The sequence below is a fragment of the Paramaledivibacter caminithermalis DSM 15212 genome, from assembly GCF_900142245.1.
Taxonomy (GTDB): Bacteria; Bacillota; Clostridia; order Peptostreptococcales; family Caminicellaceae; genus Paramaledivibacter; species Paramaledivibacter caminithermalis.
Genome location: NZ_FRAG01000002.1, coordinates 57672 through 115342 on the forward strand (window position 1 = coordinate 57672; position 57671 = coordinate 115342).

56 protein-coding genes and 1 pseudogene (1 of these 57 only partly in view) are annotated in these 57671 nt (G+C 30.4%); 55 read left to right on the top strand and 2 right to left on the bottom strand.

Going from position 1 to position 57671, the window contains the following annotated elements; translation table 11 throughout:
- The 9 genes from BUB36_RS01240 to BUB36_RS01280 form a co-directional block, all read left to right on the top strand.
- Positions 1-266 carry the final stretch of a sodium:solute symporter family protein gene (locus tag BUB36_RS01240; protein WP_073146572.1) on the top strand. Its footprint begins 1222 nt before the window's first position, so the window shows 266 of its 1488 coding nt (coding positions 1223-1488); its start codon lies off the left edge, out of view; it ends in the stop codon at positions 264-266.
- Positions 267-309: 43 nt separating this feature from the next.
- Positions 310-1356 carry an ornithine carbamoyltransferase gene (gene argF / locus BUB36_RS01245; protein WP_073146573.1) on the top strand — a complete coding sequence of 349 codons (1047 nt, stop codon included), beginning with the start codon at positions 310-312 and terminating at the stop codon, positions 1354-1356.
- A 27-nt stretch (positions 1357-1383) separates the two neighbouring features.
- Entirely contained in the window at positions 1384-2490 is a 1107-nt protein-coding gene (aguA, locus tag BUB36_RS01250) for an agmatine deiminase (RefSeq protein WP_073146574.1), read from the top strand.
- A gap of 60 nt (positions 2491-2550) precedes the next feature.
- Positions 2551-3918 carry an APC family permease gene (locus tag BUB36_RS01255; RefSeq protein WP_073146575.1) on the top strand — a complete coding sequence of 456 codons (1368 nt, stop codon included), beginning with the start codon at positions 2551-2553 and terminating at the stop codon, positions 3916-3918.
- Positions 3919-4015: 97 nt separating this feature from the next.
- Positions 4016-4972 (top strand): carbamate kinase, encoded by a 957-nt coding sequence (arcC, locus tag BUB36_RS01260; RefSeq protein ID WP_073146576.1) that lies wholly within the window; start codon positions 4016-4018, stop codon positions 4970-4972.
- A 412-nt stretch (positions 4973-5384) separates the two neighbouring features.
- A complete protein-coding gene (locus BUB36_RS01265) occupies positions 5385-7124 on the top strand; it encodes a methyl-accepting chemotaxis protein (protein WP_073146577.1) in 1740 nt (579 codons plus the stop codon).
- 288 nt (positions 7125-7412) lie between these two features.
- Positions 7413-7808, top strand: coding sequence for a L,D-transpeptidase (locus BUB36_RS01270; RefSeq protein ID WP_073146578.1), 396 nt, complete (start codon positions 7413-7415; stop codon positions 7806-7808).
- Between the two features lie 318 nt (positions 7809-8126).
- Complete coding sequence (locus BUB36_RS01275) at positions 8127-9239, top strand: hypothetical protein (protein ID WP_073146579.1); 1113 nt, start codon at positions 8127-8129, stop codon at positions 9237-9239.
- 10 nt (positions 9240-9249) lie between these two features.
- On the top strand, positions 9250-9888 hold the full coding sequence (locus BUB36_RS01280; protein WP_073146580.1) for a DUF2726 domain-containing protein: 639 nt from the start codon (positions 9250-9252) through the stop codon (positions 9886-9888).
- Positions 9889-10123: 235 nt separating this feature from the next.
- On the opposite strand, the gene BUB36_RS01285 is transcribed toward BUB36_RS01280, so the two are convergent.
- The gene (locus BUB36_RS01285) at positions 10124-10513 is read right to left on the bottom strand and encodes a helix-turn-helix domain-containing protein (RefSeq protein ID WP_073146581.1); all 390 of its coding nucleotides are present in this window, start codon (positions 10511-10513) and stop codon (positions 10124-10126) included.
- 188 nt (positions 10514-10701) lie between these two features.
- Here BUB36_RS01285 and BUB36_RS20310 point away from each other — a divergent pair, with 188 nt between their 5' ends.
- The 37 genes and pseudogenes from BUB36_RS20310 (at position 10702) to BUB36_RS01455 (ending at position 43541) form a co-directional block, all read left to right on the top strand.
- On the top strand, positions 10702-10836 hold the full coding sequence (locus tag BUB36_RS20310) for a hypothetical protein (protein ID WP_278247793.1): 135 nt from the start codon (positions 10702-10704) through the stop codon (positions 10834-10836).
- Positions 10833-11003 carry a hypothetical protein gene (locus BUB36_RS19535; protein ID WP_165613008.1) on the top strand — a complete coding sequence of 57 codons (171 nt, stop codon included), beginning with the start codon at positions 10833-10835 and terminating at the stop codon, positions 11001-11003. The genes BUB36_RS20310 and BUB36_RS19535 overlap by 4 nt, the downstream gene beginning before the upstream one ends.
- A gap of 709 nt (positions 11004-11712) precedes the next feature.
- The gene (locus BUB36_RS01295; RefSeq protein WP_073146583.1) at positions 11713-11949 is read left to right on the top strand and encodes a hypothetical protein; all 237 of its coding nucleotides are present in this window, start codon (positions 11713-11715) and stop codon (positions 11947-11949) included.
- Positions 11950-12165: 216 nt separating this feature from the next.
- Positions 12166-12435 carry a hypothetical protein gene (locus BUB36_RS01300; RefSeq protein WP_073146584.1) on the top strand — a complete coding sequence of 90 codons (270 nt, stop codon included), beginning with the start codon at positions 12166-12168 and terminating at the stop codon, positions 12433-12435.
- 40 nt (positions 12436-12475) lie between these two features.
- Positions 12476-12667: a hypothetical protein gene (locus BUB36_RS01305; RefSeq protein ID WP_073146585.1), complete on the top strand. Its 192-nt coding sequence runs from the start codon at positions 12476-12478 to the stop codon at positions 12665-12667.
- Between the two features lie 15 nt (positions 12668-12682).
- Positions 12683-12916 (top strand): hypothetical protein, encoded by a 234-nt coding sequence (locus BUB36_RS01310; RefSeq protein WP_073146586.1) that lies wholly within the window; start codon positions 12683-12685, stop codon positions 12914-12916.
- Positions 12917-12941: 25 nt separating this feature from the next.
- Entirely contained in the window at positions 12942-13247 is a 306-nt protein-coding gene (locus BUB36_RS01315; protein WP_073146587.1) for a hypothetical protein, read from the top strand.
- A gap of 8 nt (positions 13248-13255) precedes the next feature.
- The gene (locus tag BUB36_RS01320; RefSeq protein WP_073146588.1) at positions 13256-13669 is read left to right on the top strand and encodes a hypothetical protein; all 414 of its coding nucleotides are present in this window, start codon (positions 13256-13258) and stop codon (positions 13667-13669) included.
- The gene (locus BUB36_RS01325; protein ID WP_073146589.1) at positions 13659-13955 is read left to right on the top strand and encodes a hypothetical protein; all 297 of its coding nucleotides are present in this window, start codon (positions 13659-13661) and stop codon (positions 13953-13955) included. The genes BUB36_RS01320 and BUB36_RS01325 overlap by 11 nt, the downstream gene beginning before the upstream one ends.
- Before the next feature lie 4 nt (positions 13956-13959).
- Positions 13960-14112, top strand: a complete 153-nt coding sequence (locus tag BUB36_RS19540; protein WP_165613009.1) for a hypothetical protein — start codon at positions 13960-13962, stop codon at positions 14110-14112.
- A 78-nt stretch (positions 14113-14190) separates the two neighbouring features.
- A complete protein-coding gene (locus tag BUB36_RS01330; RefSeq protein ID WP_073146590.1) occupies positions 14191-16401 on the top strand; it encodes a fibronectin type III domain-containing protein in 2211 nt (736 codons plus the stop codon).
- A gap of 41 nt (positions 16402-16442) precedes the next feature.
- Entirely contained in the window at positions 16443-16724 is a 282-nt protein-coding gene (locus BUB36_RS01335; RefSeq protein WP_073146591.1) for a hypothetical protein, read from the top strand.
- On the top strand, positions 16672-17760 hold the full coding sequence (locus BUB36_RS01340) for a hypothetical protein (RefSeq protein WP_165613010.1): 1089 nt from the start codon (positions 16672-16674) through the stop codon (positions 17758-17760). Before BUB36_RS01335 ends, BUB36_RS01340 begins: the two co-directional genes overlap by 53 nt.
- A 9-nt stretch (positions 17761-17769) precedes the next feature.
- Positions 17770-18027 carry a hypothetical protein gene (locus BUB36_RS01345; RefSeq protein WP_073146593.1) on the top strand — a complete coding sequence of 86 codons (258 nt, stop codon included), beginning with the start codon at positions 17770-17772 and terminating at the stop codon, positions 18025-18027.
- 10 nt (positions 18028-18037) lie between these two features.
- On the top strand, positions 18038-18403 hold the full coding sequence (locus BUB36_RS01350; RefSeq protein WP_073146594.1) for a hypothetical protein: 366 nt from the start codon (positions 18038-18040) through the stop codon (positions 18401-18403).
- Between the two features lie 112 nt (positions 18404-18515).
- Positions 18516-19112 (top strand): zonular occludens toxin domain-containing protein, encoded by a 597-nt coding sequence (locus tag BUB36_RS01355; protein ID WP_073146595.1) that lies wholly within the window; start codon positions 18516-18518, stop codon positions 19110-19112.
- Complete coding sequence (locus BUB36_RS01360; protein ID WP_073146596.1) at positions 19109-19771, top strand: TraX family protein; 663 nt, start codon at positions 19109-19111, stop codon at positions 19769-19771. Before BUB36_RS01355 ends, BUB36_RS01360 begins: the two co-directional genes overlap by 4 nt.
- 580 nt (positions 19772-20351) lie before the next feature.
- Entirely contained in the window at positions 20352-20552 is a 201-nt protein-coding gene (locus tag BUB36_RS01365; RefSeq protein WP_073146597.1) for a hypothetical protein, read from the top strand.
- Positions 20553-20661: 109 nt separating this feature from the next.
- Entirely contained in the window at positions 20662-21741 is a 1080-nt protein-coding gene (locus BUB36_RS01370; protein ID WP_073146598.1) for a hypothetical protein, read from the top strand.
- A 169-nt stretch (positions 21742-21910) separates the two neighbouring features.
- The gene (locus BUB36_RS01375; RefSeq protein WP_073146599.1) at positions 21911-23479 is read left to right on the top strand and encodes a recombinase family protein; all 1569 of its coding nucleotides are present in this window, start codon (positions 21911-21913) and stop codon (positions 23477-23479) included.
- An 85-nt stretch (positions 23480-23564) separates the two neighbouring features.
- A complete protein-coding gene (gene mntA / locus BUB36_RS01380; protein WP_073146600.1) occupies positions 23565-24008 on the top strand; it encodes a type VII toxin-antitoxin system MntA family adenylyltransferase antitoxin in 444 nt (147 codons plus the stop codon).
- The gene (gene hepT / locus BUB36_RS01385; protein WP_073146601.1) at positions 24001-24435 is read left to right on the top strand and encodes a type VII toxin-antitoxin system HepT family RNase toxin; all 435 of its coding nucleotides are present in this window, start codon (positions 24001-24003) and stop codon (positions 24433-24435) included. Before mntA ends, hepT begins: the two co-directional genes overlap by 8 nt.
- A gap of 108 nt (positions 24436-24543) precedes the next feature.
- Positions 24544-24660 (top strand): annotated as a pseudogene (locus BUB36_RS20315) (L,D-transpeptidase); the annotation flags it as partial.
- Positions 24643-24921, top strand: coding sequence for a peptidoglycan-binding domain-containing protein (locus tag BUB36_RS20320; protein WP_408633763.1), 279 nt, complete (start codon positions 24643-24645; stop codon positions 24919-24921). The pseudogene BUB36_RS20315 and the gene BUB36_RS20320, both read left to right, overlap by 18 nt.
- Positions 24922-25016: 95 nt before the next feature.
- Positions 25017-25877, top strand: coding sequence for an aldose 1-epimerase family protein (locus BUB36_RS01395; protein ID WP_242655696.1), 861 nt, complete (start codon positions 25017-25019; stop codon positions 25875-25877).
- Between the two features lie 566 nt (positions 25878-26443).
- Positions 26444-28132: a glycosyl hydrolase family 18 protein gene (locus BUB36_RS01400; protein ID WP_073146604.1), complete on the top strand. Its 1689-nt coding sequence runs from the start codon at positions 26444-26446 to the stop codon at positions 28130-28132.
- Positions 28133-28199: 67 nt separating this feature from the next.
- Positions 28200-28598, top strand: a complete 399-nt coding sequence (locus BUB36_RS01405; protein ID WP_073146605.1) for an FxsA family protein — start codon at positions 28200-28202, stop codon at positions 28596-28598.
- A 275-nt stretch (positions 28599-28873) separates the two neighbouring features.
- Positions 28874-30298, top strand: a complete 1425-nt coding sequence (locus tag BUB36_RS01410) for a sigma-54 interaction domain-containing protein (protein ID WP_073146606.1) — start codon at positions 28874-28876, stop codon at positions 30296-30298.
- Between the two features lie 350 nt (positions 30299-30648).
- Positions 30649-31590, top strand: a complete 942-nt coding sequence (locus tag BUB36_RS01415; RefSeq protein ID WP_073146607.1) for an ABC transporter permease — start codon at positions 30649-30651, stop codon at positions 31588-31590.
- Between the two features lie 10 nt (positions 31591-31600).
- Positions 31601-32539 (top strand): ABC transporter permease, encoded by a 939-nt coding sequence (locus tag BUB36_RS01420; RefSeq protein ID WP_073146608.1) that lies wholly within the window; start codon positions 31601-31603, stop codon positions 32537-32539.
- 41 nt (positions 32540-32580) lie between these two features.
- Positions 32581-33618 (top strand): ABC transporter ATP-binding protein, encoded by a 1038-nt coding sequence (locus BUB36_RS01425; RefSeq protein ID WP_073146609.1) that lies wholly within the window; start codon positions 32581-32583, stop codon positions 33616-33618.
- The gene (locus BUB36_RS01430) at positions 33605-34594 is read left to right on the top strand and encodes an ABC transporter ATP-binding protein (RefSeq protein WP_073146610.1); all 990 of its coding nucleotides are present in this window, start codon (positions 33605-33607) and stop codon (positions 34592-34594) included. Before BUB36_RS01425 ends, BUB36_RS01430 begins: the two co-directional genes overlap by 14 nt.
- An 88-nt stretch (positions 34595-34682) precedes the next feature.
- Positions 34683-36449 carry a peptide ABC transporter substrate-binding protein gene (locus BUB36_RS01435; protein ID WP_073146611.1) on the top strand — a complete coding sequence of 589 codons (1767 nt, stop codon included), beginning with the start codon at positions 34683-34685 and terminating at the stop codon, positions 36447-36449.
- A gap of 311 nt (positions 36450-36760) precedes the next feature.
- Positions 36761-37861, top strand: a complete 1101-nt coding sequence (locus tag BUB36_RS01440; RefSeq protein WP_073146612.1) for a M24 family metallopeptidase — start codon at positions 36761-36763, stop codon at positions 37859-37861.
- Between the two features lie 442 nt (positions 37862-38303).
- Entirely contained in the window at positions 38304-39206 is a 903-nt protein-coding gene (locus tag BUB36_RS01445) for a trans-4-hydroxy-L-proline dehydratase activase (protein ID WP_073146613.1), read from the top strand.
- 6 nt (positions 39207-39212) lie between these two features.
- Positions 39213-41585 carry a trans-4-hydroxy-L-proline dehydratase gene (gene hypD / locus BUB36_RS01450; protein ID WP_330390364.1) on the top strand — a complete coding sequence of 791 codons (2373 nt, stop codon included), beginning with the start codon at positions 39213-39215 and terminating at the stop codon, positions 41583-41585.
- Positions 41586-42041: 456 nt separating this feature from the next.
- Positions 42042-43541 (top strand): sodium-dependent transporter, encoded by a 1500-nt coding sequence (locus tag BUB36_RS01455; RefSeq protein ID WP_073146614.1) that lies wholly within the window; start codon positions 42042-42044, stop codon positions 43539-43541.
- Between the two features lie 290 nt (positions 43542-43831).
- On the opposite strand, the gene BUB36_RS01460 is transcribed toward BUB36_RS01455, so the two are convergent.
- Positions 43832-44656, bottom strand: a complete 825-nt coding sequence (locus BUB36_RS01460; RefSeq protein WP_084111581.1) for a histidinol-phosphatase HisJ family protein — start codon at positions 44654-44656, stop codon at positions 43832-43834.
- A gap of 236 nt (positions 44657-44892) precedes the next feature.
- Here BUB36_RS01460 and BUB36_RS01465 point away from each other — a divergent pair, with 236 nt between their 5' ends.
- From BUB36_RS01465 to ygeW, 9 genes are all read left to right on the top strand, one after another.
- A complete protein-coding gene (locus BUB36_RS01465; RefSeq protein WP_073146616.1) occupies positions 44893-46494 on the top strand; it encodes a PTS transporter subunit EIIC in 1602 nt (533 codons plus the stop codon).
- A gap of 296 nt (positions 46495-46790) precedes the next feature.
- On the top strand, positions 46791-48179 hold the full coding sequence (locus BUB36_RS01470) for a Sapep family Mn(2+)-dependent dipeptidase (RefSeq protein WP_073146617.1): 1389 nt from the start codon (positions 46791-46793) through the stop codon (positions 48177-48179).
- Positions 48180-48386: 207 nt separating this feature from the next.
- Positions 48387-49949: a BglG family transcription antiterminator gene (locus tag BUB36_RS01475; protein ID WP_073146618.1), complete on the top strand. Its 1563-nt coding sequence runs from the start codon at positions 48387-48389 to the stop codon at positions 49947-49949.
- Between the two features lie 78 nt (positions 49950-50027).
- A complete protein-coding gene (locus tag BUB36_RS01480) occupies positions 50028-50744 on the top strand; it encodes a ribulose-phosphate 3-epimerase (RefSeq protein ID WP_073146619.1) in 717 nt (238 codons plus the stop codon).
- A gap of 279 nt (positions 50745-51023) precedes the next feature.
- Positions 51024-51503 carry a PTS sugar transporter subunit IIA gene (locus BUB36_RS01485; protein ID WP_073146620.1) on the top strand — a complete coding sequence of 160 codons (480 nt, stop codon included), beginning with the start codon at positions 51024-51026 and terminating at the stop codon, positions 51501-51503.
- Positions 51504-51528: 25 nt separating this feature from the next.
- The gene (locus BUB36_RS01490) at positions 51529-52914 is read left to right on the top strand and encodes a tryptophanase (protein WP_073146621.1); all 1386 of its coding nucleotides are present in this window, start codon (positions 51529-51531) and stop codon (positions 52912-52914) included.
- A 200-nt stretch (positions 52915-53114) separates the two neighbouring features.
- On the top strand, positions 53115-54851 hold the full coding sequence (locus BUB36_RS01495; protein ID WP_073146622.1) for a sigma 54-interacting transcriptional regulator: 1737 nt from the start codon (positions 53115-53117) through the stop codon (positions 54849-54851).
- A gap of 380 nt (positions 54852-55231) precedes the next feature.
- Positions 55232-56443, top strand: coding sequence for a diaminopropionate ammonia-lyase (gene dpaL, locus BUB36_RS01500; RefSeq protein ID WP_073146623.1), 1212 nt, complete (start codon positions 55232-55234; stop codon positions 56441-56443).
- A gap of 22 nt (positions 56444-56465) precedes the next feature.
- On the top strand, positions 56466-57662 hold the full coding sequence (gene ygeW, locus BUB36_RS01505; protein WP_073146624.1) for a knotted carbamoyltransferase YgeW: 1197 nt from the start codon (positions 56466-56468) through the stop codon (positions 57660-57662).
- The last annotated feature ends 9 nt before the right edge of the window (positions 57663-57671 follow it).

Consider the following 57671-nt stretch of genomic DNA (forward strand, 5'->3'; position numbering starts at 1 on the left):
TACAATTTGGAGTTCTTTTCTTTCCATTTGTAATGGCTCTAAAATCAAAAAGGGTAAATACATATGGTGTTATAGCTGGAATGATTGGGGGGCTTTTAGTAAATATAGGGGGATGTATATCTCAGCTTTCCATAATACCTGAACCTTGGGAGTTTTATACACTTATACCAGCTTTAGTTAATTTAATTCTTATAGTTACAGTGTCATATATGACCAGAAATAAAAATGCAGCAAGACCACTAGAAGATATATACCTAGAAAATTAAGATGCATAAAACAAAATATAAAATAAAAAAGGAGATGAAAAAAATGAAATTACCATCATCAAGTGCAACAGATTTAAACAAGAAAAATATGAGACATATGATTACTATGAATGACTTTACAAGAAAAGAAATTGATGACATGTTAGAATTGATGGCTTTATTGAAGGAAGCAAGAAAAGACAATGCAATTCCACAATTATTTAAAAATAAATCAGTAGCAATGATTTTTGAAGCAGGTTCAACCCGTACTAGAGTATCCTTCGAAACTGCTGCAACATTGTTAGGAGGACATGCATTATTTTTATCACCAAGGGATATTCACTTAGGTGCAAAGGAGTCAATAGATGATACAGCAAGGGTATTATCTAGAATGTGTGATATTATAATGGCTCGTACTAATAGTGGAGAGACAACTAAAGCATTGACTAAAATGTCAACTGTACCAGTAATAAATGGTTTGGATTGTGTATATCATCCAACTCAAATGTTAGCTGATATCTTTACAATGAAGGAACATATGCCAGAGGGAAAAGAACTATCTGATTTGACAGTGGCATTTATGGGTGATGCAACAGATGTATGCCGTTCATTATTATTGACATGTACTAAATATGGAATGAAATTTAAACAAATTGGACCTAAGAAATATCATATGCAAGAAGAATGGCTAAAACTTGCTGATAAGAATTGTGCTGAAACTGGTGCTTCTTACGAGATAACAGAGGATGTTTCAAAGGTTTCAGAGTGCAATGTGATCTATGGTGATAGTTTTTATTGGACTACTCAATTAGATGAAAAAGAAGAAAGATTAGCTGCATTTATGCCAGATTATGTAATTACTAAGGAATTGTTGGATAAAGCAGCTCCTGGTGCAATATTAATGCATTGCTTACCAGCAAACGATAAGGAAGAAGTTACTCGTGAAGCATTGGATGGAGATCGTAGTGTGGCTTTTGACCAAGCTGAAAATAGATTAACTGCACAAATGGCAATTTTAGTTTATTTTACCCACAAATATAATGTAAAACCTAGTGAAGAAACAATTAAATATCATGAAGATAGAATCAATAATTTTTTAGAAAGATTATAAAACAAAAAAATACTGGAGATGAAGGAAATGGCTAAAAAATTAAAAGGAACACCTAAACAAGATGGCTTTAGAATGCCTGGAGAATTTGAACCCCATAAAGGTTGCTGGATGGTATGGCCTGAAAGAACAGACAACTGGAGATTAGGTGCAAAGCCAGCTCAAAAAGCATTTGTTGAAGTGGCAGAAGCTATAGCAAAATATGAAGATGTTACAATGTGTGTATCTCAGAGACAATATGAAAATGCTAGACAAATGTTAAGTAGCAAGATTCGTGTTGTAGAAATGTCAAATGATGATTCTTGGATGAGAGATATAGGGCCAACATTTGTTGTAAATGATGAAGGTGAAGTTAGAGGTGTTGATTGGCGATTTAATGCATGGGGAGGGTTAGTAGATGGATTATACTTCCCATGGGATAAGGACGATCAAGTAGCAAGAAAAGTTTGTGAAATTGAAAATATAGATTATTACTCTTTAGAAGATTTTGTTTTAGAGGGTGGGTCAATTCATACCGATGGTGATGGAACTGCAATTGTAACTGAAGCCTGCTTACTACATGAAAGCAGAAATCCTAAAATGACAAAAGAAGAGATTGAAAATACATTGAAGGAATACTTAGGAGTAGAAAAGGTTTTATGGCTTCCTAATGGTATCTATCTTGATGAAACTAATGAACATGTAGATAATATTGTACATTACTGTGCTCCAGGGGTATTAGTTCTTGCATGGACAGATGACGAAAATGATCCGCAGTATCCTCTTTCAAAGGCAGCTTATGATTATTTGTCAAATGAAACTGACGCCAAGGGTAGAAAGCTTGAAATACATAAATTACACATTCCTAGTGAGGTATTAATTACTAAGGAGGAAAGTGAGGGAGTTGATGCTGTAGACGGTACTCTTCCTAGAAACGAAGGAGATAGACAGGCAGCTTCCTATGCTAATTTCTATATTGCAAATGGGGCAGTAATTTTACCATTATTTAATGATGATGTGTACGATAAAAAAGCAATAGAAACCTTGAAAAAAGTTTTTCCTGATAGAGAAGTTGTTGGGATATATGCTAGAGAAATAATTTTAGGCGGCGGAAATATTCACTGTATTACTCAGCAGCAACCATTAGGTAAAAAATAATTGAAATAACTCTATATAGAGTTATTTCAATTATGAATATTATATAAAGGGGAGACAAAAATGGAGAACAAAACAGAAACAAAAAAAGTAAGTTTATTTAAAATGGTTTCTTTCACTGTTTGTGGTATAGTTGTGCTTGATACTTTTGTTGCTCCAGCTGCTTTAGGGGCATCATCAATAACCATTTGGCTTCTTACTGCACTATTATTTTTCATACCATATGGATTGATAAATGCAGAATTAGGTGCTGCTTACCCAGAAGATGGGGGCATATATGCATGGGTAAAGAGAGCATATGGCGATTTCCAAGCCAGCCTTGTTTCTTGGTTTTACTGGGTAAACGTGGCTTTTTGGATGCCAGCTGTATTTATTGCCTTTAGTACATGGTTTTCCATGGCCTTCGCACCAGATATGAATATATGGGTATCGGCAATGTTGGCTATTGCAATGTGTTGGGTAATAGTTTTTATAGGAATCAGAGGTGTTGATTTAAGTATCACAGTTACAAATATTGCTGCTGTATTAAAGGTTGCGGTATTGCTTGTTTTTGGTTTGTTAGGAGTTGTTTATGGAGTGAAAAATGGATTTGCAAATGATTTTTCACTATCTAGTTTTGCGTTGAGTTTTAATTTTGATACAATTGCCTTTAGTTCAGCTATTGTTTATAATCTTTTAGGATTCGAGCTTATAAGCTCTATTGCATCAGAAATTGAAGATCCTGGAAAGAACATTCCTAAAATGACTGTTTTGGCAGGAATATTAATAGCAGCTTTATATGTTATTGGTACCTTTGGAGTTCTAGCAGCAATTCCTGCAGAATCTATTGACCCTCTTGATGGTTTCTTTTATGCATTAAAAGAGTTATGTACTGTATTTGGTGGGGCACAAGATATTGTGTTTAAGGCAATTATTCTTGTAGGATTATTCACTTTAGTATCAAATATGATTTCTTGGACATTAGGTGGAGTTGAAGTTCTTGATGAAGCAGAATTTACAAAGAAAACAAAGCTTCTTGGACATAGACATCCAAAATATGATACACCTGATTATTCATATATATTGATGGGTGTGATATCAACTATATTAATTGCTATGAACTTTGTTTTAAGCGGAAGTGCCAACGATGCTTTTTGGACTATTTTATCCTTTAGCTTCTTGGTTTTCTTCTTACCATATTTATGGTTATTCCCAACTGTAGTAAAATTAAGGAATACTGACGTAGATACACCAAGACCATATAAAATTCCTTTGGGTAAATTTGGGCTCTATTTTTCAAGTATAATAGGATTTTTATTTATAGCTGGAGGTATAATCCTATTGTTTGTTACTGGAGAAGGATGGGATCCATTATATCATCTTACTTTAATTATAGGTACTGGAATTACAACAATATTTGGTATAGGACTTTATAGAAAAAGCCTTAAATAATATATACTTTATTAAAGGTTTGTTCTATATAGTTTCAGGAAATTTATATAATATTATCATTACATCTAATTGAAGAAATTGTTGGAGGAAAATGAATATGCAAGATAATAGCAAATTAAATAGAATTGTAATAGCTTTAGGAGGAAATGCCTTAGGAAATACGCCTAAAGAACAACAAGAAAAAGTAGAAATAGCAGCAAGAACACTTGTAGAACTTATTAGTCAAGGTAATGAAATCATTATTAGTCATGGAAATGGTCCTCAAGTTGGTATGATCAATTTGGCTTTTGAAGAGGCTTCAAAAATCAATAATAAAATTGTTCCAGTTGATCTTCCAGAGTGTACAGCAATGAGTCAGGGGTATATTGGTTATCATCTTCAAAATGCTATAAAAAAAGAACTTAATAGACAAAACATGCCTTGGCATGTAGCTACTGTAGTAACACAGATAGAAGTTGATAAGAATGATGAGGCATTTAAAAACCCTAAAAAACCAATAGGAAGCTTTTATACAAAGGAAGAAGCGGACAAGTTAATGGCGGAAAATGAAGGGCTAGTTATCAAAGAAGATGCAGGAAGGGGATACAGGAGAGTAGTGCCTTCACCATTGCCAAAGGATATAGTAGAAAAAGAATGTATTATGAACATGCTTGATAATGAATTTATAGTTATTGCCTGCGGTGGTGGCGGTGTACCAGTTGTAAAAAATGATGATGGGAAATATGAAGGAGTGCCAGCAGTTATAGATAAAGATTTTGCTTCTGCTAAACTTGCAGATACCGTTAATGCAGACTATCTTTTCATTTTAACAGCGGTAGATCGAGTTTCTATTAACTGGGGAAAACCAAATCAAAAAGATTTAGAAAGTATAAGTATAGAGGAAGCGGAAAAATATTGTCAGGAAGGACATTTTGCTCCTGGTAGTATGCTTCCAAAGGTGAAGGCAGCCATTGAATTTGTAAAAGGTGGTAAGGGAAGAAAAGCAGTTATTGCTTCTTTAGAAAAAGCCTCCCTTGTTATGGAAGGTAAAAGTGGAACTGTAATTCATAGTTAATACAAAATCATATTAGAGAAATACAAAAATGGGAATCTTTAAGTTATAGCGATATAAAAAAGATTCCCATTAATATGTTTTAACTGTAATAGATGTGTGATTGTGAAAATTAATGAAGAAGGACTAATCTTACAAGTTTTTGATAAATCTTTAAAATCATTCTTTTTTTATTAATTTTCTTAATCACATATCTATAGATATTTTGGTAAAATGGTATAAAAAAACAGGTTTATTACATGAGCCAAAAGGAAATATTAAAACTCTCGTGATAGAAACTAGCACAATGGGTTAAATTAAGTTTATTTAAAATTAAAACTAAACAATTTACATAAATTGAGAATAATGATATTATATTCTTTGGGTTAGTACATTTAAAAGTATTGAATTCATACATACAAGGGAGGTAACTGCTTTGAAAGACAACAAAAGAGGGAGTTTGAAATTTAAAATTGGGATTATGACAAGCATAGTTGTAATTTTAACTGTTGCAACTATTGCATATATAAGTTATGGTTATATTACTTCTTCTAACCAACAATTAATCGGTGAAAAAGCAAGAGCTATAGCTAAAGCTGCAGTTATAAATATTGACGGAGACAAGTTTAAAGAACTTACTAAAAAAATGGATGATAAGGATAAATACTATAATGAGTTAATAAAAACCCTTTATATGATAAAGGAGGAAACAGGTGCTACATTTTTATATACTCTAGCCCAAAATGATGACAGCACTTATAAATATGTTGCAGACGGTAGCGATGTGCCTGGTGGTGAAAATTTTTCTTCCATTGGGCTTGAAGAGTCAGTAGAAGTTTTTGATGGTGCAGATAAGGCGTTTGATGGAGAAGCAGTTTATTCTGAATTATATGATGCAGATGAGTATGGATTTTTATTATCTGCATTTGTGCCTATAAAGGATTCAAATGGCAATATTGTAGGTGTGTTAGGATGTGATTTTTCAGCAGAATCAGTGTTAGAGGTTTCTAGACAATTTAAGACTAATATTTCAATTGTTTTGATAATCATAGGTATTTTAGTTAATATAGTTGTTATGTTATCAAGCTATAAAATCCTTAGTCCTATAGATTATATTCTAAAGGTTATAACCGAAATGGGAAATGGATACTTTTCTGAGAGCATGGATTCCAAATTGTTGAAGAGGAAAGATGAAATAGGGATAATTGCTAAGGGTATTAATAATATGAAAGAGTCCTTAATAATCTTAATAAATAGGATAAAAGATGAGTCATCAGCTATAAAAGCTGAAGTAGATAATGTTATGATAAATGCAAGTATTTTAAGCAAAAATCTAGAAGAAATATCTTCGACTACAGAAGAATTATCAGCTAGTATGGAAGAAACTACTGCCTCATCAGAGGAAATGCTGGCGACATCTAAGCAAATTGAAAATTTCATTCTATCCATAGCAGAGAGAGCTAAAGAAGGTGCACTAGCAGTTGATAAAGTAACGAAGAAAGCAGAGGATACTAAGAAAAATGTAATAAAAACTCAAGAAAAAGCTGTGGAAATATTTGATGATACAAAACAAGAACTTCAAAAGGCTATAAAGGAATCGAAGGTTGTAAATCAAATTAATGTATTATCAAAATCAATTATGGAGATAACAGAACAGACTAATTTACTTGCATTAAATGCTGCAATTGAAGCATCAAGAGCTGGAGAAGCAGGAAAAGGTTTTTCGGTTGTTGCTGAAGAAATGCGAAAATTATCAGAACAATCAAAGGATACTGTTTTAGAAATTCAAGAAATAACAAAAAGAGTAATAGGTTGTGTGGAAAACCTTTCTAATAGTTCTAATAGTTTATTGGAATTTATGGCTATAGATGTTGATAATGATTATAAAAAAATGCTTAATATAACGGAAGAATACAGTAATGATGTAAAGTTTGTGGGTAAATTAGTTAGTGAATTTAGTTCTACGGCTGAAAAACTTCTTGATTCTTTACGAGACATTGTTTCATCTATTGATGGAGTGGCTTCAGCAGCTAACGAATGTACAGGTGGAATTACAGATATAGCAAATAGAGTTGTTGATTCAAATAATAAATCCAATGAAGTTGCTAATCAGGTTATGAAATCAAAAGAAAATGCTGAGAAATTAAAGAAAGAAGTAGATAAATTTAAGTTATAGTATTTATATAACTAAGAAAATTGAATAATATATTTAAAGAATTTTTGCGAGCAAAATTTAGTAGATAGAGTCAAGAAATTTATCTTTATATTGCATTTCAAAAAAATTGTTAGTGTTAATTATGCAAATTTCTTAAATATTTGTATAAGGAATAAATAATAAATTTATATATAAGTACAATTATTACAATATTTGAAAAACTAATTGAACCAATGGGCTTTTATAAATAGCTTAATTGTCATATGCATATATTACCCCTACATATAAATATATATGTGGGGGTGACTTGTGTTGAAGAGGTCATTTATTTGGATAATTATATGTATAGTATGTATAAGTATTTTAATGGGAGTTGGGGAAATTGTATTTAAAGACATGGAGCTAGCACAGTATTTAATAGATACTTTTAAAAATAGAGAAATAAAAGAATATGGACTTTGGGAAGAAAAGAAAATGAAGGAAAATCCAAATTATAACAACTTAGCTATATTTATTGATATAAATTCTAAAATTTTGGAACTTATAAACTTAGATAATAATGAAGTAGTAAAAAGATATATAATAGCAAGCGGAAAGCAGAGTACACCTTCTCCAATAGGGAGCTGGAGGATTATTAACAAAGGAAGGTGGGGACAAGGATTTGGAACTAGATGGATGGGGCTTAACGTACCCTGGGGGAAATAAAAATAAGAATACATTTAACTAGGTAAGAAATTACCTAGTTTTCATTTTTTTTGAAAATACTATGAAGGAAAATGATAGAAAATGTAGAATAAATATGATATTAAAAAAATAATGTAAAAATATAATATGTTAGTTTTTTGCAATTTACTTTCATAAGGATTTTTTTCCTTTCTAGGTATTCAATGTATTTGAGAATATATTAATAATTATACATTAAGTGGGGGAAATCCTTTTTGAAAGCGTTAAAAAATATAATTTTTTTAACAGTTGTAGACTTCTGCAACTGACTATAAATATTATTAATAGGGGGATGAATGGATGACTTCTTATCAATTATTGGAGTTTTATGAACAACTTTTTTCTAAGTTGTATAATTTGGAAAAATCTATTAGGGATATTAAATTATTAATTGATAAAATAACTCCGTATGAGAATGAACTTCTGCAGCTTATTTATACACATGGAGTTAATTCTATAAATAATGATATTAAAAATAGTATGAATAAATCTAGAAATAATATTGTAAATTATGTTAATGAATTTATGAAAAAATTTGACTTGCTAGAAAATCATAAAATTTTTACATCTACAGAAATTGAAATAAATAATTACATAAGTGATAATAGTGAATTGTTTAGAACAGAAATAGAATCTATAGAAAACTTATTTAATCATTTAAGTAGTGTATATGAAAATCTATTAAAATATTCTATAAGTAAAAATAATAGCAATTTAGTTCTATTAATTGAAAATATGAAAAGTGTACATAATGCTTATGTAAATATATTAGATAGTTATAGAGCAATTAATGATTACATCGAAAAAACAGAAGCAAAAATTGATGAAATTAAAGGTTATAAAACTTTGGAATTGCAATTTTATAATGAGGCTGATAGTATTTATGATTATATAAATTACCTTGCACCTATGAATGAATGTTACGAAAAAATATGTAATTTATTTAATGTTTCTCCAACTCAATACCCATTAAAGGTTATAAAAGTTGAGTCAGGTTCATGGTTTCAAAAGTTATTTGGTGCTGAAAAAGTGATGGAGGCATTAGCATATTTAATCACAAAAGTAGTTGATTATGTGTATTATACATTTACTAAGGAGGGGCAGATTGCAAGTCAAAAACAGTTATTTGATTTACTTTTAACAGATGCTCAATTAATTAGCAAATATAAAGATTTAGGATTTGATATAGATATTGATGAGGAAGAAGTTAAAAAGACTCATTTTATGGCAATTAAGTCTGTTCAAAAAATGATATGTAAAACATCAAAATTAAAAGTTAATGGTGATATATTTAGTATTGATAAGGCATTTGAACAACAATATTTACTTGAATCTAGAAAACTAATAATAGAGAATAAATTGTCTATTAATAATGAATTAGAGGAAAATAATTTTTTAAATTCTAAGAATTAGAGGGATGATTATGGAAATTATAGAAATTTTAAAATTATTAACTGGGAAAATAATATCACTTGTATTAATTTTATTTTTTATATTTGTTGTGATTCTTTTATTTGTTACTTTAATTGTTAAATACATTAGAACATCAAAACAATTAAAACAAATCCAAAATAAACCACAAAGATTAGATTATGAAATTCTTGAAATAAATGAATTAGAAGAAATTGAAAAAATACCAGAAACTAAAGAATTATTGCCTTATAAGAAGAATAGATTTTTGCTTACTAGAGCAGAAAATAATTTCTATAAAGTTTTAAAGCTTGCATTAGAAGATAATTATGTAATATGTCCTAAAGTTAGGCTAGCTGATATTATTTATGTATATGGTTCAGACAATAGACAATCATATTTCAATAAAATTCAATCAAAACATATAGATTTTTTAATATGTAATGATATTTATTTAAATCCTTTATTAGCAATAGAATTAGATGATAGTTCTCACTCGAGTAAATATAGAATTGAAAGAGATGAATTCTTAGATGATGCTCTTGAAAGTGCTGATTTACCAATTTTAAGATTTAGGGCCAGTTATTCATATAGTCCTAATTATATTAAGGAAAAAATACAAGAAGTATTAAAAAAAGAAAAAGTTAGTTAATTTTTAAGACTTAATCGTAAATAACGATTAGGTTTTTTTTATATTAATATTAGTTGAAAGATTTAGTAAAAATGGTATAATAAAACCAAACACAAGTTCGCATTTTGCCACTGGTTTATAAAGAATAGAGATTCAAGGGGGCAACAATGAACACATTAAAGAAAGAATTAAAAGAATTGCTTAAGAAAAGTTATATAACAAATAAAAACAAGCTTAAAGATAATATAAGAAAAAATTAATTACCCTCAAGCTTGTTAGTCATTTCAATAAAAGCTTCAATTTCTCTTAAAATTTTTTCTCTTTTCTCCGGGGTGAGTTCTTCTCCCGGTTTTATTTTACCCTTCTTTATATATATTTCAATGATTTCATCAGCTAATTTATCAGCTTCTTCATCAGTTAAATAGCCATCAACTTCATTAGGATTGTTAGTTCTGCCAAGTAAGTAATCAACAGAAACATTGAAATAATCAGCAATAGCTTTTAAAGTATCTTCATCTTTAGGAAACCTCTCATTTGTCTCGTAATATCCTATAGTTCTACTAGAAATATTTAGTATTTCACCCAATTTTTTTTGAGATAATCCCTTTTCTGTTCTTAATTTTTTTAATTTATCCCCAAATCGCATATTTTGTTCCTCCTTACAAGTATAATATAACAAAATTAATAAAAGATAAATAATTAAGAATAAAATATTCTTAAAAAGTGTTGACAAGAACAAACTATTCGTATAATATATAATTATCAAGAACAAAATATTCTTAAATCAAAATTTAAGAATAAATAATTCGCAAAGATTTCAAGGGGGAGAAAAAAATGATTACAACTGAACAAAAATTTGAGGTATGTGAAGCAATATTAGAATTTGCGGAAAAGAAAGGAATAGAATACGAGGACGCAGTTGATATGTTTATGGAAGTACTAAACTATGAGAGTGGTGACAGAAGATGAGATTTTATGAAGGAATGAATCCAAAGGCATTGATTTTAGTTCTAGAGTCAATAAAAAGAAAAGGTCAAGCATATAGAGGAGAGAAAATGGAAGTTATAAAAGCACTATGCAATCAAGGATATACAATGGAGGAATTGCAAAATATATGGGCTAATGCTCCGATGTAGAATAACAAGGTGGTGATACCATAATTGAAATAAACAAAGAAATTTGTAAACTTGCAATTTCTTGGTTAGCTTTCGTTATTTTAAATTTAATTGTTATAGACGGAATGAATTTTAAGAATATATACCAAATAAAGGGTTTTAAAAACAAATTATTTCAATGCTTAAATTTCGTATTCGTATTATTAATTAAAATCCTAGATATAACATCTCCGTTAATATTTTTTTGTATAGCTTTGCCATATGGTTCTGTAAAAGCAGGAATAAAGGACATAGATTATTTTCACAAATTTGCTGAACCGTCATATTATTTATATTTACTTTTATTTAGTGTATATTGTGGATTAAAACAATGTATTAAGAATGTAGTAAGCAATAGAAATAATAAGGAAAATAGTTGCTTTAATTCTTTTTTTTAACAGGGACAAATAAAGCTAATGACCAAAAGATGATGAATGTAATTATTGTTTGAATAAGATTATATTTAAAAACAAATAAGCTTAATAAATCATTTGAGAAATCTGTAAAAGATGGTTTGTACCCTTGTAAAATTTTAAATATTGTATCTATAATTGGCATTGTGAAACACCTTCTAAATGTTTTTTTTAGAAGTATTGTACCATAATTTAATTAAGTTTTAAAACTGAGTAAAAACAGTGGAGCGTAGGGTTTGCCCTAATCTCCCTTAAACAATAGGTGGTGATACTATAAATTGGAAAGGTTAAAGTTTTACATTACTGCATTTGTTAAATCTGCTTTTGAAATTTTGTTCTTAACATCTGCAAGTGGTTTTATAATGTTTAACACTATTAAAGGTGAAATATTGAATAAGGATTTAATGCTAAGGGTTGTTGCCAGTAGTATCTGTTCCGTAATATATGCTTTAGGATTGTATTATTTAATAGTATTGTTAATTGGGTTGTTATTTAGGAGAAAGCATATTCAATAATTTCATTAAAAGTTCAATTGGTTTAACTTTGATTATTATAGTAATTATTATAAAAGCTGCAATTATTAATAGTCCAATACTTGAGTTAAAATTTTTGATTCTCAAATATAACACCCTTTCTGAAGCTGTATTATTAAAAAATTATAACATATAAGGAAAGATTTACAAATACAAAAAATAGCCTTTGGAAAATAAGGTGGTGATACTATTAAAAATTTGAAAGTTATTAGTAAGGCAATGATTAAAGCATTAAAGCCATTAGCATTTATTGTTTCAAGTGTTTATGTGTTAATTATATGTCTTGGTAATTATGGGGGCAGTATTGAATTTATCGCAAATGTATTAGATATGTATACAGTTGAAATGTTTGAATTAATCTTGTTTTATTATTTGCTTATCAGTTGTGGACAGTTATTAATTGAATTGATTAAAGAAATTAAAAGTATATATATAAGCAAAAAACTAGGAAATAAATTAATCTCCTAGTATGTTGAAGAAGAATTATAATATTAGGAGGAATAGGGAAATGACATATCCCACAGAAGAAGCGAAGCTGATAAACCACATTAACAGTACATATGACATTAAAAGGTATAAAACAGAAAACTGTAAGCATATGGCACTTGGAAAAATCATAACTGACAAGCTTACAGGAAGAAGAACGCTAATCTGCTATGACTTATTAAATCAAAGGATAATTGAAAAGAAATTAAATTAATAGGGGGTGGTTATATTGATATGTCCTCATTGTGGTCAATGTATTTATGAAGATGATTTAGAAGATGATATTGATATTAAGAATGAAGATTATTTAATGGAAGATATGGATTTCGAATTAGAAGAAGATGATTTGAATACGTATGATGAATTTGAAGAAGAAATAGAAGAATTTAATGAAAAAAGAAGAGGACTTTTTGATATGGATTTAAATAATGAAATAGATTTAGATTATATTGATAAGTTTTAAATAAGAAAAAAGGAGGAAAAAGTAAATGTATGTAATTGCAGAATTTAGAGGAAGAACAGAACCAAAACAAGTAAAAAAGGACATAGTATTATGTCATACTCAATTCCTTATTGAAGGAAAAAACTTTGACAGAACAATAGGACTTACAGCCTTCAATGAAGATGTAAAAAAGGTTCAGCAGCTTAAGAAAGGACAAATAGTGATTTTGGAATTTAACCAAAGATTCAAAAATGGATATCTAAATTCCACATATATAAATCACATAGCAGACGACAAAAAAGTTGCTCAATTTCAGCAGATAGTAAACTTTAGCGAAAAAGTTCCTAGTTAGGTGATAACATGCCGACAATAGCACTAGCAGGTTTTGCAGTAGGATTAAGAAAATCATTATCAGAAAAGGACTATTGTGTCTTAGATTTAATGCAGTTTGGAGATAATCAAAAGCCTAGTGAAGTGATACAACTTATATCCTACGATAATGAAATAAATAACTGGCTTAACAATAACTATAACAATGGAGAAATAAAAGCAATATCTACCATATGCTATGAAACAACAGGAAAAAGAGGTTTGCTATACAGCCTTGAAAAAATAGACTACTTTGGTGGAGTTGGACAAGTAGGGGCAGTAACAATAAATCTCCCAGAAAGGCTGCTAGATAAAGTTAAACAAGAAAAAGATGTAAATGAGTTAGTAGCAAATTTATTAGAGGAGCATTATAAGCAGAAGGAGCAGGTGCAAGATGAAGCATAGGATATTATTAATAACTATAATGATAATAGCTTTAAGCAGTTCAATGATTTATGCTAGTGAGCCTTCTCCTTCATCAGATGTAAATGTATATGTAGATATGGATTCAGTAGTAGATGAACTAGTAAAGATACAAGAGCAAATAGCAGAAATACAAACAGAAATAGACGATAATGAGCAGTATTTAATATCAGTATCAAAATATATGATATTATCATTCTTTGTAATATCCATAACAGCAGGGTATTACATAGGATATTCACTAGCAAAAACTAAAATAGGAAGGTAATAAAATGGGTTGGTACTTAGATTTTGTAGAAATAATTATATATTTATTAGTAATGGTTATGATGTATCATCTGTTATTTAACGGACTATTCTGGTTCGTATCAGATGGCAAAGATGTTCAGAAGGTAGAGGTAATAAACTATGGAAATAACAAATGATTTAAGCTATTTTCTATATTCCATACTTTTAGGCTTATTCGTAAGTATGGTGAAATCAATATTTAATTAGGTGATTATATGAAAAAGTTGGTTTTATTGTTGACAATTTTATTAGTTTTTAATTTATTAGGTATTCAAAGTTTTGCAATTAGTTATATTGGACTTTTGGATTCTGAAAGTTATACAATGTCACAAAGTAATGTGAGATATGAACTTAGTAGGATTGTAGATAATGTTGCAAATGATTCTTGGAGTAATGGTTGTGGATTTGAAGTGGGTTCATATATTGACTTTATTTTCGATGAAATTCAAGATATTGATTCTGTTGTGTATGATACTTCTATGGATTATAATATGAAGATTATTTTTTATGGTGAAAATGGATTGGTAATTTATGAAAAATCTTTACCTGGAGCAGCAAGTGGAGGGTCTATTAATGTTCAAGTGGAAGGAGTTAAAAGAGTTAGGTTGTATCGATATTCTGGTTCTGGTCGTTCATTATTTGAAGAAATAGATTTTACTCCGATGCTTCCTAAGATGGGTGATTTAGTATGTACATATGATACCGCTATAAGCAAAATAAATTTATCATGGAATGATTTAGGAGAAGGTGTAACCTATAAGTTATATCTTAACAATAATTTAATAGAAACTTTTGACAATAGTACATTAAATTATACTATTAATAATCTTACATCAAATACAACTTATGAAATAAAGATTATTGCTAGTAAAGAAGGTTATAGAGATGCAGTATTTATTGACAACATAACAACTTTGAATTACTTTTCATTTTCACCGACTAATACAGATTCAAATGTCGGTGATACGTGGATAAATGTTAAATGGGATGAAGTAAGTGAAGCTATAGGTTATCAAGTACAAATTGATGATGGAGAAATAATTAATGTTAATGATTTAAGTTATAGATTTGAAGAATTGCAATCAGATACAAGCTATACAGTAAAGATTAGAACTGCTTTTGAAGGTGATTTATATTCAGACTGGACTATAATAAATGCAAAAACATTACTGCCACCAGAAGTACCTCCATATAAACCCGATAGTCTTGAAATACTTCAAGTTGATACTGATTCTGTAAAAGTTAAAGTATCAGACACTTTATACGCAGATAGCTACATATGGTACTTGAATAATAATATGGTAGCAGAAACAACAGAAAGAGAATACACATTTACAGGGCTTAAAGAAAATACAAGCTATTCAGTTGCCTGTAGAGCAAAAAATGAATATGGAGAATCTCGTTTTCCAGTATCAAGACTTGTTAAAACTTTAGAGATACCTAAGCCAAAAGTGACAAGTGTAAGCACGCAAAATGCAGGATATTCAGCAGGTGGTGGACTTATAAAGCAGGTAACATGGGATAGCGAAAATGTAGAAGAAGGTTTTGAACTATATGTAGATGGTGCTTTAGTAGGTGAATACGACGCATTAACAAATGAAGCCGCTTTAAACTTTGAGGAATTAGGACTTGAAGATGGATATCATGACATTGAGATAAGACCAAAGGACGCTGATGGAGTAGGGTACAAAGTAAGAATAACTAATCAAGGAACTGATAACGAAGATATGGACCAAGTTGTTGGATTTATGGATAAAGCACTTCAAGTAATAAAAAAAGGTGGTATATATTTTTTAATAATACTTATATCCTTTGGTTTATCAATGTTTGGAGCACAGTTTTTATTCAATAAATTTAAACTAAGCCTTGTAACAACAACACCGGAGCAGCTAGAAGCAGAACCAGATGAAGCAATGTCAGTAGACTTTAAAAAGAAAGACGGAATGGATAAACAGTTTAAAGAAATAGCAGACAGGGCAGAAGATGGATACTTTAGGAATAAAAAAGAGAATATTAGATTTGACAAGAACATAAAACAGGAAAATAAAGAAGCAAAGGTTATAACAAGATATGTACCAAAATACCGAATGAAAAATAAAACTGAAATGGTTGTAAAGGTATCAGCAGGATATAGAAATATAGATCTTGGAGATTTAGACAATTACCTTAAATATGCAAGAATGAATGAGTATGATAAGCAGCTAATTAAAAATGCTGTTGAGGATTGGAAAAAGAAATCTAACTTTAATAAGTTTGTGCATATAAGTTCAAACAATAAGAAATTGACGTTAGGTGGTTACAAGATGAAGGAAGAAAAGAAACCTATAGAAGGAGGTGTTAAGAACAATGTGAAAAAGACAGAGGAAGAAGTTATAAGAGAATATGAAAATAAGATATTAAACTTAGCTAAAAATAAAACCACTTAACGAATAAAAATAAAAATTTAATTTAAGGAGGAATTAGAAACATGAAAAATATTTTATCAAAAATTAAAAACAACAAAAAACTTACTGTTATGACATTAGCATTAACAATGGCATTATCAAGTGCTAGTATGTGTTTTGCAACAGGAGCAAATACAGGAAATGCTGACCTTGATACTTTGATTGGAAATATGGAAAGTGGATTAACTTCCATTAAGACAGGAGGATTGTACATAATTGGAGCAGTAATAGTAATTGCAGTTGTTTTCTTAGGTGGAAGATGGCTATGGAATCTATTTAGAAGCTGGTTATCAAGGGCAGCATAGAAATAGAAACCATAACCTAATAAATAAGCGTAATTATAGTATAACAAAGTTGGGTGGTTTTATGAATATAAAAAAAATATTTTTAGTGGGGTTGCTTGTGATAAGCAACCTCTTACTAAATACTATTCTTTTAAATAAAGTCTATGCAGAACTAAACTATTACAGAAGTGAACTAGACATAACAGAAGATGGATATATAAGATTTGGAGACAGTGAACATCCACAAGACAGTTATAATTCAATATCCTTTGATATTGATGAAACTTCTATAAGTTCCCATTGGGTTAATATACTTTTCTATGTTGATGAGCCAGGACTAATTGAAGATAGAGATGTAGATAAATTCTTAATTTTAGGAAATGGGAAAATAATAGAAGAAGTATATCTTCAATATGAAAAAAAAGAAGATGGAACCTCTGGCCCAACCTATGAATACTTAGTAAAGCCTAGTTCAACAGAATTTATAGGCAGTCAAGTAGATTTTCAGATTGTAGCAGTAGATGTAGAAGAAGTAATGGGGAAAACCTATCAATATGCAGTAGCATGGTCTGAAATATCTAATGTCTATCAATTTGACCCATTACCTGTAAGAGATAGTGAAGCAATAGAAGTATTATACTCTATTCTTTCTAAACTCCAAGAATTATGGAATAAGCTTAAAAATATAGAAGGCTTGCTTTCAAAAATATCTGATCAGATAGAAACATTACTCACACCTAGTGAAGAAGCAATGCAAAGATTTGAAAATGCTCAAAATCAATTATGGGAGAAAATGCCTAATAAGCAGGTGTCTGATAAAGCTAATGAAATAACAAATATGTTTGATGAAACTAAATCAATGCTAGATGAACCAGAATCACAATTACAATTTGGAGAAAAAAGAGATTGGTTTGGAATAGGAGTAGATGTATACCTATTTGACTTAACTGGATTTGAACAGCAGGTTAGAATGTTTAGACATTTATTGAGTGCTGTAATATGGATAGAATTTTTGTTTTTCTTACTATTCTACTTAGCACCAAAATTTGATATATAAGGTGATAAAATGCATGCTATAGATGGTATTTTTAACGCTGTAAGTGGATTTATGGAAAAGGTGGCAAGCTGGATACCCTCATTTAATATTCCATGGGAGACTTTCTTTAATAAATGGGGGCTTGTAGGATATTACTTGAGAATGGCAAATGTATTATTTCCAGTTGATGACCTATTGACCATAATGGGTTTAGTAGTAACATTCCTAAGCATACTAATGATTTTGTGGGGAATAAAGTTCTTAAAAGACATGATTCCATTTATATAGGAGTGGTTAAATGAAGAAGCTGAAAATAGATAATAAGCACCTATTTATTTTATTTAACATTTCAGGTGTTGTTATATTTCTTCTTGGGGGTGCAAAACTTTTGGCAATAATAACTGCACTGATAATGGGTTTTCTTATTGGAAAGTATCTTGAAAAAGTATTTCAGATAGTAAAGGACTATAGACTAATGCAAAAGGTTAACAAAATAAACTATAGTCAAATTGAGATTGAAAATATAAAGAAGGAAAATGAAGAATTAAAGAATTTGATATTAAGAATAAATAGAACTCAAAATACCAATGTACCGCCAGTAAAACAAAGCAATATATATGATGAACTTGAAAAGTTTGAATACAATCCAAAGATAAATTATTAATTTTAACGAGTGGGGGTGACAGGTTCGGGGGGTGATTCACACGCTCCTCGAGCCTGTCACTCCCCACGAAGTAAAATATAAAGAAGTAAAATATAAAAAGGGTGATTAATAAGTGATTGAAATAATAACAGGGCTTCCCGGCTTTGGAAAGACTTTAAATGCAACCAATATGGCATTAAAAGCAATGAAAAGAGGGAAAAAGGTTTACGCTAATTACCCAATAAAGGGTGCAGAATATGTTGAGGACCCATTTCTACTCTTTGGAAGGGTGAAAAACGCACTAATAGTAATTGATGAAATGTCAATAGTCTTTGACAGTTTAAAACTATATCAGATACCTAACAGGGTATGGATAGAACTTAGGCAGCACAGGCATGACGGAGTTGACATATTGGGAACTGCTCAAAGTATATCAGATGTAGCCTATCCAGTAAGAAGATTAATCCAGTTTGAGTATAACATATTTTTTAAGGCTCTAAGGCTTTGTGTGGTGCATGTAAGATGCCCTCAACCACGTGGTGACCAATATGGAAAAAGAATCTGGATATTAAAAAAGAAGATATGGGATTATTACGATACAACATTTAAAATACAAAAAATGAAAGATGAAGAATTGAGCGAGAATCCCTTAGAAGTTGAAAATAATTATAAACAGTTTACAGAACTTCAAAATTCCCTTATGTTTCAAAGTCTAAGGGGGCTGAAATGACTAGGGATAAGGTAAGCGACTTATTAAAGATTATAGCCATATTAACCATGTTAATTGACCATATAGGGGCTGTATTCTTCCCTAACCTATTGATATTTAGGATAGTTGGTCGCTTATCATTCCCTATCTTTGCTTATCTTTTAGTCCTAGGGTATTTTCGTACAAGCAACCTAAAAAGATATATAGCTAGATTATTGATATTTGGAATTGTATCTCAAGTTCCCTATACTTTATTGTTTGGGCTTAGATTAAATATATATTTTACATTAATAGTAGGTTTATATTTCATTTATTATTTAGATAATATGACATCTAATATTTATGATAATAGGTTTCTAATTTTATTATGTACTATGCCTTTAACTTTAGTATCAGATTATGGATTATATGGAGTTTTTACAATAGTACTATTTTTTTACTATTTAAGTGAAGATGTAGAGTTTAATAGAAAGCATTTGATTATATTTTTTACATTAACAACATTAATTTATTCAATAATTACAGGAGCATATATACAGTTATTTTCAATATTGTCATTGTATATAATCTTGAATCTTAAATTGAAGCTAAGCTGTAAATTAAGGCTTAATAAGTACCTAGCATATTCAATTTACCCAATCCATTTAACAATATTTTACATATTTAAAGTAATTGCATAAGAATGTATATCTTGTATAAATATACAGAGACATCAAAACCATACCCCTTAAACCCTTGCAATTGCTTTTTGCTAGACGCCTTTTAGAATTGCTTTAAACGTGAATAAAAGCATATATCCATATAATAACATTATGTATCTAGAAATGCCTAAAATGCGCCTATAATCGCTTATAGAAAGTATTTAAAATTTAAAACTCAATAAAAATGGCTAAAAAACAATACTAAAAATGGAAATATACATCTTATACATTTATATAAATTACCATGAGCGTAGTAAAAAAATAACTAGGGTACAGGGAAATGTGACATATAGAGCGTGGTAAAAAGTTTGACGGCTCCTGTTAGGTGTCTGAGGACCAGTAAACTGCGTATAGGGTATATAGTGACGATTAGCCGAGGGCTCGCAGGCGTGCAATATCTATGATGAAGCTATATTTTGTAAAACTTTAGCTTTTGTTAAATTAACTCTGCGGGTTTAATTCTTTTGGTATGCTATTTGCTAAATCGCGTCTTAAGTGCCCTATTCTATCATTGATAGAGAAGTATAGCTATTCAACATTAAAAAAAGGTTGTGAGTATATGAGAAGAATCATTAAGCGTAAATATTACTTCTGTATGTGTTGCAGAGAGTGGATTATAGAGGACGATATGGTTAGTTGGAATTGTAAAACCAAGAAAGGTTTTTGTCGTGAATGTGATAAAAATTTTACATATGAAGAAAAGAGAGAAATTGAGGAAGTGGGCTTTTATCAAGGAGAACAATTATCTTTTTTTGCTTAGATAAAGCTTATCCCCCCTCCTTACTAACAGGGGGGGCAGTAACGCCAACCCTTAAAACAAAAATTCTCTAGACCCTAGAGAATGACCCCAATAGAAAGGATTTGATAGTATGTTTATCCCTAATATAGATACCTTAATAGCAACTATAGACATAGAGGATTATGATATAAGAGCATATGCTTTGCTTTTGACACTAGAAGAACTTAAAGAAGAAGCAAAAAACAAGTTAAAAGAAAGCATTGCAAGTAAAGTTCAAGTGAAAATAGGAAACATGACCTTTGAAGTATTACCTAATGGGTCAAGGCATCATGCATATATACTACATAATGACTTATACGAGGTTAAATTAGCTAGATATAGAAGCAGTAGCGGAGATTCATACCCTGTATTTGTAAAGATAAAATCAGCATGTCTTTGGTCTAAAGGGTATAGAAAGGCATGGGAAGATATTAAAAGCTTTATAAACAAGTATGTAGGAGAAGTATTAACTAATAAAATATCTAGACTAGATATATGTTGTCATACCGACGAATTACAATTAACATCAAGTGATATAGATAGATTTTCAGGTAAATTTAGAAGTGATGAAATCTACAGGAGTGACAGAAAACTATCTGGCTTTACTTTTGGAAGCGGAAAAAATAAAAATGTATTTTGCAGAATCTATAATAAAACTTTAGAAGTAAAGCAAAAGAGGCAAAAAACATGGTTTTTTGATATATGGGAAAAACAAAATATGGATATAGAAAATGTATGGAATGTTGAATTTCAGCTAGGAAGAAAATTCTTTAAAAAACATGAAATTGAGACAGTAGAGAAGGCTTTTAAACAATTAAAACCAATGTGGGAATACTGTACTACCCTATGGATTACAATGAGAGATTTAACCAATACAAGAAAAGACAGATGTGATATAAACGAAACTTGGTTAAGGCTTCAAGATACTTTTAAAAACTTTGAGGGTAAGGAGTTAATAACTAGAGATAAGCAGTTGGAAAGAGAATCAGAGGTCCTTATTCCTTCGATAATGGGATATCTGACTACATATTCAGCTAGAAGCAATATAAAGGACTTAGGTGACAGTTTAATGAATGTGATTAATAAAGGTCTTAATTATTTAGAAAATGCTAAAAAATCTAATTTCACAATAGAGGTAGCAAAGAAACAATCATTGTTAAAGGAATGCTGAATATATTTATTATAAAGATTCATAAAGGGGGCTTGATATTAATATGAAAAAGAAAGAGTATGAAGTGATTAGAGAATTTTCCAAAACAAAAACTTTAGAAGAAATATTAATTAGTCTTTTAAGAGAAAGGCTTTCTAAGGAAAAATATGCATGTTAATAGGTGAGAAACATGTTTGATGATATAGATGTAAAATACAAGGATTTTAAAGTAGGGATATACTGTAGATTATCAAGGGAAGATGAAGGAGACTATCAATCGGAATCAATAAAAAATCAAAAAGACTATTTGATAAAATACGTTTTAGAAAAAGAATGGACTATAGCAGATATATATATAGATGATGGATATACAGGAACTAACTTTGATAGACCAGACTTTCAAAGACTTATAAATGATATAGAGAAGGGAAAAATTAATTTAGTTATAACAAAGGATTTAAGTAGATTAGGCAGGGACTATATAAGTACAGGCTATTATTTAGAAAAATATTTTCCTGAGAATAATGTTAGATACATAGCTGTTAATGATGCAATAGATACATATAAAAATAGTGCAGGTAATGATATTTCACCTTTTAAATCAGTAATAAATGATATGTATGCTAAGGATATATCAGTTAAAGTTAGGAGTACATTAGATACTAAGAGAAAAAAAGGTAAGTTTATAGGGGCATTTGCTCCTTTTGGTTATAGAAAGAGTAAAGACGATAAGAACAAATTAGAAATTGATGAAGAAACAGCACCAATAGTAAGGAGAATATTTCATCTGTATCTAAATGGTTGTGGAATTAGTAAAATAGCACATATTTTAAATGATGAAGGTGTAATATGTCCTACACAATATAAGCAAAGAACAACAAATTACAAAGGAACAGTAATTAAAAGCCTGTGGAATCATAATACTGTAAGAACAATACTTAAAAATCCTACATATATGGGCTGCTTAGCTCAAAATAAATATAAAAAAGTCAATTATAAGTCTAAAAAGCTAAGGACATTGTCGGATAAAGAATGGATTATAGTAGAAGATACACATGAGCCTATAGTAAATAAAAAAATATTCTTAGATGTTCAAGAAATGATGAAAAGAAAATATAATAAGGAATATAAAGGAAGGAAATCTAACAGGCTTTTTTCAGGATTTGTTTATTGTGGAGACTGTAAAGCTTATATGACCTATACTAAAACATCATCAGAACTATACTTGATTTGCTCAACCTATAAAAGATATACTTCAAAATATTGTTCAAGACATGGAATTAAAGAAAAGGACTTGAAGCAATTAATAATTGAAGATATTAAAGCTTTATCCGAATACGTAAATAGTAATAAACTTGTAAAAGCAGCAAATGAAGAAACAAAATTTGATTTAAGAAAAGAATTTAATAATCAAATTCAAAAATTAGATAATAGAATTAGAGAATTGAAAACTATTATTAATACTTTATATACCGATAAAGTAAAGGGTTTAATAAATGAGGAAGAATTTTTAGAGATGAAGAAGGATTTTAGCATTGAAAAGGAGAAATTACAAAATAGATATGATAATATTAAAATGCGACTTAATGAATATGAAAAGGACAAAAAAGAATCAGAAAGAATAAGCAATATAGTAAACAAGATAATGAATATGGAAGAATTGGATAGATATGCTTTAGAGCAATTAGTAGATAAGATAGAAATATTTGAAGATAAGAAGATTAAGATACATTATAATTTTATTAATCCAATAAACTGATGAATATATTATATTTCTATGGTAAAATAAATTTAACTTATCCCAGCTAAGTAGTAAAATTTTAAAATACAAGTGAGGATAGAATATGGCACAAAAGAATTTATGTGAGATCAGAAATAAATTAAAACCAAAATTAAATAGGATTGTTTCATTTTATAATATCAAGCTCATGTATGTATTTGGTTCCTATGCTAAGGACAAAAATAATAAAAATAGTGATTTAGATATTGCTGTACTCTTAGAGAAAGAATACAATCCTATTGTTAAATTGAATATTATTGGAGATTTAGTAGAAATCTTTAAAAGAGACGATATTGACCTGGTGATTTTAAATGATGCAAATCCAGTATTAAGACATCAAATTATTAAGCATGGCAAAATTCTATATGAAGATAGCGAAGAAACCAAGGTGAATTTTGAAGTTAAAGTTTTAAAGGAATATATGGATATGGAGCATTTTAGGAAAACACAGATGAAATATATTAATCAGTGGTTCCACACATTGGAGGATGAAAAGCTATATGACTAAAAGTATTTTAGAAGTAATACAATTAAAGATAAAGGAATTACAAAAAAATTTAATTCTATTAAAATCGGTATCGGATAATATAAACGAAGAAAACTTAAAGGAAGATATGATAAAATATTGGGGAATTGAAAGAGGACTGCAAATATCTATAGAATGTATTATAGATATTTCAAATATTATAATATCTTCACTAAATATGGAAAAGCCAGATACATATAGAGAAAGCATTTTATTTTTAGAAAAAGAAAAAATATTACCAAAGGAATTTGCTAAGAAAATAGCAAATATGATTTCATTCAGAAATATACTAGTACATGATTATATGAGAGTAGATGAAAGAATCATGATTGATATATTAAAAAATCATCTTGGGGATTTTGTTAAATACATTAATTATATAAATGCTTGGATAGAAAAGGAATATTAAATTTTTACATATGAATATGATTATTATAATATTGATATCACTGAGAGAATTAGTACTCTTTTATAATATATAGGAATGTATACTTAATGTAACTTACCCTGGGGTAAATACGGTATACATGGGACAAACAAACCAAACTCTATAGGATGGGCATCTTCCCACGGATGTATTCGTATGAGAAACAATGATGTTGAAGAGTTATATAAAATAGTCAAGACAGGAACACCCGTAACAATATGGGGGGGAATATTTGGTCCCTTTGGCAATGGATTCAGAATACTTAAACCTGGATATAGGGGTTCCGATGTTTATGAACTTCAGAAAAGAATGAAGAGATTAGGGTATTATCCCCTATATATTGATGGAATATATGGAGACGGAATGAAAAGATATGTAATAAAATTCAGAAAAGATAGAGGACTGAGAATTACTCATAATATTGATTATGAATTTTATAAAACTTTAGGAATTGAGTTGATTGAATAAATATATATAGTAGATGGTTTCCCGCTACAGATATATAGCCAAAATTATCCATTTAATATATAATGTATTTATATATATTAAGGGGGATAGATATTATGGAAACAATAAAAAATAAATTTTTAAGTATATCTGTTAAAAATCATGGTGCTGAGCTTTGCAGTTTAAAATCATTACAAAATAAAAAAGAGTATCTATGGCAAGCAAATCCAAAATATTGGGGAAAACACGCACCAATATTATTTCCTTTTGTAGGTCGTTTAAAAGATGGTGAATTTACTTTTAATGGGAAAAGCTATAAAATGACAAAGCACGGTTTTGCTAGAGATTTTGATTTTCAACTTCTTAAAAAAGAAGATAAAAGACTTGAATATTTCCTTAAAAGTAGTGAGAGAACATTGGAAATGTATCCATTTAATTTTGAATTATATGTAATTTATGAGTTGAAAGACAAGAAGCTAAATACTATATATAAAGTTAAAAATAATGACACTAAAGCAATGTATTTTTCAATAGGGGCTCATCCAGCTTTTAATTGTAATATAGCTGAGGGAGATAAATATATTGAGTTTGAGTATGAAGAAACTTTATATAGTTATATTGTAAATTTAGACAATGGACTTATAAAGAATAAAAGAAAAGCAATTACAGAAAATAAAAAGCGGTTTTTATTGACATATGATTTATTTGAAGAGGATGCTCTTGTTTTTGATGAAATTCGATCAGCTTCAGTATGTATTACTGATAACAAGACCAATGAAAAGGTAAAAGTTACAATTAAAGGTTTTCCCTATTTAGGTATATGGACACCTAAGGCTCCATTTCTTTGCATAGAGCCATGGTATGGAATAGCAGATATGGTAGATTCTAATAAAAGATTAGAAGATAAAAAAGGAATACAAATATTAGATGTCGGTAAAACATTTGAATGTAACTATGAAATAGAGATAGTTAATTAACTAGCTTGGAGAGTCAACTAATCATTTATAAAAAAATTCAAAAAATATGTTTAAGCTAAATATTTTGTGGTATATATAATACAAACAACGAAGGAGATGATTCCACCAAAAGATTAACTCTTTAAAAAACAAAGCTAAACTGAAAAATCAGAACGAGGTGACCCCACCAAAGAATTAATAGCTTAAGGAGTTATTTAACAAAGGTCTAAGAGGTGATTCCGCCAAAATATTTACAGATATTTAGATTTTAAAGACTACTCTAGAAAATTTAGAGTAGTTTTTATTTTATATCAATCATGGTAAAATAATTCAATTTCAAAAATGCTTTATGATTCTGAGATTTACATATTTGGAGGGGTTGGTAAAATTTTTAGATTGATTACGGAACCCTTTAAATATTACAATAAGAGAGAAGAAGAATTCTTCTGTGGTAATATATGTAAAAACAAATCTATATAACCAATACTCTATATTAATACACGCTTCTTCACCTTAAAATGTAAATATATTTATACTTATATTAGCATATTCTATATTATCCAGCTATAGAAAAAGGGGGAAATATTTTGAAAAAAAACAATATAGCTATAGCAGTATTTCTTTCAATAACTTTCATTACATTGATATTTATTATCTATAATGCCAGTATGCCAGTTAAACCTGTCGTTAGTATAACTAGAGATGAAAAACTAATGATAAAGAAGCCTGATTCCTTAATTGAATATAAGAATGAAGATAATAGTTTTATAGTAGATAATGATAAAACAATATATTTATCTATGGATATATTATCTGAAAAATTATATGTAAAAACTCATTTTGATGTAGAGGATAATGTAGCAATAATAACAACGTTAGATAAAGTAATAAGATTTTATGGTAACACTGATGAAGTCAAGATAAATAATAGAGAAGCAAATCATATTAAACCTATGATTATTAAGGATGGGCAACCCTTTATACCAATAGATAAGATAAAAGAAGAATTGAATATTGAAAGTAAAATCATAGAAGGTACTAATAATATAGTTATTAAGAGTTATTTAGACAATAAGCTAATTGGTGAAACCAGTAGAAATAATGTTATGTTGAAAAAGGATAAAAATATTTGGGCTGAAATTGCTGGGAAATTAAATAAAGGAGATAAAATTGAAATAATTAATCAAGATAACGGATGGGTACGAATATTGACCAATGAAGGTTATGAAGGTTTTATTAAGGAAAAATACATTAAAAATATACAAGAGATTGCAGGTGCTAAGCCTAAAGTAAGTAAATCAATTTGGCAGCCTGAGAAGGGAAAAATATTACTTGCATGGGAAAGTGTATATTCTAAAAATCCAGATACAAAAAAAATAAAGGATATGAGTGGTCTAAATGTTATATCCCCCACATGGATAAGACTTATAAGTCCCGAGGGAAGACTGAAGCATAATATAGGCAAGGATTATATTGACTGGGCTAAAAAAAGAGGATATAAGATATGGGCACTATTTTCCAATTCCTTTGATCCTAAGCTTACAGATAAGTTTTTAAATAGTTCTTTAGCTAGAGAGAGGGTTATAAATGACTTGTTAAAGCTAATGAAAGCTAATGATATAGATGGAATAAATATTGACTTTGAAAATGTATATTTGAAGAATAAAGAACTGTTGGTACAGTTTATCAGGGAGCTTACACCAGTTTTCCATGATAATAACTTAGTGGTATCAATTGATGTAACTGTAATAGGTGGGAGTGATAATTGGTCAAGATTCCTTGATAGAAAGGCTTTGGGAGAAATCGTTGATTATATGGCAGTTATGACCTATGACGAGCATTGGGCATCAAGTCCTGTTAGTGGTTCAGTAGCTTCTTTACCATGGGTAGAAAGAAGTATCGAGAGGATACTTGAGGAGGTACCAGCCGAAAAGCTTTTATTAGGAGTTCCATTTTATACTCGAATATGGATTGAAACTCCATCAAATACGAAACCCAATAAAATGGATGTAAAATCCAAGGCTGTTTCCATGAATGTCGTTAGAAACATACTTAATAGGAATGATATTATTAAATTATGGGATAAAGAGGCAGGACAATATTATGCAGTATATATCGAAGACAATAAAATTCACAAAATCTGGGTTGAAGATACAAAATCTATTAAGCTAAAGACTGACTTAGTAAAAAAGTATAATCTTGCAGGAGTAGCAGCATGGAGAAGAGGATTTGAAATCCAAGAAATATGGGATGTAATAGATAAAAATATAAACTAAATAAGCCTTTAAAAGAAGGGAAAAATGATATAAAATATCAGTAAATACCTTTATAAGGAGATAGACTATGTTATTTAGATTAATTTTGCTTTTTACTATAACTCCAATAGTAGAGTTGTTTTTATTGATCAAATTGTCAAACATAACAAGTGTATGGACTACTATTTCTATAGTATTAGCTACAGGGATTATTGGGGCATATCTAGCTAAAGGGCAAGGAAGATTAATAATTACTAAAATAAAGATGGAATTGAATGAAGGCAGAATGCCTGGAGATCAGCTTATAAATGGCTTATGTGTTTTGGTGGGTGGAGCCTTATTACTTACCCCAGGAATTATAACAGATATATTGGGATTTAGCCTAGTTATTCCTGCTACAAGAGAGGTATTTAAGGATATTGTCAAAAATAAGCTTTTTAAAATGCTTCAAAGTGGAAGTATAAATATACATTATAGAAGATGGTAATGTGATGAGTAAATTCATAATACTTATAGAGATATTTTCTATTGATGGAATCTATTATTTATAAAGAAGAAATTTACTGAAAAACTCAAGGACTTTAGAACCTTGAGTTTTTATTTATAAAATTTCCATAAATAAAATTAAAGGGATTTTGAAGAAAAATGTAGAATTAATAATTTGTATTTATAGAAAATTATTAAAAATTTTAAAATTCATAAGATATATAGATATTTATTTATATTTGTAATATAAACCATGATGTAAGGAGATGAGGAAGTTTGGACCATAAGTTTTTATTAGAAGCAATACTTACCCATTTGGATGAAGGTATAATAGTTGTGGATACAAATGCAAATGTAACTTTCTATAATGAACCAGCAACAAGTATAGCTGGTATTTCCAATGAAGAAGCTATTGGCAAAAATATTTTAGATATCTTCCCAGATTTAAATAGTGAAACTAGTACATTTTATCATGTGCTTAGGACTAAGCAACCAATAATTGATTATGTACAAACCTATACTAATTACCAACAAAGAAAAGTTACTACAGTAACATCGACTATACCTTTGCTAAAAGAAGGAAAACTTGTGGGAGCTCTTGAAATATATAGACCATTTGACAATGTTAAAGAATTATCTGAAAAGATTGTTTCATTACAAAAAGAACTATTCAAGAAAAATTCAAATAGAAATGAATATAAGGGAAATGGTACCCAATACACGTTAAATGACATGATTGGAGAAAACAATGCAATAAAAGAGCTTAAGAAGAAAGCAAGAAAAATTGCTGATAGTTCATCTCCAATCTTGGTTTATGGTGAGACTGGAACAGGTAAAGAATTATTAGTACAAGGTATTCACAATGCTAGTATGCAAAGAAGAGATAAGCCCTTTATTGCACAAAATTGTGCTGCAATACCAAACAGTCTATTAGAGGGCATACTTTTTGGAACTTCTCTTGGAAGCTTTACAGGTGCAAAGGATAAGCCGGGATTGTTCGAATTGGCCGATGGGGGTACTCTTTTTTTAGATGAAATTAATTCTATGGATATAGAGCTTCAAGCCAAGCTTCTAAGGGTTCTACAAGATGGTATTATCAGGAGAGTTGGAGGAAAAAAAACCATTAAAGTAGATGTAAGGGTTATTGCTTCCACAAATGAAGAACCTATAAAGGCTATACAACAAAACAAGCTAAGAAAAGATCTATATTATAGATTAAATGTTATTGCCTTGCATATACCTCCACTTAGAGAAAGATTAGAGGATATGACATTATTAATTGAAGACTTCATAAAATTATACAATAAAAAATTAAATAAATGCATTTCAGGAGTAACTAAGGAATGTATGAACGTAATGTTGAAATACGATTGGCCTGGAAATGTAAGGGAATTAAAATATACAATCGAGAGTATCATGAATTTTGCTGATGAAAATAAGATAGGTATCGCTAACTTACCATTACATATAAGACAATATAAAGAAAGGGAAATAAAACAAGAAGTAAAATATGATGATTACAGTAAGCTTCCACCTCTTAAAGAAGCTATGTCACAATATGAGAAGAGATTGGTTATAAAAGCTTTAGAAAGATCAAATGGAAATTGTGCCAAGGCTGCTAGATTACTAAAGGTACCTAGACAGACCTTGCATAATAAAATTAAAAAGTATGATATAAAATTGAAATATAGAATTGAATAGTACAAGAAAATATAAAGAAATGTTACAAGAAACCATAGAAAATACAAAACCGTAACTTGTTGTAAAAAAAATAATACAATGTAAAAATACAAGTCTAAAAATGTCCCTGTAATGGGACGTTTTTGCTTTTTGAATATTTTTATCTAAATAAAACTGTTTTAAAATTATGAAAATACAGCAAATTCAAACATTGCATGTTTTGGCATAATTGTTGCTTTTATATATAATCGTGAATATTTAGTAATATATATTCAATAATATGAAAAAATATTAATATATATTTGTAATTATGAATTGAATTTCAAAAAATAAAATTATTCTATATTTAATATTACTAAGGAGGGGAAATAATGTGCAGATTTATTTTTAAAAGGATTGGCTATGCATTATTGACAACTTTTATCATTATAACATTAACATTTTTTTTGATTCACAGCATACCAGGAGATCCAATTTCGCCACAAAATTTAGGAAAATATTTACCCGAAGATGCTGTTAAGGCTTTCAAAGAGAAACATGGATTAGATAAACCTTTGATTGTTCAGTATGGAATGTTTTTAAAGCGTTTAATTCTAGAAGGCGATTTTGGAGATTCATTGATTTATATAGGTAGATCTGTAAATAAGACAATTAAAGAATGTGCGCCTACGTCAGCAATTATAGGTGGTCAGGCAATAATCATAGAGTTGATATTAGGATTATTGATGGGAATTGTAGCTGGATTCAATAGAGGAAAATGGATTGATCAAGTTGCTATGGTTGTAGTCATATTAGGTATTTGTGTACCAAGTTTTGTGGTTGCATCTCTCCTTCAGTATATATTTGGAGTTAAGTTCAATATATTACCCATCTATGGATGGGGTGGATTTAAGGAGACTATCCTCCCTTCTATTGCCTTATCGTTTTTTGGCATAGCAATGTTTGGTAAATATATGAGAAACAGTGTCTTAAGTGTTGTTGGAGAAGACTACATATTGACAGCTAAGGCTAAAGGAGTTTCAAAGACTAATTTGATCATTAAACATGTGCTAAGAAATGCAATTATCCCGATTGTTACATTATTTGGACCACACTTGATGTTTATTTTTGCAGGATCATTCGTTATTGAAAGAATATTTGCAGTACCAGGTTTGGGGAAATACTATGTAGATTCTGTAGCCAATAGTGATTATACCATGGTATTAGGGCTAACTATTCTTTATTCAGTTTTATTCATATTTTCGTTGATATTAGTAGATATTTTATATGGTATAGTTGATCCTAGAATAAGAATTACTAAGGGTGATAGATAGGAGGATGGTTATGACAGGCAATATAAACAGCAGTATAGAATTAAATCAAGAGAAATTTAGGATAGTAGGCTGTGAAAATTTAGATGCAGAAAAGATTAATAGGAAAAGTATAACATTTTGGCAGGATGTATGGAGAAGGTTTAAATCAAACAAAGTAGCTGTAGGTGCAGCTTTATTACTTTTAATTATTACTTTATTATGTATATTTGGACCATACATATCGGGATATGAATATGAGGTTATAGATAAAAATAATAGAAATGTTTCTCCAAACACTACATATTGGTTTGGAACCGATGATATGGGAAGAGATTTGTTTTCAAGAGTATGTATTGGTGGAAGAATATCAATTATTATAGGTATTGTATGTACCTTCATTATGATAACCATTGGTATTCTTATTGGTGGTATAGCAGGTTACTTTGGAGGTCTTATTGATGATATTTTAATGAGGATAATAGAAATAATTGGTAGTATTCCACGATTAATAATTATAATTCTCATACAGATTCTTTTAGGGAGAGGCATATTTCAATTAGTATTTGCATTGACAATAGTATCTTGGACTGCAACTGCTAGATTAGTTAGAGGGCAAATACTGCAGCTTAAAGAGATGGAATTCATATTAGCTGAACATTCACTTGGAGCAAGCCCATCTAGAATTATTTTCAAGCATTTGATTCCAAATGTTTTAGGAGTAATAATTGTTAGAATGACCTTTGCTGTTCCAGAGTTTATATTTGAAGAAGCATTTTTAAGCTTTGTTGGATTAGGTATACAACCTCCACAGACAAGTTGGGGAGCTTTAGCAGCAACGGCTCAAGGAAACCTTATGTTTTATCCATATCAATTGTTTTTTCCATGTCTATTCATAAGTTTAACCATGCTTTCCTTCAATCTAATGGGAGATGGATTAAACGACGCATTAGATCCTAAACTGCGTCAGTAAATTCTAAAAGCTAATATCCATAAAGGTGAGGGTGATTATAGATGCAAAAGATATTAGAAGTAAAAGATCTGAGGGTTTCTTTTCATACATATGCTGGAGAGTGTCAAGCTGTTAGAGGGGTGAGTTTTCATGTAAATGAGGGAGAAACCTTGGCTGTAGTAGGAGAATCAGGCTGTGGAAAGACTGTAACATCAAAGGCTATTATGAAGCTACTTCCTGAACCTCCATCGGAGATTAAAGAGGGTTCTGTTATACTTTTTAAAGATAAAAATATTGTTAATATGAAAGAAAAGGAACTTAGATTATTAAGGGGTTCTGAAATATCAATGATATTTCAAGACCCGATGACTTCTCTTAATCCTACATCAAAAACAGGTAAACAAATTGCAGAAGGCCTAATGATACATAGGGGGATGAATAAAAAGCAAGCATTTGAAGAAGCAGTTAAGATGCTGGAAACTGTTAAGATACCTAATGCTCGTAAGAGAGCTAATCAATATCCCCATGAATTCTCAGGGGGAATGAGACAAAGGGCAATGATAGCTATAGCCCTCGCTTGCAATCCTAGTATATTGATTGCTGACGAACCAACTACTGCTCTTGATGTAACGATTCAAGCACAGATAATGGATTTAATTAAGGAATTACAGAAAAAACTAGGTACAGCAGTTATACTTGTTACCCATGATCTTGGTGTGGTTGCAGATGTAGCAGATAGGATACAAGTTATGTATGCTGGAAAGATTGTGGAAAGGGGTACAACCGATGAGATATTCTATAATCCTAAACATCCATATACATGGGCATTATTACGCTCGGTACCAAAGCTTAGTACAAAAAATAAATCAGAACTATATTCCTTGAAAGGTACTCCTCCAGACCTTGTAAGTCCACCTGTAGGATGTCCATTTGCACCTAGATGTGAATATTGTATGGAGATTTGTGAAGAAGCTATGCCATATGCTACTGAAATTACTTCTACACATGAGGTATCATGCTGGCTTCAACATCCGATGGCACCTAAGGTAGAAGTTCCTAACGAGCTTATGGTAGGGGGTGAAATCAATGGAGCAAGCTAAAATAACTGCTGAAACAAAGGATTTAATACAAGTTAAGAATTTAAAGAAATATTTTAAGGTGGGAAGAAAATCAATTTTAAAGGCAGTTGATGGAGTAAGCTTCAATATAAGAAAAGGAGAAACTATTGGTCTTGTTGGAGAGTCTGGATGTGGTAAAACTACTTGTGGAAGAACAGTTATGGGACTTTACAGTGCCACAGGAGGAGAAGTAGTTTTTGATGGTATAAATGTACATAAATTAAAGGGAAAGGAAAAGAAAGACTTTACTAGAAGAGCCCAAATTATTTTTCAAGATCCGTATGCTTCCTTAAATCCAAGGATGACAGTTGGAGATATCATAGCGTCAGGAATAGATATACATAATTTATATACTGGTAAGGAAAGAATGGATAGAATATATGAACTACTTAATCTAGTTGGACTAAATAAAGAACATGCATCTAGATTTCCCCATGAATTTTCTGGAGGACAAAGACAAAGAATTGGTATTGCAAGGGCTCTTGCAATGGAACCAGAATTTATTGTTTGTGATGAACCTATATCAGCATTGGATGTTTCTATACAGGCACAGATAGTTAACCTTTTAATAAGATTGCAATATGAATATGGATTAACATATTTGTTTATAGCGCATGATCTTTCAATGGTAAAGCATATATCAGACAGAGTTGGAGTTATGTATTTAGGGCATATTGTTGAGTTAACCTCAAGCGATGGATTATATAAAAAACCGCTACATCCGTATACACAAGCTTTACTGTCGGCAATTCCAGAACCTGACCCTAATACTGCTAGAAGTACCAAAAGAATTGAGCTAGAAGGTGAAGTTCCAAGTCCTATTAATCCAAAATCAGGTTGTAGATTTGCCAGTAGATGCAGGTATGCAAAACCAGAATGTTATGAAATAACACCTGAATTAAAAGAAATAGAAAATGATCACTTTACGGCTTGTCATTTATTCAATGATGTAAAATAAATTCTTTATAAAGGTTTATAATTATTATCGTATTCAAGACTAATTTGAGTAGATAATAATTTAAAATAAAAAATAAGGGGGATAAAAAATGCAAAAAAGAAGAATATTAACACTAATATTAGTAGTTACATTGATGCTAACATCTTTATTGGCAGGTTGTAAAAGTAATGAACCAGCTACTACTAATCAGCCTGAACAAACTAACAATGCAACAGAAAATAAAGAAAGTAAAGACAATACAATTCCAAAGGGCATGAAGAAAGTAAATGGAATTTTAATGGATGAAGAGCAATATTTAAGATTAGTTGAATTTGAACCAGAATCATTAGATACGACTAGATCAAGTATTTCCTCAGCATGGAGAGCTCAAACTCCACTTTTTGAAGGTTTAACTAGAGTAGAGATGACTGAAGATGGTGTTGAAAAGATAGTTCCTGGTATGGCTGAAAGATGGGAGCATAATGAAGAGGGTACAGAATACACTTTCTATTTAAGAGATGCAGTTTGGAGTGATGGTAAACCTGTAAGAGCTCAAGATTTTGAATATGCAATCAAGAGACTTTTAGATCCTAAAACAGCTTCCAAATATGGATGGTTTTTCTGTGGAATAATTAAGAATGCTACTGAATTCAATGGTGGTAAATGTAGTGCAGATGAAGTTGGTATCTATGCAGTAGATGACAAAACATTAAAAGTAGAATTGGCTAAACCAGTTCCCTATTTTATGCAGCTTACATACTTCATAGTTTTTTCACCACTAAGGCAGGATATTGCCGAAAAATATGGTGATTCATACGGTCAAGAAGCAGAACATATAGTAGCTAACGGACCATTTATATTGAAAGAATGGGTACATGACAACAAGTTAGTATATGAAAAAAACCCAAATTATTGGGATAAAGAGCATGTATACATAGACAAAATGGAATTTGTTAATTTACCTGATGATAGCGCAAGAATGCAGGCATTATTGAGGGGAGAAATAGATGCAGCAGCTTTATTTAAGCGGGAGTGGAAGGAAAAGTTCCAATCAATGGATGGTTATCAATTCATTATGAAGCCATTAGCTTGGACAGAATATATTATGTTTAATCATAAAGATAGATATTTTAAAAATGATAAGATTAGAAAAGCTTTTACAATAGCTTATGATAGAGACGAACTAAATGACCTTGTTTTTGGAGGAGGAAGAATTCCACCTACTAGCTTTGTTCCAGATAATATTATGCTTGGTGATGAAAATTATCAAAATAAGATTGGCAATCCTAAGTACCTCAAGAAACTTGTTGATGAAAATCCTGATCCAAAGGCATTGTTAATAGAAGGCCTTAAAGAATTAGGAGAAGATCCTGATCCAGCTAAAATGGAAATAAGCTACATGACTAATGGAAATGGAGATATTCCTAGAAAAATGGCTGAATTTTTCCAGCAGTCTTTTAAGAAAAATCTTGGGGTAGATATTAAGCTTGAGATTGTAGCTAGTAATGTAGCTTATGACAAATTTGATGGTGGTGAATTCCAAATTTTTGAGACGGGTTGGATTGGAGATTATAATGATCCAAGTACATTTATGGACTTATGGAAATCAGGAAAACAAGGTAATTATCCACAAATAGGATGGGTTAATGAAGAATTTGATAAATTGGTTATTGAAGCTGGTAAAGAATTAGATCCTAATAAGAGAGCAGAAATGTATAAGAGAGCAGAAGAAATTTTAATTTATGAAGATTGTGTTTGTGGACCATATCTAATGGGTACAGTTAACACTGCAATCAAAGATTACGTTAATAATTACCATGAATTTTCATTTGTTAAGAGAAATTATGTAGGAGTATATACAAAAGGAAGAAAATAATTTTTACATAATGTAAAGTTTCTTGTTTTGCCCTTAGTTAGTTTTCTGGCTAAGGGTTATCTAAATTTTCATTAATACTAAAAATAAAGAAAATTGTATTAGTAATATATAAAAATATCAAAGTTTTTAATAAATAATCATAGCATGCTATAATCAACTTAGAGGCATTAAATTTTGCATAATAGACATTGCGGTATATAATAAATTTAAGAAGAGGTGATATTAGAAAATTATGAAGTATAGCTTAAGAGATTGACATAAATAAAGTACCTTGAACCACCAAATTTTAAAAAATGGAGGGATAAGTAAGTATGTTAAATAAAAAGTATATTGATAAGCTAATAGGTATTATTAAGGATGAAAAGCTAGATGCAATGTTTATAGCACCTTCTGAAGACTTAGAATTTTTAATGGGATTTTCACCTCATATGGACGAAAGATTTCAGGGGCTTTTCATAACAAAGGATGGGCAATTATTTTATATAGTTCCAAAGTTAAATAGAGAAGAAATTTTAGATACTTTAGGGAACAATGGAAAAGTTTTTGATTGGGGAGACGGAGAAGGATTTTTAGGAGTTCTTGCTAAGAGCTTTGAAGAATATAATTTGCTTTACAAGACTATTGGTGTAAACGGTACAGCAAGGGCAGTTAATATGTTGGATATAAAAACCAAACTAGAGGTTGATTTAAAAAACGGAAAGCAAATCCTAGAAGAACTTAGAATTATTAAGAGTGGAGAAGAAATAGAAAAGCTTAGAGTAGCAGCTAAGATGGCTGATGATGTTTTTGAGCAGCTTGTAGAATTTATAAAGCCAGGTATACTTGAACGTGATATAAAGGATAAAATTGGAGAATTATTTATGGAAATGGGAGCAGATGGGTTATCCTTTGAACCTATTGTGGCTTCAGGGCCTAATAGTTCAAAGCCTCACTATAATAAGGATTCAAGAGTTATTGAAGAGAAAGATATAATAATTCTTGATTTTGGATGTAAATACAAAGGACTTTGTTCAGATATGTCAAGAACAGTTTTCGTTGGAGATATTTCAAAGGAGGAAAAGAAAATATATGATATAGTTTATAGGGCAAATGAGGCAGCGGAAAAATATGTAAAAGAGGGAGTTGCAGCTGAAAGTGTTGATAAGGTTGCAAGAAATATTATAAAGGAAGAAGGACATGGTGAGCATTTCTTAAATAGAGTTGGTCACGGAATAGGCTATAGTGTACATGAAGCTCCTTATATAAAGGGAGGCAATGAAAGAAAGCTTCAAAAGGGAATGGCATTTAGCATAGAACCTGGAATATATATACCAGGAAAATTTGGCATGAGAATAGAAGATATTGTTGTTATAAGTGAAAAAGGTGTAGAAATCTTAAATAAGGCTCCAAAAGAAATAATTGTTATAAAGTAGGATTATTATCAGAACCTAAAGGGGGATATGAAAACTTGCAATAAACGGGGGAACTTTAGTGCCTTTGTTTATTAACGTCTTGAAAACGGGACATTGTCTGACAAAGCAGTATATATATCGTCTCAAAAAAGAGATGATATAGTAATAATAATATTAAGATACATATTAGAAAAATAATTTAAAAAAATAATGCCTATGAATTCCTTTTTAATATTGAAAAAAAGCTAAATAATACTCTGGGGGTCTATAAATAGAATTTAGCAGTTTTCCAGAGTTTAAAAGGAATTTCATAGGCATTGTTGTGTAGAAGTATTATATAAATATGTATCATATGTAGAACAGAGCAATAATTAAACAAGAAAATAATAAATTGGCATGTGATTTGCATGTATTTATTAATAAATAATTAAGTCCAGTTCATAAATTGATAGGAGTGATGCCAATGACCCAAGGAATCATTTTCAATATTCAAAAGTACTCAATTCATGATGGACCAGGAATAAGAACAACAGTATTTCTTAAGGGATGTCCTCTAGAGTGCTGGTGGTGTCATAATCCTGAAAGTCAAAAAGTGAAGCAACAGTTTATTTTTTGGCATAACAAGTGTATTGGGTGTATGGATTGTGAAAAGGTTTGCCCTGAAAGAGCTATAAGCTTTAATAAAAATGGATTTTATAATGATAAATCCAAGTGTAAATTTTGTGAAAAATGTGCTGAAATCTGTCCAAGTGGGGCGTTAGAGCTTGTTGGCAAGAAATCAAGCCTAGATGATGTTATAAAAGAGGTTGAAAAAGATAGAGTTTTCTATGAACAATCTGGAGGAGGAGTAACTTTTTCAGGCGGAGAGCCATTGGTTCAAATAGATTTTCTTGATAGTCTTCTTTGTGCATCAAAGCAAAAAGGACTGCATACAGCGGTAGATACTTCAGGTTATACATCTTGGGGTAATATTGAAAGAATTAAAGACAAAGTAGATTTATTTTTATATGATATTAAACACATGGATGATGAAAAACATAAAATCTATACGGGAGTTTCTAACCAATTAATACTTGAAAATCTAAAAAAACTAGCTTTAGATGGAAAAAAAATTTGGGTGCGTGTTCCAATTATACCTAGTATAAATGATGATGATCTAAATATTCAAAGGACTTGTGAATATATTTCATCGTTAAATCTAAGGGATGTATTTATACTACCATATCATAATATTGCTGTGGATAAATATAAGAGATTGAATATGGGATATAGGATATCTGATATTCAGGTTCCTAAAGATGAGCTAATGAAAAAAATAGCTGATATATTTAAAGGTTATGGATTTAATGTTAAGATTGGAGGGTGATAATGAATGAAAAGAGGAATGAATGAAAGAGTACAAAAACTTAGGCAGCAAAGTTTAACTACTAAGCCTAGAATTTCTATGGAAAGGGCTGTCTTGGTTACTCAGGCTTACAAGAAATATGCTGGTAAAGTTTCTATTCCTGTTTTAAGAGCTTTAACTTTTAAGTATTTGTGTGAAAATAAAACTATTTGTATTAATGATGGAGAGTTAATAGTAGGAGAAAGAGGACCAGCACCTCAGGCAACACCAACCTATCCAGAATTATGTTGTCATACTTTAGAAGATTTAAAGATTATGGATGAAAGAGAAAAAATATCCTTTAAAGTTGATGAAGAATCTGAAAAAATTCAAGAAAAGGTAATAATACCTTATTGGAAGGGCAAATCAATTAGAGATTTAATCTTTGACCAAATGACTCAGGAATGGAAAGACTGTTATGAAGCAGGTATATTTACTGAGTTTATGGAGCAAAGAGCTCCAGGTCATACTGTCGAAGATGGCAAGATATATAAAAAGGGATTCTTAGATTTTAAAAAAGAAATAGAAAAAGAAATTGAAAAGCTTGATTTTATAAATGATCCAGAAGCATATGACAAACAAGAACAATTAAAAGCTATGGCAATTTCCTGTGATGCAATAATAAGATTTGCAGAGCGTCATGCTGAAAAGGCTGAAGAAATGGCTAAAAACGAAACGAACCCCGTTAGAAAAAAAGAATTAGAAGAAATAGCCAAGGTTTGTAGATATGTTCCAGCCCATGCACCGAGAAACTTTAGAGAAGCTCTTCAAATGTATTGGTTTGTACATTTAAGCGTAATAACTGAACTAAATACTTGGGATTCATTCTGTCCAGGCAAACTCGATCAACATCTTTATCCATTCTATAAGAAGGGGCTTGAAGATGGGACATTAACTAGAGATAAGGCAAAAGAACTTTTAGAGTGCTTCTGGGTTAAATTCAACAACCAACCTGCTCCGCCAAAGGTGGGAATAACTCTAGAAGAAAGTGGAACATATACAGATTTCTGTAATATCAATATTGGTGGCATAAAACCTGATGGTTCTGATGGAGTAAATGATGTATCGTACTTATTATTAGAAATTATTGAAGATATGAGAATATTACAGCCAAGTACCAACGTTCAGATAAGTAGAAAGAATCCTGATGAATTTATTATAAAGGCAGCTGAGGTTATTAGAGAAGGAATGGGTTTCCCTTCTGTATTCAATACAGATGCTGTGGTAGAAGAACTTCTTCGTCAAGGAAAAAGTCTAGAAGATGCTAGATGTGGTGGTACAAGTGGTTGTGTTGAAGTTGGATGCTTTGGTAAAGAAGCGTATATATTGACTGGTTATTTTAACCTAGTGAAAGTATTAGAAATTACTCTTCACAATGGTATTGATCCTAGGACAGGTAAGAAGATAGGTATTGAAACTGGAGATCCTACTAAGTTTAATTCATTAGACGAATTATTAGGTGCCTTTAAAAAACAGCTACATCACTTTATTGAGATAAAAGTAAGAGGTAACAACGTTATAGAAAGAATATATGCTAAATACATGCCTGCAACCTTTATGTCAATAATTATTGATGATTGTATTAAGAAAGCCAAGGACTACAATGCTGGTGGAGCAAGATACAATTCTAGATATATTCAGGCTGTTGGAATTGGAAGCATTACAGACTGTTTATCAGCAATTCAGTACCATGTTTTTGATAAGAAGAATCTAAGCTTTGAAAAATTAATGGAAATCCTAAATGCCAACTTTGAAGGATATGAAAAAGAACGATTATTACTCTTAAACAAAACCCCTAAATATGGAAATGACGATGATTATGCTGATAATATTATGATTAAGGTTTTCAATATAGCTCACGATGAAATAAATGACAGATCAACAGTAAATGGTGGAAAATATAGAATAGAAATGCTTCCAACTACATGCCATGTTTATTTTGGAGCAGTTTGTGGTGCTACACCAGACGGTAGAAAGGCAGGCGTGCCACTTTCTGAGGGAATTTCTCCTGTACAAGGAGCAGATAAAAATGGACCTACAGCAGTAATAAAATCAGCATCAAAAATGGACCATTTAAAAACTGGTGGAACTTTGCTTAATCAAAAATTTACTCCAAAGATTTTAGAAGGCAGGGAAGGCCTTGAGAAAATGAAAGACTTAATAAGAGCATATTTCAAGCTTGACGGACATCATATTCAGTTTAATGTAGTAAATGCAGATACCTTAAGGGATGCTCAAAAGAATCCTGAAAAATATAATAATCTTATCGTACGTGTTGCTGGATACAGTGATTACTTTAATAATTTAAACAAGAATCTACAGGATGAAATAATTGAAAGAACTGAACATCAAAGATTTTAATGAGATAGTCGTTTTTAAAGTAATATAAGCAATACCTATAAATATCTTTCCTCTCTTAATTATAAAAATTTGAGTCATTGTCAATTTATGATGATGACTCAAATTTTTATAGGGCAAAACTACATAACACAAAAAAATAAATTGTAAAAAATATAAGACAATGTCTAAAATATTTACTAGTTAGTGCTTATAAATAAGACCAAGTTATACATGCTCATGGGTTTTTATAAAAGAGCTATGGATTTATGAACTCTGAAAACCTTTATAATGAACGATTTGAAATATACTCTTAATTATTAATATAAATGGCATAGCATTTGCTTTAATCAATAATGGAATATTTAAAATATTGATTTATTTCTAAAAATATATGCAAAAAAAGGGGGGCAATATTTAATTAGATTTAAAAAAAGACCGTCAAGAAAACGTTAACACAAACTTAAAAGGAGGAGTATCATGAATCAACAAAAGGAGCAATGGGGTAGTCGTCTAGGTTTTATTTTGGCTGCTATGGGAATGGCAGTTGGAACAGGTAATATTTGGAGATTTCCTCGTATTGTAGGAAGTAACCATGGTGGTGCATTTATAATTGCTTATACAATTTGTAACATGATTTGGGTTGTTCCACTTCTTATGATGGAAATGGGTATTGGTAAAACTACTCGTTTAGGTGCAATAGGTTCTTTTAGGGATTTTTATGGCAAGAAAAAGACTTGGCTTGGTGGATGGGTTACATTTGTCTGTGCAGCTATAACTTTCTACTACGCAGTAGTATTTGGTTATGCAATGAGATACTTTGTTTTTGCTGTACAAGGAACTATTAAACCAGGATTTGATTCAGAGGCTTTATGGAATAATTTTACAAACGCTCCAAGTCAAACTATATTATTCCAAGCTATTGCAGTATTACTAACTGGGTTTGTAATTTATAGGGGTGTTAAAGGTGGTTTGGAAGCTATAGGTAAAGTTGCAATTCCTACATTATTTATTTCATTATTGATAGCTTCTATATGGTCTTTATGTCAGCCTGGCTCAATGACAGGTTTACAATATCTATTCGTTCCTAAATGGTCAGCTTTAGGGACTTCAAAGGTATGGTTAAATGCCCTTACACAATCAGCATGGTCTGCTGGAGCGGGATGGGCAATGATGCTTACTTATGCTAACTACTTCAAGGAAAATGAAGATATAGCTGTTAATAGTTTTATGATTACATTTGGTGACGCTATGGGTGCCTTAGTAGCTGCTTTGGCAGTATTACCAGCGGTTTTTGCTCTTTCAGCAACAGAAGGTGCAGCTATGGAGGCATTATCAGCAGGTAACTATGGACTTACATTTGTATATCTTGCAAAGCTATTTTCACAAATTCCTGGTGGTAGACTTATAGCTATCATATTCTTCTTTGCATTGTCACTTGCTGCACTTACATCAATAATTCCACAGACAGAAGTTATTGTTAGAAATTTTGTAAATGCAGGTTTTTCAAGAGAAAAAGCAACCATAGCAGTTATGATAGGTGTATTTGTTCTAGGAATTCCATCTGCATACAGTATAAATATCCTAAATAACCAAGACTGGGTATGGGGAGTAGGTTTAATTATCTGTGGTCTTCTATTTGCATTATCAGTTTATAAATACGGTGTTGACCGTTTCCGTACAGAAATTATTAATAAATCAAGTGATATTTACGTTGGAAAATGGTTTAATTTCTGTATAAAACTTTTCCCAGTATTACTTACTATAGTAGTTGGATGGTGGTTCTATCAATCAATTACTTGGAATCCAGGAAGCTGGTGGAATCCACTTAAAGTTGACAGCGTAGGTACTGTTATAGTTCAGTGGGTAATAACAGGCTTAATATTCTACTTAGCAAACGATTGGCTGGCTAAATGGATTCAGCCTTCCGATACCTTAAATCAAGAGGTAACTACAAACAGTGTTAAGGGGGAAGCTTAATGAAAACAATATTTTGGATGATAATAATGTTAGGGATAAATGTTGGAGGATTTGTATATTTTGCAAATATAGCAGCTAAAAAAGAAAAAACTAAATCATAGATATAGCTTTATAACATGATAAAATTAAAAAATTGCCCTTAGTAAATATGAGTGTTTATTTACTAAGGGTTTTGAATTAACTTCTTGTGTTAGTTAATTAAATTTTTTGTTTATAAAGTACCTTAGAGAGTTTTAATATTTCATTTAAAAAAATGGTTATAAAAGGTGTTAAGTAATGTCAAAATATATTTATATCCTAACAAACCTAGGTTCCATTTTTTCAAATGTAGCTATATATTTGAAACCTATTTCCTTAAGAATTTCATAAACATAATCAAATTTATAAGCTAAAGTATGTGGAACGTGGGTATCTGATCCTAAGGTTATAACTTTTCCGCCTAGTTCATAATAAAATTTGAGTACATCAGCTGAAAGCAGCAAAGTGTCGGAATATCTTAAACTAGAGGTATTTATTTCTATTCCCTTGTTTCTTTCTATAAGAGCTTTAAAAATTACTTCTAAAATATCAAAGTAGCTGGAAAGCTTCTCTTTAGCGACGGCTTTATTGTACCTTGCAAGTATATTTAAGTGGCCTATAACATTAAAATTTTTGAAGTTTTTTATACAGTATAAAAGCTCTTCAAAATACTTTAGATAAGCCTCTCTAGCAGTTTTTCCTCTATAAAAATCTCCATTATACAAATCCTTTCTATTACAAGTATGTATAGAAGAAATTACAAAATCAAAATCTCCTTTAGCTATAACCCTATCACATTTTCCAATTATATGGGGTTGAATACCCATTTCTATCCCCTTAAGTATCTTGATTTTATTTTCGTAATTATTTCTCATTAGATCAATATAACGTGTATATTCATCTATATCAAATTCAAAGTTTATTGAAGGGTCGCAATAATCATAGTCTGTATGATCTGTAAAGCATATTTCTTTAATTCCAAATTCTATGGCCCTTTCAATTATATCCTTCATATCTACATCGCAATCCGATGAAAACCTACTGTGAACATGATAATCATAGTACATTATAATAATCACTCCTAACTTTAAAGGCATAACATACCTTTCTATTCCATATATAGTTTACCATTAATTAAGCTAATAGTTAAATATTTTTAATATTTGGTCAGTTTTTGCCGCTATAATGTGGCAATTAGTTTTATAAGTCTAGTATTTAAGAATAACGTTTTCAAAGATATAATAATAGTGTAAGGTTAGTTATCGATAATTAATTAAAAATGAACAATTGAAATTTCAATTGAAACACTTAAGTGAAAAAATGAGGTGAGAGCATGAGAGAAAAGCTACAATCATTTGCAGGGTCAATGATGGTTCCTATTATTTTACTTGTATTAGTTGGTTTTTATGTAAGTATTGCTTGTTCATTTACAGGGTATATTTTGACAGAAGGTACATTTTTACATACTATATTTTCAATATTTGCTGACATAGGCTTTATGATAATGAGATATTTGCCATTTTGGTTTGCAATAGGTGTTGCTTTTGGGTTAGCTAAGAAAGAAAAGGGATGGGCTGCTTTTGCAGGATTTGTAATGTTCATGTGTTTTAACACTGTTATTAGTACTTATGCTGGAGCTCATGGATGGAATGTAGATACAACTACAGTTGATCACTTAGTTAATAATTTAGGATGGACAATGGAAAAAGCACAAAACTATAATGCGTTATGGAAAAATATTGCTGGTATTTTCACATTTGATATGGGTATTTTTAGTGGAATTATTACTGGAATTGCTACTGCTGCTATTCATAATAAATGGTGTAATAAAGAATTACCAACAGTATTTTCATTTTTTAGTGGACCAAGATATGTAATTATATTGATTACTTTATTTTCAATTCCACTAGGAATTGTAACTTATTATGTTTGGCCGATAATTGCTGCTGGATTACAAGGGCTTACAAAGTTAATAACTACCTCTGGATTGTTTGGAACCTTTTTATTCGGAGCAATGGATAAAGCCTTATTACCATTTGGAATTCATCACTTGATTGCTTTTCCAATTGAGTATACACGTGTTGGTGGCACAATGGAAATTGGTGGCATTGTTTATGAAGGTGTTAGAAATATTATTGTTGGGCAAGCTGGTTCACCAGAAGCAACTGGTTATATAGTACGCAACTTTACAACAGGTAGGATTTTATTCCAATTTGGTGGGCTTCCTGGAGCAGCAGCAGCAATATATGCAGCTGCTAGACCAGAAAACAAGAAAAAGGTAGCTTCTATAGTTGTACCAGCTGCGTTAACTGTAATGTTTGTTGGTATTTCTGAACCTATAGAATATACATTTTTATTTGTAAACCCATTACTATATTACTTGATTCATGTACCATTAGCAGGATTAGCATATATATTAACTGAAGTAACAAAGGTTTCGATTAATGGTCATGCACTATTTTTTATGATACCAAATTTATTTCAACCACATAAAGTTCATGCAATGTCATTATTCATATTAGTTCCAGTTTACTTTGCAGCGTATTTCTTCCTGTTTAAATGGGCAATTCTTAAATTTGATATTCCTACTCCAGGTAGGAGCGGAAATGAAAAAGTAAAATTATATACTAAGAGTGATTATAAAGAAAAGCAAAAAAATAAAAAAGAACATGGTAATGATTTAGCCTACAGAATTGTTGAAAATCTTGGCGGAGCTAATAATATTGATAGTGTAAGCAATTGCGCTACTCGATTGAGGGTTACTGTTAAGGATGCATCGTTGGTATCAGAGAATTCAATTTGGGTTGAAGAATTAGAGGCTCATGGTGTTGTTAGAAACAATAAAGGATTTCAAATTATATACGGACCAAGGGTAATATCAATTGCTACGGCCGTAAAGGATGTATTAAATGCTGATTCTTTAAATACTAATTAGAAGTATATACAAGAGACATTCTTTTTAGAAGGTCTCTTGTATATAGATTTTCAATAGTAAAATTTAATTTATATAGGATTTACATAGTAAAACTTAATTTATACATGTACAAATACGCAACGTTTCTGGGCGTTTTGGATATGTATAAATTAAAGTCTTTACTTAAATTCCTATATATGTCATAATATCCAAAATTTTAAGGATTTTGATGTGTATGAATTAATTGTTTTATTGGAATATTTATAATATTTATCTAAAATATTTCAAGTACCTTTCTTTACTATGGAGTGAAGTTTATGACAATGGATATGATATTTGAAAAACTGCGTAATTATAGAGCAGATATGAAGGAAGATTTATCTCAGTTAGTTGCAATTAATTCAGAAAGAGATTTAATGACAAAGAGAGAAAATGCTCCTTTTGGGATAGGGATTAGAAAATGCTTTGATAAAATGATTGAATTTGCCAGAAGGGAAGAATTGTCTGTAGAAGATTTTAATGGCTATGCAATGCATATTGACTATGGAGAAGGTCAAGAAACATTGGCTATTCTAGGACATTTAGATATCGTAGGTATTCAAGACAGATATAAATGGGACAGTAATCCTTTTCAATTAATAGAAAAAGAAGGTTTTTGGTATGGACGAGGTGTAAATGATAATAAAGGACCTATGATTGGATGTTTATATTTATTAAAAATTCTAAAGGAATTGAATTATAAACCAAATAAAAAGATTAGACTTATTATTGGTGGAGCTGAAGAAACTACTTGGGAGTGTATGAGACATTATTTCAAATACAATAAAATGCCTATATATGGATTTTCACCCGATGGAGATTTTCCAATTATAAATTGTGAAAAAGGAATTGGATATTATAAATACCATAGAAAAAAAAGAGCAACTAATGATGGGATTTATAATATTATTTCAATAACATCAAATGAAGATATTACTAGAGTGTGTTCTCGGGTTGAGGTATGTATTGAGACTCAAAAGCCTGAAGAATTAATGAAATTAATTTCGCCTGAAGTTGAAAGTAAAGTTAATGAAAATAATCTTGTACTCATTTATAAAGGTATATCAGCTATGGGGAGGAATCCTCATAAGGGCAAAAATGCAATCTTTAAATATATTAAGGATTTTAAAGGAATAGAGGGCTTGGATAGTAGAGCAAAAGAATTAATTGATTTTTTAGATAGGTATTTTTTAGATTCCATATATGGAGAAAAGCTAGGGCTTTATTATAAAGATGAAGAAACTGGACATACCACAAATAATCTTTCCTATATTACATTAAATAGTAATGGTTATGTTATTTCCTTTGATTTTAGATACCCTAAAGGAACAAGCTATGGCAAGATTAAGGAAAGACTTATAGAGATTGGTCTTGAAAATGAATTAGAGTTAATGATTATAAAAGAGATGCCTTTACTCTATGTTTCACCTGATAGTCAGTTGGTTAGAGGATTAAAGCTGGCTTATCAAAATATTACTGGAGAAAAGCCCAAATTATTTTCAAAGGGAGCAGCTAGTTATGCGAGAGTGCTAAGGCAAGGGGTTGCTTTTGGACCTACTTTTTCTTCAGATAGACCTAATTCACATAATGCAAATGAATGTATCAATGTAGATAATTTTATGAAAGCACTTCTTATTTATGCTAATGCAATTAAGTTATTAACTTAAATTCTCAACTTATTGATTAGATATATTAAAGATATAGATATATAAATAGCGAAAATGATTTTACATGAAACGAATTAAATTTTTGCTATAAACATTAAGAAAACGGAAGCACACAAAATCCAAATTGAAAAATTTTTTGTGTGTTCTATGTATGAATTTAATGGGAAAAGATATTCCAGTGAACTTATGCTCATACGGGGTGATATTATGAAGGTTCGTATTCTACAGATTATCAAGATGTTACTTAATAGCAATAATATTATGACAATAGCCGATATTGCAGAAAGACTAAGTGTTTCCAATAAAACTATTAGAAATGATTTAAAGCTTGTGGAAAAATTATTGTCTGAAAACAATTTAAAACTCATAAAGAAAACAGGTGTTGGCATTTACATTGAAGGTGACGAAAAATGGAAATTAAAAATGCTTTCTAATATCAAATCGTATAAACAAGTAAGTTCACACTATACGTCAAAAGATAGACAACTATATATTCTTAATCAATTACTGGCGAATAATAAAAAAATAACAACTAGCAGTTTACAAGAAGAACTTTTTATAAGTAGACCTTCAGTGTATAAAGATTTAGAAAAAGTTAAAGATTGGCTAAAGGAGAGGGATATTAACCTAATATGTGATAAAAAGAGAGGGATTTTTATTGAAGCAGGAGAAAAAAGAATAAGAAAAGCAATGTTTGATCTATTTCTTTTAAGTCAAGACTATGATGAAATGCTTGAAATTATGGAAAAAGTGAATGATTCTGACAATACAAACTATGCTTCAATAAATTTTTTTTCTTATTGCCAAAAAGATGATATTTTAGGACTGGATTATGAGAAAGTTAATAAAATTATTTTAGGTATCGAAGATAAATTTAATATTAAATTTACAACTAAAGATTTAACTAGGCTTACGATTAAAGCAGCTTTAGCAATTTCGAGAATGTTGGATGGTAAATTTGTCAAAATGAAGGAAGATACTTTAAGAGGACTCCAGGAGTTGAGTAAATATGAAAAAATGGTTGAAGTAGCAAAGGAAATTGAAGATGAATTTGATATTACAATTCCTGTAGAGGAGATAGGATATTTGTTCGGCAATACCATTGTATCAAAAACCCACTTTGAAGATGCTGATTGGAATGTAAATGAAAAGATGTTAGTGGTTAATAAGATTATTACTAAAGAAATAATTGAGTTGACAAAGGAAAGCTATCATATATCTGATGAAGAAACTTTTTATAATGGATTAATCCATCACTTAAAGTCTGTTACTAATAAAATTAAATATGGATTAGAATTTGATAATATAATAGTTGAAGATATTAGAAATAATTATCCAGAACCCTTTGAAATAGCATTAAAAAGTAAATCAATATTTGAAGAATATTATAATTTCGAGATTCCATTAGATGAGGTGGGTTATATTGCTTTGCATATTGCTGCTGCTATAGAACGTAGCAAGAGACCTCTTACTACTTATGTTGTTTACCATACTAGCTATAGTGAGATTAAACTGATGATCGAAATTCTCAAAAATAATTTTAATCAGCTTATGATTCAGAAAGTGATACCTATTTCCATGATTGATGAAATTAATCATGATGAGGTAGATTTGATTATAACAACACAGAAATTAGATAGGGAATTAGATAATAATACAGTAGTTTTACCCACTGTACTAGTGTATGATGATATGCAAAAATTTGCTAAAATACTTAGACATATATATGAGGAACAAAATATTAAAAATTTAAAAAAGTACCGTAATTAATGGTAATTACTTTTACAGCAAGAAATTAATTAGTGTGGTAGACTATGGATGTAAATGAAAGAAGGAGTGATTAGATAAATGAAACATATAAAAATTGCTGCAGGTTTAGCTCATGTTAATTATGGAAATATAGCTGGGGTAGTAAAGGAGGCTGTAGAAGCTGGTGCAGATTATGTACATTCAGATGCTGCTGATATGCATGATTTAAAAAATTTGCAGCTAATGGGAGGACATCAGATCATACAAGGCATCAGACCAGTTACAGATAAGATGATTGAATGTCATTTTTATACAGAAACCTGTGATAGATTGTTTATTGAAAAGCTAGCAGATGTAGGAACAGATATGTTGATTTTACCAGCTGAACATTTTATCGGTGCACAGCTAGCCTATATTATTAATTATTGTCGTGAATTTGGTATGAAATTTGGGTTAACGCTTGGTTGCTATACTCCCTTATGTTTTGTAGAAGAATCAATTTATGATATAGATAGGTTACACTTAGTGGTTCACGGTGTAGATGAAACTGATGGTAAAGACAATTGGGGATGGCGTAGAAGTGCTATCGATCTTGTAAAAAGAGCCAGAAAGTTGATTGATGAAAAGAATCCAAAATGTGAGTTAGCAATAGATGGTGGATTAAGACATAATAATATGGAGCCGCTAATTGAATGTAATCCAGACGTCATAGTTCTTTCATCAGCAATATTTAAGCATCCAGATGGCATTGCAGCAGGCGTAAAAGCTTGTAGAGAAGCGATAAATACAGCTGCTAAAAAATTTAATCTAAAATAGTTATGGACTAAAAAGCTGGTAAATGTATGTTTTGCTAGCTTTTTTGTTTTATAGGAACTCAAAACGAGTCCTACAGGCATATTTATTTTTTTCTCAAGTAGCTTAAATATTTGTTAACATACTACCACAATTATGTGGAGAAAGGTTTTTTTGAAACTAATTAAGCAAGATATTAAACTAAAGATAAAGGAGAATGATTAGATTTATAGATTTTGTAAATCTGAGACGTTCTATAAATAATATGATTATTACGTAGCAATTAAAGGTGGTGATGATTGAATGTTAAAAAAATTTTTTAAGAGAAAAGAAGAACTATCATGGGTAGCGCCTTTAACTGGCACGATTAAAGGGATTGCTGAGGCACCAGATCCTGTTTTTTCTGAAAAGATGATGGGTGATGGTTTCTGTATTGATCCTATACTTGGAAAAGTTTATTCTCCTGTAAATGGGAAGATTATATCAATTTTTCCTACCAAACATGCTATAGGGATTATGTCAGATAATGGTTATGAAATATTGATACATTTTGGAATTGACACAGTAAATCTTAATGGAGAGGGCTTTGAGCTTTTTGTAAATACAGGAGATAAAGTAAAAGCAGGACAATTATTATTTAATGTTGATATTGACAAAATAAAGGATAAAATACCATCATTAAATACAGCTGTTGTTATTACTAATTTAAGAGGTAAAAGTGTTGAGATATCAAAGCATGGTCAGGTTAAACAAGGTGACATTATTACTTTAGAGATAAATTAACATTTTATTTGGAAGGAGAGTAACTATGAAATTTATGACTGCAGAACCATTTAGAATTAAGATGGTAGAACCAATTAAAAAATCCACAAAGGAACAAAGAAGACAGTGGCTTAAAGAAGCTGGATACAATGCGTTTAGATTGAGAGCAGAAAATGTTTATATTGATTGTTTAACAGACAGTGGGACATCAGCAATGAGTAGTCATCAATGGGCAGCATTGATGTTGGGAGATGAATCCTATGCGGGATGTAAAAGCTTTTATAAATTAGAAGAATCTGTTCAGGATATTTTTGGCATGCCATATGTTCAACCTACACATCAAGGGAGAGCAGCTGATTATATTATGGCCAAGATTTATGCAAAAGAAGGGAAATATGCTATTGGCAACATGCACTTTGATACATTTAGGGGGAATGCAGAAGTACTAGGAGCTTTAGCAGTTGATTACGTTATAGATGAAGGGAAAGATGCATCAAGCCCCTCTCATCCTTTTAAAGGGAATATTGATATAGATAAGATGCAAAGATTAATAGATGAAAAAGGACCAGAAAATATATCTGTTGTCATTATAACTATTACCTGCAATAACAATGGTGGACAGCCCGTTTCAATGCAAAATATTAGACAAGTGAGTCAGCTTGCTAAAAAATATAATATACCAGTTGTTTTAGATAGTGCAAGGCTTGCAGAAAATGCATATTTTATTAAGCAAAGGGAAGAAGGTTATCAAAATAAGTCAATAAAAGAAATAACTAGAGAAATGTTTTCTTATTGTGAAACAGCTACTATGAGTTCTAAAAAGGATGGGCTTGTTAATATAGGTGGGCTTTTTGTAACAAGAAATAAAGATGTATTTGCATTAGCTAATCAATTAGCAATTGTTCACGAAGGCTTTGTAACCTACGGAGGTATGTCTGGAAGAGATATGGAAGCACTTGCAGTTGGACTACAAGAAGCTTGTGATGAACAATATCTTGAGTATCGTATAAACCAAGTGAAATATTTAGGAGATAATTTAAAAGAAAAAGGAATACCAATAATTGAACCAACGGGGGGACATGGTGTATATGTAGATGGTAGAAGGTTTTTTCCTCATATTCCACAACATGAGTTTCCATCTCAAAGATTAGTTTGTGCTTTATATGAAGAAGCTGGTGTTCGGGCAGTAGAATTAGGGGCATGTGCCTTTGGTTCCAAGGATAAAGAAACTGGAAAGCCTATATGGCCTGAATTAGAGACCATGAGAATAGCTATATCTAGAAGGGTATATACAAATAGCCATATGGATGTTATAGCCAATGCTCTTGGAGAAATCTATAAGAATAGAGATAATTATAGAGGTATGAAGCTTGTATATGAAGGACCAATAACTTCATTAAGACATTTTACAGCTGGATTTGAATTGTTATAAAGATAGAAAAAAAGCTAGAACTATTGTTTTGTTCTAGCTTTACTGTTGCCAAATTTATTTTTTATTATTGTTATATTTTAACTTTTAAGATTCTAAGACTAGAATTAGCAATTATATAAAACATATTTATCAAAATGATAAAGTATGCTATCATAATTATGTAGTTAAGTAAAATATGATAAAAATAAAAGGTGAAGTCTATGTATAATTTAGCAAACATCGTAGACACAGTTCAAAAATATGCTGAAATCACATATGAAATAGCAAAGGTTGATGTTGAAGTTGTTGATGCTAATCTAATAAGGATTGCAGGTACTGGAATATTTAGTGAAATTAATATTGATGTATCAGAAAATTCCCATGTTTATAAACATGCAATAGAAACAGGAAAAAGACAAGTATTGCTAGAGCCTAGAATAGATGAAAGATGTATAGCTTGTAAGATGAAAGAACAATGCAAAGAACTATTAGAAATTTCTATGCCGATTAAGATGAATGATGAAATAATAGGTGTTATTGGAATGGCTTGTTCAAATGAAATATCAAGAGATATGATATTAAACAACTTAGACAGTTATTTAGAGTTTTTAGCACAAATTGCTGATTTTATTTCTACTAAGGCATTGGAGGATGAGGAAACTAAGAGTAAAGCAGCTATGATGGATATGCTTGAGATGATAATTAGGAATATGGATGAAGGGGCAATAGTAGTTAATAATGAGGGAAAAGTTTCAATAATAAATTCAAGTGCTAAAAGCCAATTAGGTATTACAAGAATTATTGACAATGAGAAAATTTATATAAAGCCTACTGGAGATACAGTTAACAATAGTAAGGAATATAGAGTTAAAATAGGTAAAAATTCAAGTATAGTAATTGGAGATATACTTGATATAGCTGAAAATCCTGAATATAAACAAGTATTATTGTTTAGAGATTTAAAAAAGATTCATTCTAATATATATCAGATGACATCTACAATAAATGCAGTAGATACAGATAATATAATTGGAAGTAGTAGACATACAATACAGCTTAAAAAAAGGATTAAAAAAATAGCTAATTTTACTTCTACGGTACTGATTACAGGGGAAAGTGGAAGTGGCAAAGAAGTGGTTGCTACAGCTATTTGGAAAAATTCAGACAGACGAGACAAAAGATTTGTAGCTATAAACTGTGCAGCTATACCAGAACCATTGCTGGAGAGCGAACTATTTGGGTATGTAAAAGGTGCATTTACTGGTGCAGATCCAAATGGCAAAATAGGAAAATTTGAATTGGCAAACCATGGTATTATCTTTCTTGATGAAATAGGTGATATGCCTTTATATCTTCAATCAAAGCTGCTAAGAGTTATTCAAGATAAAAGAGTTACTAGAATTGGTTCAAACCAAGTAATACCTTTAGATATTAGAATCATAGCTGCAACTAATAAGGATTTAAAAAAGATGATTAGGGAAAATAAATTTCGTGAAGACTTGTATTATAGACTAAATGTCATACCGATTGAAATTGTCCCATTAAGAGAAAGAAAAGAAGACATAGTTGATTTATTTTATTATTTTGTTAATTATTATGCAAAGCTGTTTGGAAAAAATGTTGTAAAAATTAAAGAAGAGACGATGGAGAAGCTTTTGGACTATCCTTGGTATGGAAATGTTAGGGAACTAGAAAATACAGTTGAGTTTATAGTAAATATGATGGAAAATGGAATTGTTAATGACAATACTTTACCTTTAAACATATCAAATCCAACTTCAACACAATATGATAATGATCAAGAAATAAAAACTTTAAAAGAAATAGAATTGAAAGAAATAAAAAAAGCATTAGCATATTATGGTACTACAACAAAAGGTAAATCTAAGGCAGCAAAGGCTTTAGGAATTGGAGTTGCCACGTTATATAGGAAATTAAAAGAAGCTGAACTAATGTAGTTTAGCTTCTTTTAATTTCCTTTTCATAAATAGTTATTTTTTAAAATTACAATAAAAATACATTTAATAAATAAAACATTAGCAGTATGTAATGAATTTTTATCAAAATGATAATTGTTATTTATGTTTTTTTAGATAAAAGGAAATATAAGCAATTTAAGCTATTTATCAAAATGATAATTAATTATCGATTTGATAAAATATTATAATCTATTTACCTTAATAAGAAGATAATGTGTTTTATATGTTTAAATTTAATGGCTGTATTTCAAGGAATAATTGGCAAAAAAAATAAATATTAAGGGTATAGCACTAAAAAAAGTTGGCATAAATTATGCATTAATCATAAGTGAAATAAAAAAATGGAAAGGTGTTGGAAAATGAATGGGAAATATGAAATAGTATCAAATGATATTCCTAAAGGAGAAGAGGTTGATTTAGAATTTGTAAATGAAAATGTAGCAAAGAAAACTTTAAAATTTCACTCAAATTTCGAACAATATTCGGAAACACCTTTAGTGGAATTAAAGTACCTTGCAAAATGCTTAGGATTAAAAGCTTTGTTTGTTAAAGACGAATCCTATAGGTTTGGCTTAAATGCTTTTAAGGTTTTAGGAGGAAGCTTTGCTATTGGTCAGTATATAGCTGATAAATTAGGTAAAAGCATGGATAAGCTTCCATATAAGACTTTAATATCAGATGAAATCAAAAAGGAATTAGGTGAACTAACCTTTATCACAGCAACTGATGGCAACCATGGTAGAGGGGTTGCATGGACTGCTGAACAGTTAAAGCAAAAAGCAATTGTTTACATGCCAAAGGGAAGTTCTCAGGAAAGATTGAAAAATATACGAGCACATGGGGCAGAATGTGAAATACTTGATATGAATTATGATGAATGTGTAAGATATGCAAATGATCTTGCAGAGAAGAACGGTTATGTTATGGTTCAAGATACAGCGTGGGAAGGATATGAAGATATTCCAACTTGGATTATTCAAGGGTATATAACCATGGCTTATGAAGCGTATTTAAAATTAAAAGAACAAAATAGAAAACCAACACATATATTTCTACAGGCAGGAGTAGGTTCTATGGCATCAGCAGTATGTGGATTTTTTAGTTCTGTTTACAAGGGAAAAGATAAACCTATTATTACAATAGTTGAACCAAATAAAGCTGACTGTTTATTTAGGACTGCAAAAGCTAATGATGGAAAGCTTCATTTTGTAACAGGAGATATGGATACAATAATGGCAGGTTTAGCATGTGGTGAGCCATGTACTGTTGCGTGGAAGATTCTAAATTCTTATGCAGATAATTTCTTGTCAGTTCCAGATGATGTGGCTGCACATGGAATGAGAGTTCTTGGAAATCCTTTAAAAGGGGATAGACAAGTTATATCTGGGGAAAGCGGAGCAGTTACTACTGGAGTTGTCTCACAAGTTATGACAAAAGAAGAATTAAAGGATATAAAGAAAGCATTAAAACTTGATGAAAATTCCGTTGTACTTTGTATAAGTACAGAAGGAGATACTGACTTTGAACATTATAGAAAAGTAGTGTGGAATGGATTATATTCCAATAAATAAAAAATAGGAGGAGATTAAAAATATGAATACAAACTTCAATGGATTATTAGGAAAATTAAAAAAAATAGACTATAAGAACCTTTATCATAATGATTTTTTATTGACTTGGGACAAGACACAAGAAGAGTTAGAAGCTATTTTTACAGTAGCAGATGCTCTTAGATATTTAAGGTCAAACAATATAAGTCCTAAAATTTTTGATTCAGGATTAGGAATTTCAATATTTAGAGATAACTCTACAAGAACAAGATTTTCATTTGCATCAGCTTGTAATTTACTAGGATTAGAAATTCAAGATTTAGATGAAAAGAAATCGCAAATTGCTCATGGAGAGACTGTAAAGGAAACTGCAAATATGATATCTTTCATGGCAGATGTTATTGGAATTCGTGATGATATGTATATAGGAAAGGGTCACACATATCAAAAGGCTGTTGCAGAATATGTAAATGAAGGGTATCAAGATGGAGTGCTTGAACAAAGACCAACTATAGTAAACCTACAATGTGATATTGATCACCCGACTCAAACGATGGCAGATATGCTTCATATAATTCATGAATTTGGTGGAGTTGAAAATCTAAGGGGAAAGAAAATAGCTATGACTTGGGCTTATTCACCATCCTATGGAAAACCACTTTCAGTTCCACAAGGAGTAATTGCTCTTATGACAAGATTTGGAATGGATGTAGTATTAGCACATCCAGAGGGATATGAGGTAATGTCAGAAGTAGAAGATGTTGCTAAGAATAACGCAGAACAATATGGTGGGAAATTTACTAAAACTAACTCTATGGAAGAAGCTTTCAAAAATGCAGATATTGTATACCCAAAGAGCTGGGCACCATTTGTAGCAATGGAAAAAAGAACTGAACTTTATGGAGAAGGTAAATTTAAAGAAATTGATGAATTAGAACAAGAACTACTAGCACAGAATGCTCAACATAAAGATTGGGCATGTACAGAAGAAATGATGAGTTTAACTAAAGATGGAAGAGCTCTATATATGCACTGTTTACCAGCTGATATAACTGGGGTAAGTTGTAAAGAGGGTGAAGTAGATGCTTCGGTATTTGATAGATATAGAGTGCCGCTATATAAAGAAGCAAGCTATAAACCATATATTATAGCAGCTATGATATTCTTACAAAAAGTGAAGAATCCAGAGGCAACATTACAAAAATTATTAGATCAAAATAAAGCAAGATTAGTTAGATAATAGGAGGTT

Bases quoted from the DNA above. Each gene is read 5' to 3' on its own strand.
- argF (WP_073146573.1), top strand. From the start codon at position 310: ATGAAATTACCATCATCAAGTGCAACAGATTTAAACAAGAAAAATATG.
- aguA (WP_073146574.1), top strand. From the start codon at position 1,384: ATGGCTAAAAAATTAAAAGGAACACCTAAACAAGATGGCTTTAGAATG.
- BUB36_RS01255 (WP_073146575.1), top strand. From the start codon at position 2,551: ATGGAGAACAAAACAGAAACAAAAAAAGTAAGTTTATTTAAAATGGTT.
- arcC (WP_073146576.1), top strand. From the start codon at position 4,016: ATGCAAGATAATAGCAAATTAAATAGAATTGTAATAGCTTTAGGAGGA.
- BUB36_RS01275 (WP_073146579.1), top strand. From the start codon at position 8,127: ATGACTTCTTATCAATTATTGGAGTTTTATGAACAACTTTTTTCTAAG.
- BUB36_RS01280 (WP_073146580.1), top strand. From the start codon at position 9,250: ATGGAAATTATAGAAATTTTAAAATTATTAACTGGGAAAATAATATCA.
- BUB36_RS01285 (WP_073146581.1), bottom strand. From the start codon at position 10,513: ATGCGATTTGGGGATAAATTAAAAAAATTAAGAACAGAAAAGGGATTA.
- BUB36_RS20310 (WP_278247793.1), top strand. From the start codon at position 10,702: ATGATTACAACTGAACAAAAATTTGAGGTATGTGAAGCAATATTAGAA.
- BUB36_RS19535 (WP_165613008.1), top strand. From the start codon at position 10,833: ATGAGATTTTATGAAGGAATGAATCCAAAGGCATTGATTTTAGTTCTA.
- BUB36_RS01305 (WP_073146585.1), top strand. From the start codon at position 12,476: ATGACATATCCCACAGAAGAAGCGAAGCTGATAAACCACATTAACAGT.
- BUB36_RS01315 (WP_073146587.1), top strand. From the start codon at position 12,942: ATGTATGTAATTGCAGAATTTAGAGGAAGAACAGAACCAAAACAAGTA.
- BUB36_RS01320 (WP_073146588.1), top strand. From the start codon at position 13,256: ATGCCGACAATAGCACTAGCAGGTTTTGCAGTAGGATTAAGAAAATCA.
- BUB36_RS01325 (WP_073146589.1), top strand. From the start codon at position 13,659: ATGAAGCATAGGATATTATTAATAACTATAATGATAATAGCTTTAAGC.
- BUB36_RS19540 (WP_165613009.1), top strand. From the start codon at position 13,960: ATGGGTTGGTACTTAGATTTTGTAGAAATAATTATATATTTATTAGTA.
- BUB36_RS01330 (WP_073146590.1), top strand. From the start codon at position 14,191: ATGAAAAAGTTGGTTTTATTGTTGACAATTTTATTAGTTTTTAATTTA.
- BUB36_RS01335 (WP_073146591.1), top strand. From the start codon at position 16,443: ATGAAAAATATTTTATCAAAAATTAAAAACAACAAAAAACTTACTGTT.
- BUB36_RS01345 (WP_073146593.1), top strand. From the start codon at position 17,770: ATGCATGCTATAGATGGTATTTTTAACGCTGTAAGTGGATTTATGGAA.
- BUB36_RS01350 (WP_073146594.1), top strand. From the start codon at position 18,038: ATGAAGAAGCTGAAAATAGATAATAAGCACCTATTTATTTTATTTAAC.
- BUB36_RS01360 (WP_073146596.1), top strand. From the start codon at position 19,109: ATGACTAGGGATAAGGTAAGCGACTTATTAAAGATTATAGCCATATTA.
- BUB36_RS01365 (WP_073146597.1), top strand. From the start codon at position 20,352: ATGAGAAGAATCATTAAGCGTAAATATTACTTCTGTATGTGTTGCAGA.
- BUB36_RS01370 (WP_073146598.1), top strand. From the start codon at position 20,662: ATGTTTATCCCTAATATAGATACCTTAATAGCAACTATAGACATAGAG.
- BUB36_RS01375 (WP_073146599.1), top strand. From the start codon at position 21,911: ATGTTTGATGATATAGATGTAAAATACAAGGATTTTAAAGTAGGGATA.
- mntA (WP_073146600.1), top strand. From the start codon at position 23,565: ATGGCACAAAAGAATTTATGTGAGATCAGAAATAAATTAAAACCAAAA.
- hepT (WP_073146601.1), top strand. From the start codon at position 24,001: ATGACTAAAAGTATTTTAGAAGTAATACAATTAAAGATAAAGGAATTA.
- BUB36_RS01395 (WP_242655696.1), top strand. From the start codon at position 25,017: ATGGAAACAATAAAAAATAAATTTTTAAGTATATCTGTTAAAAATCAT.
- BUB36_RS01405 (WP_073146605.1), top strand. From the start codon at position 28,200: ATGTTATTTAGATTAATTTTGCTTTTTACTATAACTCCAATAGTAGAG.
- BUB36_RS01415 (WP_073146607.1), top strand. From the start codon at position 30,649: ATGTGCAGATTTATTTTTAAAAGGATTGGCTATGCATTATTGACAACT.
- BUB36_RS01420 (WP_073146608.1), top strand. From the start codon at position 31,601: ATGACAGGCAATATAAACAGCAGTATAGAATTAAATCAAGAGAAATTT.
- BUB36_RS01425 (WP_073146609.1), top strand. From the start codon at position 32,581: ATGCAAAAGATATTAGAAGTAAAAGATCTGAGGGTTTCTTTTCATACA.
- BUB36_RS01430 (WP_073146610.1), top strand. From the start codon at position 33,605: ATGGAGCAAGCTAAAATAACTGCTGAAACAAAGGATTTAATACAAGTT.
- BUB36_RS01435 (WP_073146611.1), top strand. From the start codon at position 34,683: ATGCAAAAAAGAAGAATATTAACACTAATATTAGTAGTTACATTGATG.
- BUB36_RS01440 (WP_073146612.1), top strand. From the start codon at position 36,761: ATGTTAAATAAAAAGTATATTGATAAGCTAATAGGTATTATTAAGGAT.
- BUB36_RS01445 (WP_073146613.1), top strand. From the start codon at position 38,304: ATGACCCAAGGAATCATTTTCAATATTCAAAAGTACTCAATTCATGAT.
- hypD (WP_330390364.1), top strand. From the start codon at position 39,213: ATGAAAAGAGGAATGAATGAAAGAGTACAAAAACTTAGGCAGCAAAGT.
- BUB36_RS01455 (WP_073146614.1), top strand. From the start codon at position 42,042: ATGAATCAACAAAAGGAGCAATGGGGTAGTCGTCTAGGTTTTATTTTG.
- BUB36_RS01460 (WP_084111581.1), bottom strand. From the start codon at position 44,656: ATGCCTTTAAAGTTAGGAGTGATTATTATAATGTACTATGATTATCAT.
- BUB36_RS01465 (WP_073146616.1), top strand. From the start codon at position 44,893: ATGAGAGAAAAGCTACAATCATTTGCAGGGTCAATGATGGTTCCTATT.
- BUB36_RS01470 (WP_073146617.1), top strand. From the start codon at position 46,791: ATGACAATGGATATGATATTTGAAAAACTGCGTAATTATAGAGCAGAT.
- BUB36_RS01475 (WP_073146618.1), top strand. From the start codon at position 48,387: ATGAAGGTTCGTATTCTACAGATTATCAAGATGTTACTTAATAGCAAT.
- BUB36_RS01480 (WP_073146619.1), top strand. From the start codon at position 50,028: ATGAAACATATAAAAATTGCTGCAGGTTTAGCTCATGTTAATTATGGA.
- BUB36_RS01485 (WP_073146620.1), top strand. From the start codon at position 51,024: ATGTTAAAAAAATTTTTTAAGAGAAAAGAAGAACTATCATGGGTAGCG.
- BUB36_RS01490 (WP_073146621.1), top strand. From the start codon at position 51,529: ATGAAATTTATGACTGCAGAACCATTTAGAATTAAGATGGTAGAACCA.
- BUB36_RS01495 (WP_073146622.1), top strand. From the start codon at position 53,115: ATGTATAATTTAGCAAACATCGTAGACACAGTTCAAAAATATGCTGAA.
- dpaL (WP_073146623.1), top strand. From the start codon at position 55,232: ATGAATGGGAAATATGAAATAGTATCAAATGATATTCCTAAAGGAGAA.
- ygeW (WP_073146624.1), top strand. From the start codon at position 56,466: ATGAATACAAACTTCAATGGATTATTAGGAAAATTAAAAAAAATAGAC.